This is a genomic window from Paenibacillus sp. ALE2 (assembly GCF_054113385.1).
In genome coordinates this window covers 57672-115342 of sequence record NZ_CM134213.1, presented here as the reverse complement: position 1 = coordinate 115342, position 57671 = coordinate 57672, and the positions used below count along the sequence as shown (strand labels likewise).

The 57671-nt window shown below is 45.5% G+C and carries 57 protein-coding genes and 1 riboswitch (2 of these 58 cut by a window edge); of the genes, 36 read left to right on the top strand and 21 right to left on the bottom strand.

What is annotated here, in order from left to right:
* Positions 1 to 235, top strand: partial view of a hypothetical protein gene (locus tag ACXHJ1_RS00590; RefSeq protein WP_019686436.1) — the 3' portion only. 5 nt of this gene lie to the left of the window's left edge; only the last 235 of its 240 coding nucleotides appear in the window; the start codon falls outside the window, past its left edge; it ends in the stop codon at positions 233 to 235.
* A 53-nt stretch (positions 236 to 288) separates the two neighbouring features.
* Positions 289 to 468, top strand: coding sequence for an H-type small acid-soluble spore protein (locus ACXHJ1_RS00585; protein WP_017426487.1), 180 nt, complete (start codon positions 289 to 291; stop codon positions 466 to 468).
* Positions 469 to 598: 130 nt separating this feature from the next.
* Here ACXHJ1_RS00585 and ACXHJ1_RS00580 read toward each other — a convergent pair whose 3' ends face one another.
* From ACXHJ1_RS00580 to ACXHJ1_RS00560, 5 genes are all read right to left on the bottom strand, one after another.
* A complete protein-coding gene (locus ACXHJ1_RS00580) occupies positions 599 to 1255 on the bottom strand; it encodes a 3-oxoacid CoA-transferase subunit B (RefSeq protein ID WP_044785770.1) in 657 nt (218 codons plus the stop codon).
* Complete coding sequence (locus ACXHJ1_RS00575; RefSeq protein ID WP_025364277.1) at positions 1248 to 1916, bottom strand: CoA transferase subunit A; 669 nt, start codon at positions 1914 to 1916, stop codon at positions 1248 to 1250. Before ACXHJ1_RS00575 ends, ACXHJ1_RS00580 begins: the two co-directional genes overlap by 8 nt.
* A 37-nt stretch (positions 1917 to 1953) precedes the next feature.
* Complete coding sequence (locus ACXHJ1_RS00570) at positions 1954 to 2694, bottom strand: acetoacetate decarboxylase (RefSeq protein WP_044785771.1); 741 nt, start codon at positions 2692 to 2694, stop codon at positions 1954 to 1956.
* Positions 2695 to 2749: 55 nt separating this feature from the next.
* On the bottom strand, positions 2750 to 3934 hold the full coding sequence (locus tag ACXHJ1_RS00565; RefSeq protein ID WP_457905401.1) for an acetyl-CoA C-acetyltransferase: 1185 nt from the start codon (positions 3932 to 3934) through the stop codon (positions 2750 to 2752).
* Between the two features lie 666 nt (positions 3935 to 4600).
* Positions 4601 to 5131, bottom strand: a complete 531-nt coding sequence (locus ACXHJ1_RS00560; protein ID WP_016821206.1) for a cysteine hydrolase family protein — start codon at positions 5129 to 5131, stop codon at positions 4601 to 4603.
* A 135-nt stretch (positions 5132 to 5266) separates the two neighbouring features.
* Here ACXHJ1_RS00560 and tsaE point away from each other — a divergent pair, with 135 nt between their 5' ends.
* Genes tsaE through tsaD form a run of 4 tightly spaced genes read left to right on the top strand, consistent with a single transcriptional unit; the run spans position 5267 to position 8179 of the window.
* Positions 5267 to 5746, top strand: a complete 480-nt coding sequence (gene tsaE, locus ACXHJ1_RS00555) for a tRNA (adenosine(37)-N6)-threonylcarbamoyltransferase complex ATPase subunit type 1 TsaE (protein WP_457905400.1) — start codon at positions 5267 to 5269, stop codon at positions 5744 to 5746.
* A gap of 3 nt (positions 5747 to 5749) precedes the next feature.
* Positions 5750 to 6586 (top strand): tRNA (adenosine(37)-N6)-threonylcarbamoyltransferase complex dimerization subunit type 1 TsaB, encoded by an 837-nt coding sequence (tsaB, locus tag ACXHJ1_RS00550; protein ID WP_044785772.1) that lies wholly within the window; start codon positions 5750 to 5752, stop codon positions 6584 to 6586.
* Between the two features lie 16 nt (positions 6587 to 6602).
* A complete protein-coding gene (gene rimI, locus ACXHJ1_RS00545; RefSeq protein WP_013369872.1) occupies positions 6603 to 7118 on the top strand; it encodes a ribosomal protein S18-alanine N-acetyltransferase in 516 nt (171 codons plus the stop codon).
* Positions 7115 to 8179, top strand: a complete 1065-nt coding sequence (gene tsaD / locus ACXHJ1_RS00540; RefSeq protein ID WP_019686444.1) for a tRNA (adenosine(37)-N6)-threonylcarbamoyltransferase complex transferase subunit TsaD — start codon at positions 7115 to 7117, stop codon at positions 8177 to 8179. Before rimI ends, tsaD begins: the two co-directional genes overlap by 4 nt.
* A 544-nt stretch (positions 8180 to 8723) precedes the next feature.
* On the opposite strand, the gene ACXHJ1_RS00535 is transcribed toward tsaD, so the two are convergent.
* Positions 8724 to 10688 carry an ABC-F family ATP-binding cassette domain-containing protein gene (locus ACXHJ1_RS00535; RefSeq protein WP_044785774.1) on the bottom strand — a complete coding sequence of 655 codons (1965 nt, stop codon included), beginning with the start codon at positions 10686 to 10688 and terminating at the stop codon, positions 8724 to 8726.
* Positions 10689 to 10957: 269 nt separating this feature from the next.
* Between ACXHJ1_RS00535 and ACXHJ1_RS00530 the strand changes: the two genes are divergently transcribed.
* From ACXHJ1_RS00530 to ACXHJ1_RS00465, 14 genes are all read left to right on the top strand, one after another.
* On the top strand, positions 10958 to 11611 hold the full coding sequence (locus ACXHJ1_RS00530; protein ID WP_044785776.1) for a 5-formyltetrahydrofolate cyclo-ligase: 654 nt from the start codon (positions 10958 to 10960) through the stop codon (positions 11609 to 11611).
* A gap of 38 nt (positions 11612 to 11649) precedes the next feature.
* Positions 11650 to 12138 (top strand): cyclic pyranopterin monophosphate synthase MoaC, encoded by a 489-nt coding sequence (moaC, locus tag ACXHJ1_RS00525; RefSeq protein ID WP_017426496.1) that lies wholly within the window; start codon positions 11650 to 11652, stop codon positions 12136 to 12138.
* A gap of 113 nt (positions 12139 to 12251) precedes the next feature.
* Positions 12252 to 12734, top strand: a complete 483-nt coding sequence (locus ACXHJ1_RS00520) for a MogA/MoaB family molybdenum cofactor biosynthesis protein (protein WP_013369877.1) — start codon at positions 12252 to 12254, stop codon at positions 12732 to 12734.
* 102 nt (positions 12735 to 12836) lie between these two features.
* Positions 12837 to 13085 carry a twin-arginine translocase TatA/TatE family subunit gene (locus ACXHJ1_RS00515; protein ID WP_016821198.1) on the top strand — a complete coding sequence of 83 codons (249 nt, stop codon included), beginning with the start codon at positions 12837 to 12839 and terminating at the stop codon, positions 13083 to 13085.
* Between the two features lie 112 nt (positions 13086 to 13197).
* Entirely contained in the window at positions 13198 to 13965 is a 768-nt protein-coding gene (gene tatC / locus ACXHJ1_RS00510; RefSeq protein WP_016821197.1) for a twin-arginine translocase subunit TatC, read from the top strand.
* Between the two features lie 288 nt (positions 13966 to 14253).
* Positions 14254 to 14535 carry a co-chaperone GroES gene (groES, locus tag ACXHJ1_RS00505; RefSeq protein ID WP_007429271.1) on the top strand — a complete coding sequence of 94 codons (282 nt, stop codon included), beginning with the start codon at positions 14254 to 14256 and terminating at the stop codon, positions 14533 to 14535.
* Positions 14536 to 14608: 73 nt separating this feature from the next.
* A complete protein-coding gene (gene groL / locus ACXHJ1_RS00500) occupies positions 14609 to 16237 on the top strand; it encodes a chaperonin GroEL (protein WP_016821196.1) in 1629 nt (542 codons plus the stop codon).
* 205 nt (positions 16238 to 16442) lie between these two features.
* Positions 16443 to 17066 (top strand): LysE family translocator, encoded by a 624-nt coding sequence (locus ACXHJ1_RS00495; RefSeq protein ID WP_016821195.1) that lies wholly within the window; start codon positions 16443 to 16445, stop codon positions 17064 to 17066.
* Positions 17067 to 17315: 249 nt separating this feature from the next.
* Positions 17316 to 18041, top strand: a complete 726-nt coding sequence (locus ACXHJ1_RS00490) for a collagen-like domain-containing protein (RefSeq protein WP_107734013.1) — start codon at positions 17316 to 17318, stop codon at positions 18039 to 18041.
* A 92-nt stretch (positions 18042 to 18133) separates the two neighbouring features.
* Positions 18134 to 18409 (top strand): phage terminase small subunit-related protein, encoded by a 276-nt coding sequence (locus ACXHJ1_RS00485; RefSeq protein WP_029514905.1) that lies wholly within the window; start codon positions 18134 to 18136, stop codon positions 18407 to 18409.
* A 57-nt stretch (positions 18410 to 18466) separates the two neighbouring features.
* Positions 18467 to 19090 carry a LysE family translocator gene (locus ACXHJ1_RS00480; RefSeq protein WP_025364287.1) on the top strand — a complete coding sequence of 208 codons (624 nt, stop codon included), beginning with the start codon at positions 18467 to 18469 and terminating at the stop codon, positions 19088 to 19090.
* Between the two features lie 85 nt (positions 19091 to 19175).
* On the top strand, positions 19176 to 19229 hold the full coding sequence (locus ACXHJ1_RS00475; protein ID WP_080561202.1) for a hypothetical protein: 54 nt from the start codon (positions 19176 to 19178) through the stop codon (positions 19227 to 19229).
* 269 nt (positions 19230 to 19498) lie between these two features.
* Positions 19499 to 20380 carry an AraC family transcriptional regulator gene (locus ACXHJ1_RS00470; protein ID WP_457905399.1) on the top strand — a complete coding sequence of 294 codons (882 nt, stop codon included), beginning with the start codon at positions 19499 to 19501 and terminating at the stop codon, positions 20378 to 20380.
* A gap of 100 nt (positions 20381 to 20480) precedes the next feature.
* A complete protein-coding gene (locus tag ACXHJ1_RS00465) occupies positions 20481 to 21806 on the top strand; it encodes a prolyl oligopeptidase family serine peptidase (protein WP_457905398.1) in 1326 nt (441 codons plus the stop codon).
* A gap of 105 nt (positions 21807 to 21911) precedes the next feature.
* Here the strand turns inward: ACXHJ1_RS00465 and ACXHJ1_RS00460 are convergent, their stop codons facing one another.
* Positions 21912 to 22880 (bottom strand): Gfo/Idh/MocA family protein, encoded by a 969-nt coding sequence (locus tag ACXHJ1_RS00460; RefSeq protein WP_457905397.1) that lies wholly within the window; start codon positions 22878 to 22880, stop codon positions 21912 to 21914.
* A gap of 122 nt (positions 22881 to 23002) precedes the next feature.
* A complete protein-coding gene (rpiA, locus tag ACXHJ1_RS00455) occupies positions 23003 to 23572 on the bottom strand; it encodes a ribose 5-phosphate isomerase A (RefSeq protein WP_457905396.1) in 570 nt (189 codons plus the stop codon).
* A gap of 89 nt (positions 23573 to 23661) precedes the next feature.
* On the opposite strand from rpiA, the gene ACXHJ1_RS00450 reads away from it, so the two are divergent.
* Positions 23662 to 24636, top strand: coding sequence for a sugar-binding transcriptional regulator (locus tag ACXHJ1_RS00450; protein ID WP_457905395.1), 975 nt, complete (start codon positions 23662 to 23664; stop codon positions 24634 to 24636).
* Positions 24637 to 24725: 89 nt separating this feature from the next.
* On the opposite strand, the gene ACXHJ1_RS00445 is transcribed toward ACXHJ1_RS00450, so the two are convergent.
* Together ACXHJ1_RS00445 and ACXHJ1_RS00440 are read right to left on the bottom strand one after the other, a co-directional pair.
* Positions 24726 to 25514: a polysaccharide deacetylase family protein gene (locus ACXHJ1_RS00445; RefSeq protein WP_031463100.1), complete on the bottom strand. Its 789-nt coding sequence runs from the start codon at positions 25512 to 25514 to the stop codon at positions 24726 to 24728.
* A 579-nt stretch (positions 25515 to 26093) separates the two neighbouring features.
* Positions 26094 to 26267, bottom strand: a complete 174-nt coding sequence (locus tag ACXHJ1_RS00440; protein WP_457905394.1) for a hypothetical protein — start codon at positions 26265 to 26267, stop codon at positions 26094 to 26096.
* A gap of 92 nt (positions 26268 to 26359) precedes the next feature.
* On the opposite strand from ACXHJ1_RS00440, the gene ACXHJ1_RS00435 reads away from it, so the two are divergent.
* Together ACXHJ1_RS00435 and ACXHJ1_RS00430 are read left to right on the top strand one after the other, a co-directional pair.
* Positions 26360 to 27076 (top strand): hypothetical protein, encoded by a 717-nt coding sequence (locus ACXHJ1_RS00435; protein WP_031463101.1) that lies wholly within the window; start codon positions 26360 to 26362, stop codon positions 27074 to 27076.
* A 606-nt stretch (positions 27077 to 27682) separates the two neighbouring features.
* Entirely contained in the window at positions 27683 to 28057 is a 375-nt protein-coding gene (locus ACXHJ1_RS00430; RefSeq protein WP_457905393.1) for a hypothetical protein, read from the top strand.
* A 117-nt stretch (positions 28058 to 28174) separates the two neighbouring features.
* Here the strand turns inward: ACXHJ1_RS00430 and ACXHJ1_RS00425 are convergent, their stop codons facing one another.
* Positions 28175 to 28495 (bottom strand): hypothetical protein, encoded by a 321-nt coding sequence (locus ACXHJ1_RS00425; RefSeq protein WP_019686540.1) that lies wholly within the window; start codon positions 28493 to 28495, stop codon positions 28175 to 28177.
* A 192-nt stretch (positions 28496 to 28687) separates the two neighbouring features.
* Here ACXHJ1_RS00425 and ACXHJ1_RS00420 point away from each other — a divergent pair, with 192 nt between their 5' ends.
* The 6 genes from ACXHJ1_RS00420 to ACXHJ1_RS00395 all read left to right on the top strand — a co-directional run bounded on the left by ACXHJ1_RS00420 (position 28688) and on the right by ACXHJ1_RS00395 (position 35410).
* Entirely contained in the window at positions 28688 to 29653 is a 966-nt protein-coding gene (locus tag ACXHJ1_RS00420) for a carbohydrate ABC transporter permease (protein WP_016821187.1), read from the top strand.
* A complete protein-coding gene (locus ACXHJ1_RS00415) occupies positions 29650 to 30471 on the top strand; it encodes a carbohydrate ABC transporter permease (protein ID WP_016821186.1) in 822 nt (273 codons plus the stop codon). Before ACXHJ1_RS00420 ends, ACXHJ1_RS00415 begins: the two co-directional genes overlap by 4 nt.
* 117 nt (positions 30472 to 30588) lie before the next feature.
* A complete protein-coding gene (locus tag ACXHJ1_RS00410) occupies positions 30589 to 31956 on the top strand; it encodes an ABC transporter substrate-binding protein (protein ID WP_457905392.1) in 1368 nt (455 codons plus the stop codon).
* 255 nt (positions 31957 to 32211) lie between these two features.
* Positions 32212 to 32796 carry a TetR/AcrR family transcriptional regulator gene (locus tag ACXHJ1_RS00405; RefSeq protein WP_016821184.1) on the top strand — a complete coding sequence of 195 codons (585 nt, stop codon included), beginning with the start codon at positions 32212 to 32214 and terminating at the stop codon, positions 32794 to 32796.
* Positions 32797 to 32820: 24 nt separating this feature from the next.
* Positions 32821 to 34185, top strand: a complete 1365-nt coding sequence (locus ACXHJ1_RS00400) for an HlyD family secretion protein (RefSeq protein WP_457905391.1) — start codon at positions 32821 to 32823, stop codon at positions 34183 to 34185.
* 1 nt (position 34186) lies between these two features.
* Positions 34187 to 35410: an ABC transporter permease gene (locus ACXHJ1_RS00395; protein ID WP_277507394.1), complete on the top strand. Its 1224-nt coding sequence runs from the start codon at positions 34187 to 34189 to the stop codon at positions 35408 to 35410.
* 89 nt (positions 35411 to 35499) lie between these two features.
* On the opposite strand, the gene ACXHJ1_RS00390 is transcribed toward ACXHJ1_RS00395, so the two are convergent.
* Both ACXHJ1_RS00390 and ACXHJ1_RS00385 read right to left on the bottom strand, forming a co-directional pair.
* Positions 35500 to 38094, bottom strand: coding sequence for a glycine betaine ABC transporter substrate-binding protein (locus ACXHJ1_RS00390; RefSeq protein WP_019686544.1), 2595 nt, complete (start codon positions 38092 to 38094; stop codon positions 35500 to 35502).
* The gene (locus tag ACXHJ1_RS00385) at positions 38069 to 39292 is read right to left on the bottom strand and encodes a quaternary amine ABC transporter ATP-binding protein (protein ID WP_029514910.1); all 1224 of its coding nucleotides are present in this window, start codon (positions 39290 to 39292) and stop codon (positions 38069 to 38071) included. The genes ACXHJ1_RS00390 and ACXHJ1_RS00385 overlap by 26 nt, the downstream gene beginning before the upstream one ends.
* Positions 39293 to 39805: 513 nt before the next feature.
* Between ACXHJ1_RS00385 and ACXHJ1_RS00380 the strand changes: the two genes are divergently transcribed.
* Complete coding sequence (locus ACXHJ1_RS00380; RefSeq protein WP_045244057.1) at positions 39806 to 40369, top strand: GbsR/MarR family transcriptional regulator; 564 nt, start codon at positions 39806 to 39808, stop codon at positions 40367 to 40369.
* 152 nt (positions 40370 to 40521) lie between these two features.
* On the top strand, positions 40522 to 42003 hold the full coding sequence (locus ACXHJ1_RS00375; RefSeq protein ID WP_457906147.1) for a carboxylesterase/lipase family protein: 1482 nt from the start codon (positions 40522 to 40524) through the stop codon (positions 42001 to 42003).
* Positions 42004 to 42143: 140 nt separating this feature from the next.
* Here ACXHJ1_RS00375 and ACXHJ1_RS00370 read toward each other — a convergent pair whose 3' ends face one another.
* The 6 genes from ACXHJ1_RS00370 to ACXHJ1_RS00345 form a co-directional block, all read right to left on the bottom strand.
* Positions 42144 to 44174 (bottom strand): methyl-accepting chemotaxis protein, encoded by a 2031-nt coding sequence (locus ACXHJ1_RS00370; RefSeq protein ID WP_250249000.1) that lies wholly within the window; start codon positions 44172 to 44174, stop codon positions 42144 to 42146.
* A gap of 226 nt (positions 44175 to 44400) precedes the next feature.
* Positions 44401 to 45348 carry a DMT family transporter gene (locus tag ACXHJ1_RS00365; RefSeq protein ID WP_457905390.1) on the bottom strand — a complete coding sequence of 316 codons (948 nt, stop codon included), beginning with the start codon at positions 45346 to 45348 and terminating at the stop codon, positions 44401 to 44403.
* Positions 45349 to 45519: 171 nt separating this feature from the next.
* Positions 45520 to 45664, bottom strand: a riboswitch (FMN riboswitch).
* Positions 45665 to 45788: 124 nt separating this feature from the next.
* Complete coding sequence (locus ACXHJ1_RS00360) at positions 45789 to 46481, bottom strand: ABC transporter permease (RefSeq protein WP_250249001.1); 693 nt, start codon at positions 46479 to 46481, stop codon at positions 45789 to 45791.
* Positions 46474 to 47397 carry an ABC transporter ATP-binding protein gene (locus tag ACXHJ1_RS00355; protein ID WP_016821174.1) on the bottom strand — a complete coding sequence of 308 codons (924 nt, stop codon included), beginning with the start codon at positions 47395 to 47397 and terminating at the stop codon, positions 46474 to 46476. Before ACXHJ1_RS00355 ends, ACXHJ1_RS00360 begins: the two co-directional genes overlap by 8 nt.
* 102 nt (positions 47398 to 47499) lie before the next feature.
* A complete protein-coding gene (locus ACXHJ1_RS00350; RefSeq protein ID WP_457905389.1) occupies positions 47500 to 48444 on the bottom strand; it encodes a sensor histidine kinase in 945 nt (314 codons plus the stop codon).
* A 1-nt stretch (position 48445) separates the two neighbouring features.
* Entirely contained in the window at positions 48446 to 49153 is a 708-nt protein-coding gene (locus ACXHJ1_RS00345; RefSeq protein WP_090887988.1) for a response regulator transcription factor, read from the bottom strand.
* A gap of 306 nt (positions 49154 to 49459) precedes the next feature.
* Here ACXHJ1_RS00345 and ACXHJ1_RS00340 point away from each other — a divergent pair, with 306 nt between their 5' ends.
* Entirely contained in the window at positions 49460 to 49963 is a 504-nt protein-coding gene (locus ACXHJ1_RS00340; RefSeq protein ID WP_025364299.1) for a DUF6933 domain-containing protein, read from the top strand.
* 280 nt (positions 49964 to 50243) lie between these two features.
* The gene (locus tag ACXHJ1_RS00335; RefSeq protein WP_457905388.1) at positions 50244 to 51875 is read left to right on the top strand and encodes a formate--tetrahydrofolate ligase; all 1632 of its coding nucleotides are present in this window, start codon (positions 50244 to 50246) and stop codon (positions 51873 to 51875) included.
* Between the two features lie 27 nt (positions 51876 to 51902).
* On the opposite strand, the gene ACXHJ1_RS00330 is transcribed toward ACXHJ1_RS00335, so the two are convergent.
* On the bottom strand, positions 51903 to 53624 hold the full coding sequence (locus tag ACXHJ1_RS00330) for an ABC transporter substrate-binding protein (protein ID WP_457905387.1): 1722 nt from the start codon (positions 53622 to 53624) through the stop codon (positions 51903 to 51905).
* Between the two features lie 109 nt (positions 53625 to 53733).
* Positions 53734 to 54705: an ABC transporter substrate-binding protein gene (locus tag ACXHJ1_RS00325; protein WP_016821168.1), complete on the bottom strand. Its 972-nt coding sequence runs from the start codon at positions 54703 to 54705 to the stop codon at positions 53734 to 53736.
* Between the two features lie 234 nt (positions 54706 to 54939).
* Here ACXHJ1_RS00325 and ACXHJ1_RS00320 point away from each other — a divergent pair, with 234 nt between their 5' ends.
* The 3 genes from ACXHJ1_RS00320 to alr form a co-directional block, all read left to right on the top strand.
* Complete coding sequence (locus ACXHJ1_RS00320; protein ID WP_045244041.1) at positions 54940 to 55572, top strand: LysE family translocator; 633 nt, start codon at positions 54940 to 54942, stop codon at positions 55570 to 55572.
* A 110-nt stretch (positions 55573 to 55682) separates the two neighbouring features.
* Positions 55683 to 56960: an outer membrane lipoprotein-sorting protein gene (locus tag ACXHJ1_RS00315; protein WP_017426524.1), complete on the top strand. Its 1278-nt coding sequence runs from the start codon at positions 55683 to 55685 to the stop codon at positions 56958 to 56960.
* Positions 56961 to 57227: 267 nt separating this feature from the next.
* Positions 57228 to 57671 carry the 5' end (the start) of an alanine racemase gene (alr, locus tag ACXHJ1_RS00310; protein WP_457905386.1) on the top strand. It continues 753 nt past the right edge of the window, so the window shows 444 of its 1197 coding nt (coding positions 1–444); the start codon lies at positions 57228 to 57230; its stop codon lies off the right edge, out of view.

Here is a 57671-nt window from a genome sequence, read left to right as displayed (position 1 = left end):
TAGAAAACCTTATCCTCAGAAGATCAGTCATCGTGTGGGGCAAAGTCAGATTGCCTTTCGAGGGCCTGTTGCAGGCGAACAGGATGCATTGCCACCCGAGTTTGCTCTTTCACATGGAACGCCGCCGCCTTTTCCCGTAGCTGTCGCTCATGTGGATTTGGAGGCTGTAGTTTCAACTTCGCCTTCTCATAGCTTTCCTTCATTGGATGTGGAACGGATTATAGACGAAGACTAGGTGACCTATATTTCTAAATATTGCACAAAAACAAGGAGCAGGAGGAGAACAGTATGAATGTGGAACGAGCAAAAGCCATTTATGATTCAACCGAAACGATTGCCGTTCAATTGGATGGCAAACCGATTTGGATTGAGCATGTAGATGAAGCGAATGGTATGGCAACGATACAGATCGGCAGCAGACCCGGCAATACACAAACCGTTCGTGTGGATCGATTGGAAGAACAATAGGAGAGGGAATCCAACCTAAAAAGGCTCGCAATTGCTCAATGAGCAATTAGCGAACCTTATTTTATATAATAAGTGCATTGAGGAGACAAGTTAAACGCCAAACAAGTTAATTTGAAGGTGGAACGGGTTTTTACACTGCAATGGTCTTCAAATGTGGAGAAACAATCAACTCAGCCTCTGTTGCCATTTGAACATCTTCCACCGACAAACCTGGAGCAATTTCCTTGAGCATCAGCCCTTTACCCGGAATAACATCGATGACACCCTTTTCGGTTACGATGGTCTTTACCACATTTACAGCGGTTAGGGGCAGCTTGCATTGTTTCAGTATTTTCGGCGCCCCATTTTTGTTCACATGCTCCATGGCTACAATCACTCTCTTGGCTCCAACCACCAAATCCATGGCTCCGCCCATGCCTGGCACCTTTTTCCCTGGGATCATCCAGTTTGCAAGGTTGCCTTTCTCATCGACCTCCAGGGCACCCAGAACGGTAACGTCCACATGCCCTCCACGTATAATGGAAAACGAAAGCGCACTGTCAATAAAGCAGGCTCCTTTCACGGTTGTAACGTAGTTTCCGCCTGAATCGATACAATCGAGTCTTTCTTTTCCCGGAGCTGCTTTGGGACCAACGCCGACAATTCCGTTCTCCGCCTGCAGCATAATATTAACGTTTTCGGGGATATAGTCCACTGCCATGGTAGGCAATCCAATACCCAGGTTGACCACTTCGCCGTCTTTGAATTCCTGGGCTATTCTTCTAATAATCAATTCTCTGTTATTCATTGTCTCCACCTACCTTTACAATCGCATCGACAAATATTCCAGGAACATTGATATGATTGGGGTCAATTTCACCGGCCTTAACGTATTCATCGGTCTGAGCAACTACATACTCGGCTGCGGTAGCCATCACCAAATTGAAGTTGCGTGAAGAGCCGTTGATGACAAGGTTCCCTGCTTCATCAGCTTTATGGGCTCTGATAAGCGCCACATCGGCTTTCAGCGGCAGTTCGAGCAGATATTCTCTTTCGTCAATTTTGATTTTCTTTTTTCCTTCCTCTACAATGGTGCCTACACCTACAGGGGTTAAAATACCACCCAAACCAGCACCACCTGCGCGTATTTTTTCAGCAAGCGTTCCTTGCGGGAAGAGTTGAACGTCCGCTTCTTTTGTCATCAAGAGCCTTCCTGTTTCGGGATTGGAGCCAATATAGGATGCGAAAATTCGCTTGACTCTTCCACTTTTTACAAGTCTATAAATAGATAATTCCGGTGTGCCTGTGTCATTGGAAATAATCGTAAGATTATCAGCGGAATTGGTGTCGACAAGCGCACGCACCAGCTCCTCCGGAATGCCTCCTTGCATAAAACCTCCAACCATCACTGTGTCTCCGTCTTTAATTTTCTTAACTGCTTCTTCAGCGGAGTTTACTTTTTTATTCATGGTTCTGTCTCCTTATCTATTTTTTGGGAAGCAAGCTTTATTGGAGATAATCGTATAGGACTCTTCCATATGGAAGTGTTAAATCGGCAATAAAATGTTTTCCGCCAACATAAGCTCTAACCGGCAAATCTGCCACCGGAGCGTTGACATGGGGGATCAGGCTTAATCTGGCAGGTCCTGACCAGGCGCCTTTTACAGTAATATCTTCGAGATTATACGCCACTAACTGAGCAATTTTAGGGGTACCGTCCACATCAGGAATTAATTTCAGATTAACTTGCGTTTTTGCAATGGCTTTAGCCGTTTCCTTTTCATCAAGAACGTTATATTTGAAAGGGGTGGTTCCCATGGCTACCAGGGCGTTATTATAATGCAAGGTACCCGTCAGCGTCTCTGTATCCTCAACGATCAGGCGAGGTTTCGCCCATTTTTTCGGAAATCCCCAGATTTCACGTCCCCCCAGAATAGCAGGTGCGTTATCCAGATACATTTGGGCAACAAAATTACACGGTTCTCCATTATAAGTACACGGAATGACAATGCCGCTTTCCTCATAGCTTCCTAAACCGGATGAATCGGGCATTTTGATCCATTCATAGGAAACCGTATTACTTCCATCCGGCTGAAGAGGTTCAGGGACCGCCTGTTTAATCGCTGCGGGATCGGATTCATAGGTAATAATAAAGAATTCCCGGTTGATGAACCGGCATGGCGGACGTCCATAACTACCACTGGCCGCAGGCATGGATTGGAGTGAAAGTACATCTTTTTGATTCATAGCGATCTCCCTTCCTTTTTAAGAGGTATTTCAACAATTATCTTGAACAAGCACTTTAAATGAGAGCATTTTCAACCAGCATGGCTATTCCCATTCCCGTTCCAATGCATAACGAGACTACGCCATAACGTGAAGATCTGCGTACCATTTCATGAACCAACGTAACCAATACTCTAGCACCGCTTGCACCAACAGGGTGACCAATTGCGATCGCGCCGCCATTGACATTGACTTTCTCTGGATTAACTCCAAGCTCTTTTTGCACCGCTATAGCTTGTGCAGCGAACGCTTCGTTAATTTCAAAGAGATCAATGTCATCTATAGACATTCCCTGTTTCTTCAGCAGTGACGAAATGGCTTTTACCGGTCCCATTCCCATATATGCAGGGTCAACACCAACAAGCGAGTAACCTTTGATATATGCCAACGGCTTTAACGCATGTTCCTTACATTTGTCTTCCGACACGACTAGCATAGCCGCCGCACCATCATTGATGCCCGAAGCGTTTCCCGCAGTAACCGTTCCGTTTTCTTTAAACGCAGGTTTTAACTGAGAAAGTTTTTCTTTCGTCGTATTTCCTCTTATGTGTTCGTCCTCTGTGAAATAAGTAGTTTCTTTTTTGTTTTTGATCATGACCGGAACAATTTGCTCTTCAAAAACCTTGTTGTTTTTTGCTTCGACAGCCTTTATCTGGCTTTCATAAGCAAATGCATCTTGCTCAAGTCTTGAAATTCCATATTTTTCGGCAACATTTTCGGCGGTAATTCCCATATGGTAATGGTTGATCGGGCATGTTAGGCCATCGGCCACCAAGGAGTCTACCAATTCACCGTTACCGAGCTTGTAGCCGTTTCTAGCATTTTTTAGCAGATAAGGGGCGTTCGACATGCTCTCCATGCCACCGGCCAAGACGATGTTTCCTTGTTCTGCCAATATGGAATCGTAAGCTAACGCGACGGCATGAAGTCCTGAACCGCAAACCGTGTTTATCGTTGATTCGGGTACATCAATGGGGATACCGGCTTTTAGTGCCGCCTGTCTGGCAGGATTTTGACCATTGCCCGCTTGAAGAACATTTCCCATAAAAATTTGATCAATCAAAGAAGGCTCTAATTTACTTTGCTGAAGGCATGCTGTCATCACGGTTGCTCCCAGTTCAGGAGCGCTCAGGGGGGCAAGAGCTTTATTAAATGAACCGACCGCTGTTCTCAACGGGCTTACTATAGCTACTTTTTTCATAAAAACTCACATTCCTTTCGCTGTGTTCAAGGACACACTACATCCATGACTGCACTTCCATTCGTAATTCCGGTCTTAACCTACGAAACGTAAAAACTGCAAGATACATTTACATGCGGGCATATCATGGTGCCTAAGACAGTGAGTATGACGGTCCGATCGCCTTCTTTCCTTTCTGGAAATTAAAACCAGAATTATCATAGTTCTAATACAGATTTTGCTCAATGTTCAAATCTTTACATAGATCCAAATACAGATGTTTATAGAGCCATATCGTCCACAATAAGTAGGTCATTCTAATGTTTTCTGTTAATTTCTTGATTTTTCTGAAAATAGTGATCAAAAATTGAATTTTATGTTAAATACGAAAGTGCAAATCAATCTGTGAAAAAAATTTCTTGGTAAATTTCATTTAGCTCATCGCAGGGGGAAACTCCCTCTATATGTAAATTCGCAACCGACTTATAGCATCTAAAAGAGCAAAGCAGGTTGCCAATCCAAATGAATACATTTGGAATTCGGATAAATATCAATCCATATATGTCTGGGCCACCTATAGCATTGACGTTATAACGTCAGTGTTTTTTTATTTGCTCGGGTGAACAAAAAAGAAGCCGACTGCTTGAAAGCAATCGGCTTGGAACGTAAAAATTTTACTTCAACAGCTCACGAAAAATGTACGTCTGCCGTCGTGAGCAAACGCGCAAAACGATTACCTAGCACTGCATTGTGATGAGCTACGATTTGTTCGCCGCTTAGTACCTTGCTATCAAATGTACTATGCGCATCCGATACGAGCACGTTGTTCTGGTATCCCAGACTATAGGCACTTCGGCAAGTCGTGTCGAGACAAAATTCAGTCTGCATTCCGGCAATAATCAGCTGGCTTGCCCCCAATCCCTGGAGCACATCACGCAATTCAGTTTGGTAGAAGCTGTCCCAGGATGATTTTCGGACAATTCGTTCCTGAGGAAGAGGACGCACCACGTCTGCGATGGCCCAGCCTAGACTGTTTTCCCGGAAATCCTCATCCGCTTCATCGGTATGCTGCACGAAAATGACCGGTGTACCAGAAGCTCTGGCTTCGGTTAAAAGCTGCTGCAAATGCGCTACAACTTCCTGTTCACGATACAGCTTCTCATCATACATGAACATAGCCTGCTGAACATCAATCAAGAGTAAAACGGTTTGTCCCATCAGTTCGATTCCCTCCCTATGTGTAACACTTAACTTACAATAGCATGTCTTCATGCCTTGCGGCGACATAAGGTGAACTATATAATAAAGAACAAGTTGGAACGGTCCGATTCGGACGAAAGGTGATTAAAAGAGATGACAATTTCGCAGGAACAGTTTGTATTCCGTTCTGTCTCAGAGGCACAGACCGGGACATTAGCAGGCTTTTTGGCAGCCCAAGCAGTTCCCGGAACCGTGATTGTGCTGGATGGAGATCTGGGAGCGGGCAAGACTGCTTTTTCCAAGGCTTTTGCCAGCCATTTAGGGGTGCCGGGTATCGTAAATAGTCCAACCTTCACCCTCATTAAGGAGTACGAGGGCCGATTGCCTTTGTATCATATGGATGTATACCGTATCTCTCAGGACGAGGCGGAGGATCTGGGGCTGGACGAATACTTTTACGGGACAGGAGTATGTCTGGTGGAATGGGGTAGTATTATACCGGATATGTTGCCGAATCAGCGGCTTCACATGTATATAGAAACAACGGATGTAGGGGAGCGCTTGATTCACCTGACCGGGTACGGCGCGCCTTATGAACAATGGTGCCGCAGCTTGCGGGAGAATGGAGTTTGAACCATGCAAAGAGAGCATACAGATGTAAATGAAAAGCCGCGTGAGCGGTTTTTGACGTTAGATACAGCGACGACTGTAATGGCGGCCGCCCTGATGAACGGAAAAGAGCTGCTGGGAGAAAGTAATGTTTATGGCGAACGCAATCACTCGGTGCATGTCATTACTGAGCTGGAACGGCTTTTGAGCGAAGCAGGACTGACACGCGATGATGTGGACGGTCTTGCAGTAGGTGTTGGACCGGGATCTTACACTGGCATCCGAATCGCGGTGACCGCAGCCAAGACGCTAGCTTGGGCCTGGGGAGTTCCGGTGACATCCATTTCCACTTTGCAGGCTTTGGCTTGGGGTGGATGGAATCATGGTATCGAAATGAAGGGGCAAGAAGGTAAACATGAGTCTGCGAATAACGACTCGTCTGGGACGCAGGCAGCAGATTGGATTGTGCCTGTGCTGGATGCCCGCCGTGGTCAAGTGTACACGGGGCTGTTCACTGCGAATTCAGTTAACGACAGCGGTAGCCCGCAGCGGTTAGAGGCGGATGCTATCCGGTTGATGACTGCGTGGACCGATGATCTGCTGCAACGTTTGGAGGTTTTGTCTGTCGAAGAGCGTCCTGCGGTGATTTGGCTCGTCGGTGAAACGACGATTCACGCCGAAACAGCGGAGCGCTTGCGTGCATGGAGCGAGCTTCGTATTGTACCGTATGAGCTGGAAGGAAAATGGGTTGGCCGCCTTGGGGCGGATAAGCTGCTTCGTCAGGAATATGACGAGCTACATACGCTGGTTCCGAATTATACCCAGCTGGCGGAGGCGGAAGCCAATCTGCTTCGTCAGCGCTGAAGAGGCGGTGAGCAACATGGCAAAGAACATACAGCGGGAAGAGAAACTTGAGTTTCGCTTAATGCAACTGGATGACATCCCCGATGTGCTGGAGATTGAGCATGAAGCGTTCACGCTGCCGTGGACGGAGGAAGCCTTCCGCAATGAGCTGACGATGAATCATTTCGCTAAATATATGATTATGGAGCTTAATGGACGAGCTATTGGTTACGCAGGCATGTGGACGATTATGGATGAGGCGCATATTACAAATATTGCGGTTCGTGAGGCTTATCGTGGACGCAAGCTTGGAGACAAGCTGTTGGATGAGCTGATGCAGACTGCCTCTTATTTAGGGATGGAGCGTATGACCCTAGAGGTCCGGGTAACGAACCGGATCGCTCAGGGCTTGTATGAGAAAAAGGGCTTTAAGCCTGCAGGTGTACGCAAGGGCTATTATTCGGATAATAACGAGGATGCCGTGATTATGTGGGCGGATCTTCCCGCACACGGGGCATCCGGTGAACAGGAAGGAAGCGTGCAGGAGCAATGACGCAAGCGGAAAAAGCAGGTACAGGCTCTGCCTCTAGCGAGCCTTGCTATATACTGGCAGTGGAAACGAGTTGTGATGAAACGGCTGTTTCTGTCGTGAAAAATGGCACAGAGGTGCTTTCGAATCTGATCTCCAGTCAGATTGAAACACACAAAGCCTTTGGCGGTGTTGTGCCAGAGGTAGCGTCGCGCAAACATGTAGAAAGCATTACCTATATGCTGGACGAGGCTATGCAAACATCGGGAATCAGCCCCCGTGAGATTTCAGCGGTTGCCGTGACGCAAGGACCAGGACTGGTTGGCGCATTGCTGGTTGGTATAGTCGCCGCCAAGAGCGCTGCTATGGCGTTCGGCAAACCGTTAATCGGAACGCATCATATTGCGGGACATATTTATGCAAATCAGTTGGAGCATGATATTGTATATCCGTGCATTGCTCTCGTGGTGTCAGGAGGGCATACCGAGCTAGTGCTGATGGAGTCCGAAGGTCATTTTCAACTTATTGGTCGTACAAGGGATGATGCGGTTGGAGAAGCCTACGATAAAGTAGCGCGAGCCATCGGATTTCCATATCCCGGCGGTCCGCATGTGGATCGTGTAGCCCATGAATCGGAGGAAGTGGTTACTTTGCCGCGTGCATGGCTGGAGCCGGATTCTTATGATTTTAGCTTTAGCGGCTTGAAATCGGCGGTGCTGAATGTAATTAACCAGACGAAAATGCGCGGAGAAACCGTTCATGCGGGAGCGATTGCAAGAGGCTTTCAAGAGTCGGTCGTAGAGGTGCTGGTGGAAAAAGCGATTCGTGCTATGCGTGAATACGGTGCGAAGCAGCTGCTGCTTTGCGGCGGTGTTGCTGCTAATCGTGGACTACGTACAGCATTGCGGGAACGCTGTGAGCGTGAAGGCATCGAACTGCTTGTACCCTCCATGAAATACTGTACAGATAACGCAGCGATGATCGGTGCCGCGGCATACGCCAAGTGGAAGCGCGGAGAATTCACCTCATTGGACATGAAAGCTGATCCAGGGCTGTCTCTGGAAGAGTGGTCTGTTCAAACTTAATTGAGCGAATAGGAAGGACACGACACATTCAGGGTCGTGTCTTTTTTTATTCCGCGCTATACATATATATAAATAGAATTTCAAGAGGATAAAATACAGGAGTTTGAGCGAATGATTGCCAGCATCTTATTTCCTCGCATGATTCGTCACAATTGTTCACGATTTTTCATGTTCCACCAAAAAAACATGAAAATTTTATACTGCCCGAATAATGATGTGATTTGTCAAGTTGTGAACAAAGTTATCCACATATACCGTTCAAAATGTGGATAAACAGGCTCGAAGCAAGCAGGCTAAGACTTTTAGGTGATAGTAGGATGGGGGATATTTCATAGCTATATTGATTGTGAAATCTGTGGATAATGTGGATAAAAGAGTGGATAAATTTGGTTTTCATTTGAAGGTGGCGTTTTATCAATAAAAAAATGGCCTAAAAGGCCATTTTTCAATATCGTCCATACACAAAAGTTGTGGATATTCTTGTGTACAAAAAATAGAAGAGGGAAATGTGAAATTTTTATGGCTAAGATTTTATGCAGCAGCTTTATGCCTCAAGCAGTTCCTCCCAGGATGCATAGGTTTCAGTCAATTCCTGTTTATGGGTGTCGAGTTGTGCCTGAATATCCTGAAGTGCCGTGTAATCCTGATAAATTTCAGGCATGGTCATTTGTTCCTCCAAGCCTACAATTTGTTCTTCCAGCGTTTTAATCTTGTTTTCCAATGCCTCCAGCTTGCGTTGACGACTACGTTCCTCGCTTTTGGCTTGTTTGTCTGCCGCATAGGTGGCCGCGCGTGATTTTGGAGTGGTCTCGTCTGCTACGGACGCAGAGGCAGACGGGGCCTTGCCACGATTGCTCTGATTTGCCTCGAGCGCCTCCTGTGCGATTTCCTCCAACTCTTGTTTCTTGGCTACATAGTCATCATAATTCCCCAGGAAATGTTCTATTCCTTCAGGATGAAGCTCAATGACACGTTCAGCCATTTTGTTAAGGAAATAACGGTCATGGGAGATGAACAAGAGCGTACCGTCATAGTCCATCAAAGCCGCTTCCAGGACTTCCTTGCTAAATAGATCCAGATGGTTGGTAGGCTCATCGAGAATTAATACGTTGGCTTCGCGCAGCATTAGCTTGGCCAGGGATACGCGGGCTTTTTCTCCTCCGCTTAATGAAGCTACCTTTTTTAGTACATCGTCACCGCTAAATAGGAAATTACCCAGCACTGTCCGAATCCGTGCTTCTTCCATATGAGGGTATTCGCTCCACAACTCCTCCAGTACAGTATTGGCGGGGTTCAGGTTTGTCTGCTCCTGGTCATACAGACCGATTTTGATTTTCGTACCCCAGTGGATGGACCCAGCAGCAGGTTTAAGTGAGCCAGTCAGGCATTTGAGCAAAGTCGATTTTCCGATCCCGTTCGGACCGATCAGTGCCACCGTATCTCCACGTTTTAAGTCAAAGGATGCATGCTGAAATAAAGGCTTTTTCCCCTCATACGCTACGGAAAGGTCACGCACCTCTAATACTTCCTTACCCGACATATAGGCAGTTTCAAAAGAAAAGTGGGCTTTTTTTAAATCGCCCATAGGTCGATCCATGCGCTCCATTTTGTCCAGCTGCTTGCGGCGGCTCTGGGCACGTTTGGTTGTAGAGGCTCGCACGATATTGCGTTGTATAAATGCCTCCATCCGTGCGATTTCCTCTTGTTGCTTTTCGTAATGCTTGATGTTTGTTTCATACTCGGCAGCCTTTAGTTCCATATAGCGGCTGTAGTTGCCTGTATAGCGGGTGGAGCGATGGCGCTCAATTTCAATAATCGTCGTCACTAGTCGATCCAGAAAATATCGGTCATGTGATACGACCAGCAGCGAGCCGGAGTAGCCGCGCAAATAGTCTTCCAGCCACGTCAGTGTTTGAATATCCAGATAGTTGGTAGGCTCATCGAGCATAAGGACATCTGGAGCGAGCAGTAGGATGCGCGCTAGCGCAAGTCTGGTTTTTTGACCTCCGCTTAGGGTGGCTACAGGCGTTTCGGGTGCAAATGAACCAAAGCCCATGCCGTGCAGCACGCTGCGAATACGGGTCTCCATTTCATAACCACCGTGATCCTTGAACCAATCTGAGCGTCGTGCATAGCGTTCGAGCAGATCGGCATAACGCTTTTCGTTCTGCGCATTGGCCGGATCGGCGATTTCCTGCTCCATTTGCCGGAGTTCTCGTTCTGCTTCAATCAGCGGTGTGAACACCAGCATCATTTCATCCCAGATCGAACGGTCAGAATTTAAGCCACTGTTTTGCGCCAAATAACCGATGCTGGTTTCCTTCGCTTTAAAGATTTGTCCACTGTCATAGGATATTTCACCAGCAATGATTTTGAGCAGGGTCGATTTGCCTGCACCGTTCACACCTACCAGCCCAATACGTTCACGTTCCAATATTTGAAGGTTAATCCCGTCCAGAACGGGCTCAATTCCATAGGATTTAGTAATTCCGGTTACTTGCAATAGCATAGCGTATCGTTCCTCCATTACATTTTGCACAGTTCTTCCTGCCTTTTTCGCAGGTACCTTCTTTCCAGTTTACATGAAATTACCCACTATTGCACTGCTTTCACCCCCGAAACCCTTGAGCCTCATATAGTCAATTTGTATAAACAATGATAAACTTAAACGAGAAGTGAAAAAGAATGAAAAAAACTTGCAACGTACAGCACTTACTGACAAATGGGACAATTGTAACGTTTTGATGATTATCGACGATTGTGCGGGAGGGCGGATGTGTGGATGTCTGTAATGTGAAGAACGCGCTGCGTGTACAGCAACGGGAAGCGCGTGACTCCATGGACCCGCTGACAAGGCAGAAGGCATCGGCTGTGGCCTGTCGGCATGCAATCGAGGCATGGGAGCAGCTTAGAATAGACAGAAACGGGGATAAGCTAACATTATTTAGTTATCTCTCTTTTGGCAGCGAGATTTCTACGACTCCCCTCATTGAGCATTGCTGGTCACAGGGAGATCGTGTCTTGGCCCCGAGAGTGGATTCGGTAACCCGAACCATGGAGCTGAGGGAGATGGATCAGTATGAAAATATGGTGCCCGGCGTATGGAACATCCCTGAGCCTGCATTGACATGCAAGAAATGGTTGCCTGAAATGTGGACGGGAATCGACTGGGTTGTTGTGCCCGGCTTGGCCTTTGATCGTCGTGGAGGCAGAATCGGCTATGGCGGAGGCTACTATGATCGCTTTACCGCACAGGTAGAGGCAGAGAAGCGTAAAAACGGCTCTTTAGGTCCGCTTTATGTCTCGCTGCTGCTGCCGGGACAATTGTTGGCACAAGTACCCATGGAGCCAGGAGATTTGCGAGTGGACGTGCTGTTTACACCTGAAGGACGCTTAGATTGTAACCATGCAAAATCGACAAATGATGAATGAAGTAAAGTTGGGTATGTGAAAGGAGCTGTGAGGGAGTCGTGGATTCCTTTACTCATTTTAACGAACAGGGACGAGCTCGTATGGTAGATATTTCGGGCAAAACGTCTACGGTTCGTACAGCAGTCGCCGTGACTCAGATTACGATGAACCCGGCTACATTGACGGCTGTAAAAGAAGGCAGAATCGGCAAGGGTGATGTTCTTGCTGTGGCCCAGGTCGCGGGGATTCAAGGCGCGAAAAAAACGTCAGACTGGATACCGATGTGTCATCCGCTGGCTCTGACAGGCGTGAACATTACTTTTTCCGATAATGGACATGATGTGCTTCATATTGAAGTTGAAGTGAAGACCGAGGGTAAGACGGGTGTAGAAATGGAAGCTTTGACAGCGGCTTCAGCCGCAGCGTTAACCGTGTATGATATGTGCAAGGCGCTGCAAAAAGATATGATCATCGGCCCTACCATGCTGCAATCCAAAACGGGTGGCAAGCATGGGGATTTTCAAAGGGAGGACCACCGGAAACCTTGACATAGACAACATTGTCGCCGAGAGGGTACTGTGATGTGATGGAGGATGCAGCGTGGCTGTTTCTGATTTTCAGAAGAGAAAGTATTCTTTCATGATAGGAGAAGGGTGATCTTATGGTGTGGAAAACGGCGATCCTAACAGCCAGTGATAAAGGGGCAAGGGGAGAGCGTGAGGATACAAGCGCACAGGTCATCCGGGAACTCGTCGAAGAAGAACTGGGCGGAGAGATTGTGGAATACCGGATCGTTCCCGATGAACCGGATGAGATTATTGCGGCTTTAATCGAAATGACCGATTATTTTCATGCAGACTTGGTGCTAACTACGGGCGGAACCGAACTGGCGATCCGTGATGTGACACCTGAGGCGACCAGACGGGTCGTGGAGCGGGAAGTGCCAGGTATGGCGGAAGCCATGAGAATGATCGTGATGCAGAAAAATCCGGCGGCCATGCTTTTTCGTGGAATCGTGGGGATACGCGGACGTACATTGATTGTTAATTTGCCAGGAACGCCCAAAGGCGTGCATGAAAACTTGGCAGCAATTATGGATCAGCTCCCGGAAGCGCTGCTCATGGTGACAGGTCAGTTCCGGTAGAAGGCAGCCCGTGTGTGTGGTATGATACCTGTAAGAATTTATATGGCCGTATATGGACAGAGGTTCTCATTTTGTCCGTCAACATAAGGAGGATTACTACACATGCCCAATATTGGAGCACCGGGTTATATTTTGTTAATTATTCTGGCGCTGCTGCTATTTGGTCCGAACAAGCTGCCTGAGCTGGGCCGAGCTGTAGGGCGTACATTCCGTGAATTTAAAAACGGGGCACGCGATATTTTATCTGAAGATGAACGGACTGGGCGTAAAGAAAGCAAAGATAGTGTGGTCCAAGCATCACAGACGACGTCAGAAGTTCAACCTCAGCCTGAGGATAAACGCTTGTCATAGATTTAGTTATTCATTTTTGCTGCTTGTATAACAAACATGAGCCTCTTCTTCAGTGAAGGGCTTTATTTTTTAGGAGGCGCTGCTGCGTTCCGTTCAGAAAGGAGGAATAGGCTTGACCCCATCAGAGCATGAAATGCCGCTAATGGAACATCTGGGTGAGCTTCGTCGACGAATAATTTATGTGCTGATTGTATTTGTATTGGCGCTGGTTGGTGGATTGTTCGCGGCGGGTTCTGTCTATAACTGGCTTATTCGCTCCGGTTCGGCGCAAGCTTTTCAGTTAAATGCATTTTCCTTTTGGGACGGAATCGGTATCTACATGAAGATCGCCATGATCATTGGGATTGCAGTGGCGTTACCATTTGCATGCTACCAATTGTGGAAGTTTGTCAGCCCGGGATTAAGGCCGCAAGAACGGAGTGCAACCTTGCGATATGTGCCTTATGTGCTGCTTTTGTTCATTATTGGCGCAGCTTTTGCTTATTTCATTATTTTCCCGATGGCGATTCAGTTTACATCGTCCGTCACCAAAAGTATGGGATTGCAGGAAACGTACGGTATTGCGCAATATTTCACCTTTATGTTTAATATTGTGTTGCCTGTAGCGTTGCTGTTTGAACTCCCCCTGCTGATCATGTTTCTGACAGGGATTCGTGTATTAACCCCGATGAGGCTTCGCAAATGGCGGAAGATTTCTTATTTCCTGCTTGTTTTTGTCGCTGTTGTTATCACTCCGCCGGATTTTATATCCGATTTTTTGGTGGCGATTCCGTTGCTGGTGCTGTATGAAGCGAGTGTATACTTGTCATCAGTCGTGTACCGCAAGCAACTGCGTGCACAGGAGGAACGGGAGGCCCAATTGCGTGTAGCTGCGGAATAATAAGCAGGGCCTGAACGGCTCAATAACTAATTTCTCTAAAATTGATCAACATAGCTGTCTTAAAAATAACCATTAGCCTTGAGTTAACGGTTATTTTTAGGATAGGTGGATATAATCGTGAATGGCTGCCCATAAAAATTCCCATAAAAAATACATTAGGGACTTGAAATTCAATCTCAAGTTGAGTATCATAAAGTTGGTTGTTAGCACTGACGACTGTTGAGTGCTAATACATACAACATAACAACCAAATTACAGGATAAACACTTAATAAGGAGGCTATTTTTCATGATCAAACCTTTGGGTGAACGCGTATTGGTGGAAGCAATTGAGCAAGAAACAACGACTTCCTTCGGAATCGTACTTCCTGACTCTGCCAAGGAAAAGCCGCAAGAAGGCAAAATTATCGCGGTTGGCGCAGGCGCATTGAAAGACGGTGCCCGTATTCCTCTGGAAGTAAAAGAAGGCGACCGTGTCATTTTCTCCAAATACGCTGGAACGGAAATCAAATATGAAGGTAAAGAATATTTGATTATGAAAGAAAGCGATATTCACGCGATCATCGGTTAACCGGGACCCGGACAAGACCTAAATATAGGAATTGAAACAAATCATTCATAATCCATAGGGAGGTTTATCACAAATGGCTAAAGACATTAAATTCAGTGAAGACGCTCGCCGCTCCATGCTGCGCGGGGTAGATGCATTGGCTAACGCTGTTAAAGTAACACTCGGACCGAAAGGCCGTAACGTTGTACTGGAGAAAAAATTCGGTAGCCCGCTCATCACTAATGACGGTGTAACGATTGCAAAAGAAATCGAGCTGGAAGACGCGTTCGAAAACATGGGCGCTCAACTGGTTAAAGAAGTAGCAACCAAAACAAACGATGTAGCTGGTGACGGTACGACTACGGCTACTGTTTTGGCTCAAGCCCTCATCACTGAAGGTTTGAAAAACGTAACTGCTGGCGCAAGCCCAATCGGTATCCGTAAAGGGATCGACAAAGCGGTTAAAGCAGCAGTTGCTGAACTACAAGCTATCTCCAAACCAATCGAAAGCAAACAATCCATTGCTCAAGTAGCTGGTATTTCCGCTGCTGATGATGAAGTAGGCGAACTGATCGCTGAAGCTATGGAAAAAGTGGGCAAAGACGGTGTAATCACTGTTGAAGAATCCCGCGGTTTTGCAACAGAACTGGAAGTAGTTGAAGGTATGCAGTTTGACCGTGGCTACATTTCTCCGTACATGATTACAGATACGGACAAAATGGAAGCTGTACTGGACAATCCATATATCTTGATTACTGACAAGAAAATCACAAACACACAAGAAATCCTGCCATTGCTTGAAAAAATCGTACAACAAGGCAAGCCACTCGTTCTGATCGCTGAAGACATCGAAGGCGAAGCGCTGGCTATGCTCGTTGTCAACAAGCTGCGTGGTACATTCAATGCTGTAGCTGTTAAAGCTCCTGGCTTTGGTGACCGTCGTAAAGCAATGCTGCAAGATATCGCTGCCCTGACAGGCGGCCAAGTAATCACAGAAGAACTGGGTCTGGACCTGAAAACAGCTTCTGTGGACCAACTGGGTACAGCACGTCAAGTGCGTATTACAAAAGAAAACACGATTGTGGTTGACGGTGCTGGAAACAAAGCCGACATCGACGCTCGTGTTAGCCAAATCCGCACACAACTGGAAGAAACTACTTCCGAGTTCGACAAAGAGAAACTGCAAGAGCGTCTGGCTAAATTGTCCGGCGGCGTAGCAGTAATCAAAGTCGGTGCGGCTACTGAAACAGAATTGAAAGAACGCAAACTGCGCATCGAAGATGCTCTGAACGCAACCCGTGCTGCGGTTGAAGAAGGTATCGTATCCGGTGGTGGTGTAGCGCTCCTGAACGTATACAATGCAGTTGCTGCTGTTGAACTGCAAGGCGACGAGCAAACAGGCGTCAACATCGTGTTGCGCGCTCTGGAAGCTCCAATCCGTACAATTGCTGCTAATGCAGGCGAAGAAGGCTCTGTTATCGTTGAGCGTCTGAAACGCGAAGAAGTAGGCGTTGGTTTCAACGCAGCTACTGGCGAGTGGGTAAACATGATTGACGCAGGTATCGTTGACCCTGCGAAAGTAACTCGTTATGCATTGCAAAACGCTGCTTCCGTAGCGGCTATGTTCCTGACTACTGAAGCAGTGATTGCTGACAAGCCAGAACCAGAAAAGGCTGCAATGCCTGACATGGGCGGCATGGGCGGAATGGGCGGCATGATGTAATAAGGGCCTCAAAACCCTGTAATCCCGCTATTTAAAGGGCTCCCGAGAGGGAGCCCTTTTCTATACCATTGCTACACCATGAGTGCTCATGTAGCTTGCAGCGGAGTTTCTGTAATTCGGCAGTTTACATCAATCATTTGCTCTAATAGCTTCTATACATATTGTGGTGTAGTATATATGCAAATTATCCAAAGGGGGAAGTTGTGTGGAGCTTCAAACTATATTAGCTTTTCTGGGAGCAGCAATTGTTCTCACCATTATGCCGGGTCCCGACAACGTGTTCACTCTGACACAGAGCATAGCAAAAGGTAGGAATGCAGGGATATTTACTACTTTAGGCCTTTGCACGGGATTGTTGGTTCATATTTTTGCAGCAACCTTCGGCCTCGCAGCAATAATTTATCAATCTTCCTTGGCATTTGCAGTAATCAAATACGCTGGAGCAGCTTATCTATTATTTTTGGCGTATAAGTCATTTAGAGCAAAAGATACGAGTTTTGAACTCAAGAGTGGTGATACCTTGAATTACAAATCATTGTATAAAAAAGGTGTCATCATGAATGTGTTGAATCCAAAAATATCACTTTTTTTCTTGGCTTTTCTTCCTCAGTTCGTAAACCAAGAAAGCGGTAATGTTTCTATTCAAATGCTAGTTCTTGGAGTGGTATTTTTAATACAAACTTTAGTGCTTTTTATTTTGATAAGTATTTTTGCTGGAAAAGTAGGCTCCTTTCTACGGAGAAATCCATCCTTTTCTAAAAAAATCAATTATATTCAAGGCTCGTTATTTACACTCATCGGCTTAAAAATCGCATTTACCCAAAAATAATAGAAGGTAGTACTTTTCAACCCAATCATTAAGGACTAGCTGTTGAGCTAGTCCTTTTTTTGTTGGAAAAGCATACAACACACGCCGAGAACAGGTGGGCGGTCACAGAGGTTTAAGATCATGACCAACGAGTTGGAGCATACGGACAGGCCTATGCCTATCTTTTCCTAGATGAAGTCAACAGCCCAATCTTTTTGGTTAATTGCACAATAAGCTAATTTGACTAGACTTTGGAGGTGACCATTAATTATGTTTAGACATTATTGTTGGCAAAAGAAAATGCATCGGAGAAAATTTAGAAGATGTTCAGTTAAAAAATTCAAAGTTTTGCCGAAGGTCATTGTTAAAGGAATTCAAGGGCCTCAAGGACCTCAAGGACCCCAGGGACTGCCAGGTCCACAGGGAGTTCCAGGTGCTCAAGGTCAGCAAGGGCTACAAGGTTTCCAAGGAATTCCTGGCCCTGCAGGGCCAGTAGGAGCAACGGGACCGGCAGGAGCAGTAGGACCAGCAGGAGCAATAGGGCCAGCAGGACCAGCAGGAGCTACGGGGCCAGCAGGGCCTGCAGGCGTCGGGATATCAGACTTCTTAAGTGTTTTCAGAGCAGATCCTGGTACGGGGACTGACACAGTTCCGGGTAACTCACCCATTACCTTTACTGGGGTTTTAGCGAATGTTGGTGGTGCATTTACTTTTACTCCTCCATCTCCAACGATAACGATTAACGAGACGGGGAGCTACTTCATCTCATTTTCTATCCACAACCAAGGTGATGCGGACTTCAATCTCACTGTTAACGGAACTCCTATAACACCCTTACCTTTTTCAGGCAATGGTGGGGGACCTACCGCAGCTGAAGTTATTATAACCGTTACAACAGTTCCAACTACAATACAACTGGTAAATGCCAATGCAACTCCTGCTCAGTTGCACAATAATATTAATACAACTATGACAATATTAAAGTTGACGCCTTAATATTGTTGCTTAGTAGTAGCTTATTCAGTAAAAGGTTTAAGGTTTATGTCTTTTATCCGGTCAGTTTGTCTAATTATTCAGAGACCTGAGATATGGAAATGCCTAGAGAGAGAATCCCTGAACGGGACAAAGCCAGACAGATGTGGTTGGAGAGCAGCGGGGCGATGCGACTTAAGGACATCGCCGCTGCTCTTTCTGTTCCTGAAAAGTCTGGTTCGCAAAGGGAAGTCTATGAACCGCTGGTAGGAGACTTTGATTATTTTCTGTTATCAAAAAAACATTATTTACAAAAAAATCTTATTTTCAGAAGATTCTTAAAATCGTACGAGTGGCGCATTAGCTTCAAAAGGATGAATGTTAGGTATTGAAATATAGCTGATAACGCGTTAGTATTGTGTATCTGAAATTTCATCTGGAGGCACATTATGAATGATATATTGGCATTTACGATACTGCTCATCTTTATTGTCATGTCACCAGGGATTGATTTTGCATTAATAACGAAAAGAACTCTCACTGATGGCAAGAAAGATGGTTTCAAAATTGCACTAGGTTTAACTAGCGGAGCTCTCGTTCATACATTGGCAGCCGCATTGGGGCTTTCTTTCATATTAATGAAGTCGGCTGTAGCATTTGAGGTAGTCAAATATGCAGGGGCAGTTTACTTGATATATATGGGGCTGTCTTCCTTTATAAAAAAAGGAAAGAGTAATTTGGTTCAAGAGAAGCAAGAGAATTCTAGAAAATCAGCGTTTACACAAGGATTGGTTTCCAATGCACTCAATCCGAAGGTTGCTATTTTTTTTCTCACGTTCTTACCGCAATTTGTTCTACCGGGCTATAATCCCAGTTTGCAGTTTTTACTGATGGGCTCTCTTTATGCTCTACTTTCGATTATATGGTTTACTACAATCGTATTATTGTTAAGTTACATAAGAAGATGGTTAATGTCACCCAAAGTTCAAAATATGATCGATAAGGTCACGGGACTCGTGCTGATTGGTTTTGGTTTAAATATGATCTTCAAAGTTCAAAAAACAGGATCATAAATAAAGGAACGGGCTATGGAAGCTCGTTCTTTTTTGTTAGGGGAGACGACCAGAAAGAGATACCGAGCGGCATAAGGCAAAACAGATGTGGCTGGAGAGCTACGGGCATATGAAGCTAAAGGATATCGCCGCTAGTTGAGGGTTAAACGCCTTAAGTGAAAGCGTTGACATAAATTTCAACCCTCTATATACTTAGCTTAGTTAATTGAAAATGAAATAGCACTGGGATTGTTACTGTTACGCAGGCAAAACCTAAGGAACCAAATGCTAAGATCCAAGGATCTTATGTATTTGGTTATCTTAGGTTTTTTTGTTTATAGAGACAGGAAGGTTAAATATGGCGGTTTAGACAACCTGTCGAAGCCGTTTCTTCTATTATGATGTTCACATCTGAGAGGAGCGACAAACTTGGAATACAAATATGAGCTAGTCCAGGCAGACAATCATTTTCCATTAAAAATTATAGCTCATTCCTCCAATGAACCAGCATACATACCTAGGCATTGCCACGACAGCATCGAAATATCCTATGTACTCTCAGGAAAAATCGACAATATCTATATAGATGGCATGAATTATAGCTCCAAAGAAGGAGATATTGTGCTCATTAATTCGAATGCTATTCATTCCTTTTCTGTGGCTAAGGGCCAAGGTAGACAGGCTATAACTGTTCTGATTCCTTCAGGATTTATTCGAGAAAATATAAAGGATAGTAATCCCATTTTATTTGATTGTATATCCATTTTCGAAACCAACGAGCAGAGATTACAGCATTTTGAGGAGCTGCGTGATCTGTTAAACACATTATTTGTGGCTTACCTCAACCAGCACAATGACCCTTTAGTACATATTCACTTAACGTCTCTATCTTATAGATTGGTGTACCTTTTATTAATGCATTTTAAAATTGACAACGAATCGCTCCCTGGCTTTAACACGAATAAATATTTGGAGCGGCTGACATTGATAACTGATTATATCAAAGAAAATTACGATCAGAGCCTATCGCTGGATTCCATCGCTCAGGTTTTTGGATTGTCTCCCGAATATTTGTCCCGTTTTTTTGTAAAGCATGTAGGGTTGACGCTCTTTCAATATATCAACGCCATCCGTCTGGAGAAATCTTTCCGTGTTCTTATGAATACAGACCATTCTATTATACAAATTGCGCTGGAACACGGATTTCCGAACGAGAAGTCTTTTGCCAGGGTATTTAAAAAGGTTTATCACGTGACGCCTCATCAATATCGTAAAAAGCACAAGAGGCTTTCTGAAGCAAGGAGTCAGTAATTGACCTGAATTAGGCTAATAAAAGGCAGGATGCAAATAAAAAAATCGTTAAAATTAATAATGTAAGCGTTTTATTAATGGATCTAGGAGGTAAGACATCATGTTTAAACAGTTTAAAAAGGTTGCTAAAACATCTATGTTATTCACTTTAGCTGTCAGTACGACCTTTGCTTTCAGCTCCGGTGCATGGGCCAAGGATGCCAAGGTACAGCCCACCTCATACCGGACGGTTGCGGAGGTGAAGGATTGGGGAGCAGCCATTACGAAGATCATTGTTAACCTGGGTAAGCCGGTGCCCAAAGATGCGATAACAAACGATACATTTAAGGTACATGTGGAAAGAAGCGACAATAGGTTGGTAAATTCCTTTATTGAAAAAGGTAACAGGAAGGTCACCAAGGCCTATGTATCGGACAAAAGCGGCAACCCTGTAAAGAAAACCGGAAGCTACGTTGTGCTGGAAATGGAAATCGGTCCGTCCTTAACATTGGGTTCCGCTATTCATTATGATGCAGGTTCCGGGTTTAACGGATGGAATGATAACAAATATACGATCACGCAGCAAAAGGCTATTAAAACCCAATCAGGAACAATTTCCGGATTGAAGATTGATACTTCCTCAGGTGAAATCCGGAAGCTTGTTGATCAGTTTACAACTGGCAAAGCTACATTTGATGGGGTTACTTTAACCTACGCGAACTACGCACCAGCAAAAGACAAAGTGAAGAACCCTTTGGTGATCTGGCTGCATGGTATGGGAGAGGGAGGTACAGATCCGACGATTCCAATTTCGGGAAATAAGGCAGCGAATTTTGCTTCTAAGGATATTCAATCTTATTTTGGCGGGGCTTATGTGCTGGCACCTCAGACCCCAACCTACTGGATGGATGGTTTTACAGGCTTTGGAGACGGAACCTCGAAGTACGAGCAAGCATTGATGTTCTTAATTAAGGAGTACGTGGCCAAGAACAAAGACATTGATACAGACCGAATCTATATTGGTGGAGACTCCAACGGTGGATACATGACTATGCTGCTGATCCGTGATTATAAAGACTATTTTGCAGCAGCTGTGGTGGCGTGTGAAGCCTTGAAGGATAGCCTTATCACCGATGAACAAATTAATGACATGAAGGACCTGCCGATCTGGTTTGTCGCCGCCAAAACCGACACCGTAGTTCCACCCAACGATTACATGATTCCGACTTATAACCGTTTGGTGAATGCGGGAGCAAAGGATGTCCATATGTCGTTGTTTGATAATGTAGTGGATACTTCTGGTTTGTACAAAAAGAGCGACAAAACACCGTATGAATATAATGGCCACTGGTCCTGGATTTACGTATATAACAATGAAGTATCAAAGCTGATTAACGGAAAGAAAACAACGATGATGCAATGGCTGGCCTCCAAAACATTGGACTGAGAGGGCAGGTACAGCTTTGGAAAGCTGTTGAGGATAAGAACATGAGATTCTTGTATACCTCATATACAAGAATCTCATCCCCAGGCTACACAGTGGATAACCCTGTTATTCGAAGCTGTATTTAATTCCCCATTGCTCTCGTATCTGACTCATGATATCCATAACGTCGAGGGAGAGCGGTAGGGTATTCCGGTTACTTTTTTCGGAAATACGGCTCTCTATCTCTTCAATCTCATACTGCAGGGCTTTAGCACTATCTCCTATTTCAATCAGTTCTACAGTTCCGTCCAAATATTGAACAGTAGCGCTGGAGGCCCGAGGGAAATTATCCACGGTGATATATCCTAATTCCCCAGCCACAATGCCCCGCTTGGGCATTTTAGATCTCATCGCCAGAGAGATGACGGCCATTTCCTCTACATTGTTGTTCAGAATGATTCCAGATTGTTCATCGACACCTGTCTCAAAGCGTTTGACAGTCGATAGAATTTCTTGAGGCTGCTCCGAAAGAAAATAACGGGCAAATGATAGGGCATATGTTCCAATATCCAGCAGCGCCCCTCCCGCCAGATCCTTACTGAAAAAGCGGTTATTCACATCGTACTCTTTATGACTGCCGAAAGAGACTTGAATCATTTTCAAACGGCCGATGGCCCCGTCGTCCAGAAGCTGCCGTAGCTTTTTATAAAGTGGCATGTGGTAGATTGTCATCGCTTCAGCCACTACTAATTGTTTTTCTTCGGCAAGACGAGCAATCTCGCGTAACTGTGCGCTGTTTATCGTGATGGACTTTTCGCAGAGGACATGCTTTCCCATCGAAAGGCTGTCTATCACGTATTGGTAATGGTGGCTGTGCGGTGTGGCGATGTAGACCGCATCCAGCTCAGGGTTCTGCAGCATTTCGCTGTGTCCGCCGTAAGCCTTCAAGGCACCGTGTCGGCTGGCAAATTCCTCAGCTTTCTCTAGTGTGCGTGAGGATACTGCATACAGTGTTCCGCCAAGCTCATTTAGGGCGACTGCGAATTCTGCAGCGATCGATCCTGGTCCGATAATACCCCACTTCAAATGATCCATGGTTAAGCCCCCGTTCTTATTTTGGTGTGTCTATTTTTTGGGACATAAATCGGACTCCATGCTCGCTCCCAACGAGCACTCCTGTCACTTCCTCCGTGAACAATGATGTCTCGATTACTCCGCTAATCTTTTTTAGGCTGCTCTGAATCTTCTCGATATCTATCCTTTCCCGAAAAAAAAACATCCATTAATAAATGCCCGTAATCGCTAATGGTATACCCATCTTTAGTTGGACTGCTGCGGACCATTCCGTTGCCGCCCAGGCTGGTAACCGATTTTTGGACATAAGATAGCGCATCCTCAAGAATCTCAAGTACGACAGGATGACTAAAGGTCAGTTCCTTTACCACCTTGCTCTCATCAACCAGTAATATGTAGTGCTCCGCCATCGTTGCGACCAGTTTCTCCCTGGTATGAATGCCGCCGCCGCTCTTCAGCGCCCGTAGCTGTTCATCGACCTCATCGCAGCCGTCAAAAGCAACGGAAATCTGCTCCACAGACCATAACGGAAGCAGCGGCAGACCATGCTGGATACAAAGGGCGGCTGTAGCACCGGAAGGGGTTATTACCTTAACGCGCCGACCAGATTCTTTAATCTGCCTGATTAAATAGGAGATGGTGCTTCCACCTCCCAGTCCAATGACTGTATCATCTCGGATATAAGTTAGAGCTTCTTTGGCATATTTGTGCATTATAATAAAAAAATGTGCAAAATGATCGCCTACAGTATATCGACGGTTTTTTTATCTGTCAAATGCAATATGCGCAAAGGGAGGGCGAGATGATGAATTTGCAGGAAGACCGAAAACTTTTAATTAAGGTTGCCCAAATGTATTATGAGCAGGATATGACGCAGAGCGAAATTTCTAAAGTGCTGGGCATTTACCGGACGACTATCAGCCGGATGTTGAAGCGGGTACGAGAAGAGGGGATTATGAGTATTACAATTAATTATGGGACAGCCGACCAGCTTCCACTGGAGCAGAAGCTATGCGAATGTTTTGGACTTCAGGAAGCTATTGTTGTTATGACCGATCCAGCTCAGCCAAGCCATCTTAAGCGTAAAGCCATAGGCCGGGCTTGCTCAGATTGGCTGCAGCATAAGGTTCAGTCTAAGGATGTTATCGGTTTTTCTTGGGGAAGCAGTCTAGCAAGTGTAGTGGATGAATTCTCCACCGACAACCGCCCTTTTGTAACGTTCATTCCCATGGTCGGTGGTCCCTCAGGAAAACTAGAGAGCCGCTATCATGTGAACACTATTTGTTATCAAGCAGCGTTTAAGTGGAACGCCCGTTCATTAATGATTGATGCACCGGCGATTACAGAGCAGAGGGAAACCAGAGAGCAATTGATAAATTCCCCTTACTTCAAGACAATCTCTGATTATTGGGATAAGTTAGATATTGCGTTATTTGGCATTGGCTCAGCCAAATTGCAGGGGCGTGAGAAGTGGAGAGGATTTTATGGCGATGCATTTATTACAGAATTGGAAGATGGGCGGGCGGCCGGAGATATTTGCTCGCGTTTCTTTGACGAAAGCGGTACTTCGATCAAAACAAGTTTGGAAGATAGGACCCTTACCATTTCACTGGAGCAAATCAAAAAGGCGAAGCTTTCTGTCGGTATAGCAGAATCATTAGAAAAGGTTCCAGGAATCCTGGGTGCATTGAATGGGGGTTACATGAATGTGCTCGTCACAACGGAAGAAACAGCATTAAAACTGCTGGAACAAGCTACTGAAAACAAATCCCCATGACATGATATGTACGATTATTTGCGTACACATGATAACATGGGGCTAGTTTCTGATCCATCATCTTAGGTCACAAGTACAACATTGCTCTTTCACTTATTCACTTCAATCAGCCCATCCGGCTTTTCTCGATTAGAGAGTAATTCAGATACAGTGACGAAGGAATAACCTCTTTTCTTGAGCTCAGGGAGAATAATCTTCAAGGCATCAACGGTTTGTGTACTTTGATGTACATAATCGTGCATGAGGACAATATCACCGTTACGGGCATTGCGAAGCACCTTATCAGCGATACGGTGTACACCGGGCTTTCGCCAATCTAGGGTGTCCTGATGCCAGGACCATAATATAATTTTCAGTCCCTTCTCTTTGGATAGCTTGACCAGTGTATCGTTATAGGAGCCGCCTGGTGGTCTAAATAGATGTGTCCCCGCACCAGTTGCTTGAACGATGCTCGCCTGACCTTGATTCAATTCTGACAGAGCTTTATTGCGGGAAATATATTGAAAGGATGAATGAAGGAAGGTATGGTTGCCAACTTCATGTCCTTCCTCTCGTTCCCGTTTTACAAGGTGTGGCAGCTTTTCTACACGGCTGCCGACGACAAAAAAGGTCGCTTTCGCATCATATTTCTGAAGTAAATCAAGAATGGCAGGAGTATTGCTTTCGTCCGGTCCGTCATCGAATGTGAGAGCGATAAGCTTACGATGGGTAGGAACTTCCCATACAATGTCGCCCCGTTCTTCGTAATAGGCTCTTCCCTTTGTAGGAGCGGGAGAGGCGTATGATGTGTCTTGTGCATTCGTATATGGAATGGGACAAGGACTAATACTCAGCAAAGAAACAGCGATTCCAGCGCATAGCAAACGGTTATATTTCATCAGGCTTCTTCTCCGTTCTGACGTATTCTCACATTAGCTTGCCAAGAAGAAGCGCATACCATTCCTCATTTTTAAAATTATCTTCAGCATATTAGAACTCATGAAGAGAAGCATAGTATGGAAGATATAAGCCCCAGAACAGGTCTTAAGGGTAAATACGGTAAATTAATGAGACTAAGTTCAAGAGTGTAGCATAATGTAACAGGGGAACTTCTGCTTTTGCTCTCTCTGAATTAGTTGAAGACCTCTCATGAGTTAAAACTTGTGAGAGGTCTTGTTGGCGATTTTGTAATAAAAGGATTATTACATCCCTCAAGATTCTAAGTTAAACTTTTCAAGGTAGCTGAATAGCATCTAATATTAGTAACCCGTCTTGCATATTAATATTTTTTTTTAAGCTGTTCTCTTAATATTTCTAAATGCTTACTGAGCAGCTCTATTTTTCTTTGGAATAATTTATTTGTTTTTCTTATTTTAAAGAGGTAGATCAACGCACATGAACATATAAAAATATGAATAAAGCAGAACCAGTAGATTATGGTTACAGATATAGTCCAGGTCCCTATCAGAATCCTCTCCTTACTTCGATTTTATTAGGTGGGCTGTTTCTGCCAAAATCTCATCCAAACGATGCATTGCTTTGTTTTGTTTAAAAGTGCAAATAATAAAAATAAGAGCAAAAGAGAAGAGCAATAATTCACTTCCTAAAAATAAAAATATAGACATTTCGTGAAGAAATAAATTGTCAAACATAAATTTTCCTCCAAATTTTAATAATATTTGACATATAAATCTATAATATGTTAATCTTCAATAGTATCATACCATATTATAGGAGGAAGAACATGAAAAAAGTTGTAGCGTCTGCAATATTGTCCGTCTCTCTTTTACTTTCAATGGCACCCGCTAGTTTTGCAAGTGAGGTTTCTTCAGTTACATTTTCAAATCAAGATTTCGAAAAATTATCTAGTCATTTAAATGATTTGGGTCTTTCGGAAAAAGTGCAACAAAGCCTAATAGAAAAGATTAAGGCAGGAGAACTCCCTGATTCTGACAACCCAGAGAAAAAAGATACTGGTATTACAAGTGAAGTAGAATCATCAGATGGTATGAAAATTCAAAAAACTACGTTTCCTGATGGCTCCGTAATTCAATCAACCATAGATCTTACAAACGCGAAAATAAAGGAAGAACATGTTATAACTCCAAATGATGTTTCAGGGGGATATGCCTCAGGAGGAACTGGTTATAGAACATTTACAAATGCAACAGTGAGAGAAGAAACTTCTTTTGTTAAAGCGAGATTTTTTGCTGATTATACATTAGTTCAAGGTGGCTACAGCTACATTTCGGACGCTTATGATCCTTATATTGATATAATTGGGGGGTACTCAAGTGGAGAAAATTTGGTAGTCGACCAACCTAAACAGACTGATTCAAGACCCGCTCGTGCAACCTTGACATTTACTTGGGTTAAAATAAATGGTTACTTTAGCTCTACATACAAATTATTTCTATATGTTCACAACAGTTCAGCTAGCTCACAATTACAAACATATTAATTTAATAATTTGTTAGTGTTTTACCTAAATATTTTATTTACAAGCGAGATAGATAAAAGGGCTTCTTCCAAGTTAAATAAACTTTGGAAGCCTTTCTATGAAATGATAAGCGAGTTTAATACAGGAAGCATGCGGAGGAGCAAGAGATTAGTTTTGCACTCGATCTTATACGATGCAGGCTTGGCACTGATCGATTCAGACAAAGCTTGTTTTTGCTCTCTCCATTCCGTCGTGTAAGAAAAGGGTAATTATACCTAAATAGATTAAATTTTACATACTATATCTCTTCATTGTATCATTCTTCCAGGCAGGAGGAAGTTAATACGGCCTGCTATTAATAGTAAGTGAGGTAAAGGCTAGCATATAAAAGACGCACATCGCCGAATTTTGCTCAATAACAGTGCTCGCTTGCTTGTTGATAACATCCTGTGCCCATGTTAAGTTGTACATATCCATCCTTGGTTTTAATGTGCAGTGGAGATCAGTCATTGTCCAGTTCTTATTCTGACGAAAAATGGAAGAGGTCGACGGGGCAAGCCGCAAAAGCTGATTTGAGGTCATGGAGCTGCGACTCGTTCCTGAACTTCGAACAGGAGATGAGACGGGATGAAAACAGATGAAAAAGAGCTACGAGCCATTAATCTGACGTTAGAAGCCGGCGAACACATCCGATCCTTTATTAGGTGTACGTATGATTTGCAGCAAAGCTCCGAGAAGATACCGCTTTGTGGAATGCTGGCAGTAACGTCCCAACGAATCATCTTTTATTCCTGCACTATGGGTATCCCTTGGATCAAATTCATTAATTATCACCATGTTTCGCTGGCTAAGCTGGAAAAGGAATTGTCGGATATTAAGGGGAGCATCCTGCTGATCAATCAGGGGGTAAATGAGGTGTTCTGCCACCTGCCGAATGAAGAACGTATAGAGCGTTTTATAGCTATACTAGAGCAGGAAGCTGGCATTTCCTGTGAGAACTAATGATTATAAGAAAACAAAAAAATAAAACCTCCAACTTCGTAATGTGCCAAGGGTAGGCTCCTTACGGATTTGGAGGTTTTTTTGTCTTTTAGTTAGACAGACTGCATGGATCGAGCGCTAGCTCAACAGGACTATAACCAACAAATTAAATAGCACCAGCGGCAGAATGACATTGTTGTAGGCATAGGAACGATCAGGGGTCGGGGTTCCTAAGGAGGATGAGTGATACTGCTGAGGCACTCTCAAATACAAATGATCCGCATCCATATGCGCAATCGTTCCTTCATACACCTGATGATCCATCGTTTGTACCCTAACCGTGTGGTTCATGTAGGGACTCAAGTGATAATGCAAATGATCGTGGACTTTTTTGAGTTCTTGTTGGAATTCCGGTCTAGCTTGATATAAGGTTTGCGGACTGACGGTGTTGTACGACATTCGCCTCTGACCTCCATACTCATATAATGATATATCGTATGCAGGAGCCTGTGCCCTTGTGCAAATAGCCAAGTAAGACAGGTTTACAAAGAGTCAAAACATTAACATTTTACTCCAGTTCACTTGATGTTCCCTTTACATCAAAACGATACACTTACTGAGGTTGGTTTGAAAAGAAAGGGGCGTTCCATTTTGGGTGAACTTAACAAATCTTTGGGACTGGGGACGAGGAGCCAGCAACGGACATCGTCTAAAGCTCGCATACGCACGGGTTCGCTAAAAATTCAAAGACTGCGCGAAAACGCGCTGGCGTATACCTTTTTGGCTCCATCGCTTATTTTGTTTGCTGTATTTATGTTTTATCCGATGATAAAGTCCGTTTATCTCAGCTTGCATTCTACAGATCCCGCAGGAAACGTTGCAGATTATGTGGGGTTAGATAACTTTGCTATGCTGTTCAGCTCAGGTCAGTTTCTACAGGGGATTAAGGTCACGCTGCTTTTTGCACTATTGACGGTACCTGTGGGTATTTTACTGGCGCTGGTACTCGCTGCCCTTACACACAGTAAATTACGTGGAATGCGTATCTTCCAGTTTGCCTTCTCGCTACCGATGGTGTTATCGGTGGGTTCATCTGCGGTCATTTGGAAATTCCTTTTCCATCCTACACTGGGGATGTTCAACTATGTGCTTTCCCTATTACATATCAATCCAGTTCCGTGGTTGACCAGCCCAGATTGGGCGTTGTTCTCCGTAGCCATAATGACCATCTGGATGAATCTTGGCTTCAATTACATTATCTTATCAAGCGGACTTCAAGGGATTCCAGATGACATGTACGAAAGTGCCAAAATGGACGGAGCCGGACCGTTGGTCACGTTCTGGCGTATCTCTATGCCGCTGCTATCACCGACGATCTTTTTTGTGACCGTAGTTTCCATCATTGGTGCCTTCCAGTCTTTCGCTCAAATTAATATCTTGACCAAAGGTGGTCCGGTGAACAGTACGAATGTATTTGTATATTCCATTTATCAGGAAGCTTTCGTTAATTTCCGGTTCGGAACAGGGAGTGCGCAGGCCATTGTCTTGTTTGCTGTCATTTTGCTGCTTACGATGATTCAGTTTAAGTGGGTGGAAAGAAAGGTGCATTACCAATGAAACAACACCTGAATTCAACATTATTGTATGTGCTGCTTACGATTGCAGCCGCTCTGATTTTGTACCCAGTTATTTATACATTTTTTATGGCGGTCATGTCACCGGAGGAAGCGAGCGCTTACCCACCAAGCTTTTTCCCGCATTCCTTTCATATGGCCAATTTTTCTGAAGTGTTTGAAATCGTTCCGATTGCAGCCTTTATCGGCAACACCTTTCTCATTTCGGGTCTGACAATGATCGGACAACTGATTACAGCCAGCTTGGCGGCCTATGCCTTTGCCAAAATGGAATTCAAGGGAAAAAACTTCATTTTTAGCATGTTTGTCGCGACGATGATGATCCCTTGGGAAGTTACTATTATTCCCAACTATCTGACGGTACGAAGCTGGAACTGGCTTGATACATATCAAGGGTTGACGGTTCCATTTCTGGCGACGGCGTTCGGAACGTTCCTGTTAAGACAATTTTTTCTCCAGCTTCCCAAGGAACTGTTCGAGGCTGCTCGTATGGATGGGTGCGGACATATCCGATATTTCCTGTTTCATGTGCTTCCGTTATCGCGCCCTGCGCTCGGAACACTGGCTGTGTATTCGTTCCTGAACATGTACAATTCATATCTCTGGCCTTTACTGGTCACAAATAGCGAGAATATGCGTACCGTACAGATCGGCATATCTATGCTGGAGTTTCAGGAATCGACTTCATGGAATCTGGTGTTTGCGGGTACGGCACTTGTCATTTTACCGTCTCTGCTCCTGCTGATCTTTGGATTAAAACAGCTGGTGCGTGGAATGGCAGCGGGTGCGCTTAAAGGCTAATTATAGAAGCAAAAGACAGCAACACCTGCGCAAGCAGCCTATATACAAAGCTTTAACACACAAGAGTACAAACATTTCATTCAAGAATCATTTAATCAAAGGGAGAGAAGAGAGATTATGAGATTTTTTCGTTTGAAAAGTGCTTTGACCCTGCTTATTCTGACTGCTATGGTCGTTGCAGCAGGCTGTAGCAATAATACAGCGGCGGAGAAGCCGAGTAATGGTAATGATACAGGGGCAGCAGCAACTTCACCTGTAAAGCTGACTTGGTGGCATTCAATGTCCGGCAACGGTGAAAAAGCGATCAAGCAGATTGCTGCTGACTTTAACGCTAGTCATAAGGACATTCAGGTAGAGCCAGTATATCAAGGTAAATATGATGACAGCTTGAACAAGCTGAAGGCGTCGCTTGGTTCTAAGAGCGGACCGGACATCATTCAAGTATACGAAATCGGCAGTAAATTCATGATCGACTCCAAAATGATCACGCCTGTACAACAATTTATTGATGCGGATAAGTTCGATTTGTCGCAGCTTGAACCGAATATTACACGATACTACACGATTGATGGCAAATTGAACGCCATGCCGTTCAATACGTCAAACCCGATTTTGTATTACAACAAGGATGCTTTCAAAGCCGCAGGACTTGACCCAGCTAATCCTCCGAAAACGTATGATGAATTCGAAAAAGCTGCCAAAGCCTTAAGTAAGGATGGTAAATCTGGTGCATCCATTGCCATTTACGGCTGGTTTATGGAGCAACTGTTTGCCAATCAGAACGCGGACTATGTGAATAATGGCAATGGACGTGAGCAAGCAGCTACGGAATCGTTGCTGAATTCGGATGCCGGTGTAAAAACGCTGACATGGTGGAAGAAAATGATCGATGAAAAGGTCGTATCCAATTTGGGACGTAACTCGGACGATACAGCGAAAGCCTTTTCCGCAGGACAAATTGCGATGACGCTGGATTCTACCGCTTCGCTGCGTAATATTGTGGAGCAGGTTGGCGATAAATTCGAAGTAGGCACAGGGTTTCTGCCAAGAGCCAATGAAGCAAAAGAAGGCGGCGTAGTTGTAGGCGGCGCGAGCTTATACATCATGAACAACAAACCTGAAGCCCAGCAAAAGGCAGCATGGGAGTTCATTAAATTCGTCGCCTCCCCAGCAGTACAGGCACAATGGAGTGTGAATACTGGGTACTTCCCAATCACGAAAGCGGCCTATGACGAGAAGGTACTCAAAGATAACATGGTAAAATATCCGCAATTCCAGACAGCTGTTGACCAATTGCATGCATCGGCACAATCTACTGCTACACAAGGCGCAGTGATGGGCGTATTCCCAGAAGCGCGTCAGATCGTCGAAGGTGCGATTGAGGCTGTTCTGAGTGGCCAGCAGCAGCCAAAACAGGCTCTGGATCAAGCTGCACAAGAAATTACAGGCAAAATCGCGCAATACAATCAAACGGTGAAGAAATAGTCGGCCCTCCCTTAAAATCGGCTGATAATTCGTAGATGTGCCTCCTTATTAGCCGATTTTATGAAATAACGGATCGAATGAGTGACCCCCTCACTTATTCGATCCGTTTTTGCATTTTTATTTTAGAATAATCGTTTAGACGAAGTGTCTAAAATGGTCATTTTTGCACATTTCCTATTGCTGGATAACTGAAAATGGGCTTATAATAAATACATAATTTTTGTACTGGACGGTCAGTTCAAAAAAGGAGGAAGCATGAAACAGCAAACGAAGGAAATTATTTTTAACGGCGCACTCAAGGCTTTTTCCGAACGAGGATTTAATGATACAAATATGGAGGAAATTGCCAAGGTATGTGGCATAGCTAAAGGAACCCTGTACTACAATTTTAAAAACAAGCAAGAATTGTACATTTACATTTTGAAGATGGGAATGGAACGTTTTGTCCAGGATATCCATGAAGCGATGGCTCAAATTCCTATGGATCAGGTAGAAGTGAGGGTTCGCAAGCTGATCCAAGTACATATTGAGTTCATTGGAAGAGAGCCGGATTTTTGCCGTCTACTGGTCAGTAAGGGGTGGGTCTCGCAGGAACAGCATTTTAATATTAGGCAGGTGCTGGCAGACTATTTTGATTTTATGGAGGCAGAGATTGATTCCGGCAAGTTCTATGGAAAAATTTCGAGTAAGCTGGATGCAAAAACGACTGCAAATTGTTTATTCGGCATTTACATTTTTACTCCAATGCGGTCGATGGTATGGGGCGAAACGATGAATCTGCAGGAAGTTCGCGAAAGTACCGAAGTATTTGTATGTAACGCGCTGGGGATGCAACATTAAATAGACAAGTGGAGTGATGAGAACATGAAAGCCAAAAAATATGCGATTTACATCATACTTATTATTTTAATCGCTGTAGGAATCTATGCTTTGACTGCTTTCCCACGAGGGAGCAGCAGCTTATCCGCAGATGAGTCTTCTTCTATCCCTACGGCTTATGTAGAATCCGATACGCTCAATGCCAGCTTTAAGATGGCGGGACGTATTGATCAGATGCTGGTGAATGAGGGCGACAAGGTAAAAAAAGGGCAGGTGATAGCCCATCTGGAAAGCCGTGAGCTGGAAGATAAGGTGAAGCAAGCACAGGCTGCTTTGCTGGCAGCCAAAAGCAATGTGTCCAAAGCGAAAGCCAGCGTATTGCAGGCTCAAGCAGGCGTAGGCCAGGCACAGGCTACCGTGAGCGCCGCTCAGGCCAAGAAGAGCCAAGGTACGACAGCGGTCAGTGTGACTGCTGAGGCTTCCTCCAGCCAGATAGAACAGGCCCAAGCGGCTGCGAACGCCGCCAAAGCGAAACTGGATGCCCTCAAGAGCGGGGCAAGACCGCAGGAGATTGAGCAATTGCAAGCATCTGTGAAGGTAGCGAAGGAAACGCTGGACCTGACTGTTAAAAATCTGGAGCGTGCCAAAAAGCTTCAAGAAGCCGGTGCAGCAACTCAGGCCTCACTGGATCAAGCGACATTGGAACATCAACAGGCAGTGGCCAAGTATAATGCTGAGTCGCAAAAATTGGATATGGCGCGGGAGGGAAGCCGTAAGGAGGAAATTACGGCGGCTGAAGCCCAATACCGTCAAGCCTTGGCTGCAGTGAAGGAAGCACAGGCAGGAGCGGGCAAAGTGGCTGTGCAACAGGAAGATGTCAAAGCTGCTCAGGCTTCGGTAGAGCAAGCGCAATCCGCTGTGAAGGCTGCGCAATCGACGGTAGAGCAGGCACGATCTGCGGTTGAAGGTGCCAATGCACAGGTAGCCCAAGCGGAAGCTGCACTTCAGGAGGCTCAGACCTATTTGGGCTATACTACGCTGCGTGCGCCTGAGGATGGGATCGTAAAATCCAAGTCGCTTAGCTTGGGTGAGATGGCTAGCGCAGGATTTCCTGTCTATACTATTGAAACATCCACACAGCGTTGGGCTAAATTCTATGTACCGGAAACGTCTCTGAACGGTCTTCAAGCAGGGGATACAGTTCAAGTTAAATTACTGTCAGGCGGTAAGGAGCTGAAGGGCAAAGTCATTCTGTTAGAATCGGCTGCGGACTTTGCCATTCAAAAACCGAGCCAAAGCTCAGGTGATAAGGATGTCCGTTCCTTTGGTGTGAAGGTAGCATTACCGGATCTTGCGGCTTCCGTTCCAACAGGCTCCACGGTTCTGTTTACAGGCAAAGGGGCGCAGTAATATGCAGGGTTCACAGGAAAGACTTCGTATCCGCGATGTGTTTCGCGAGGAATGGCTGAGTATCTTCCGGGACCGCCGCTTTATGGCTATTCTGCTGATTACGCCAATTGTGTATACGATACTGTTCGGCTTCCTGTATTCGCATCAGCGGATTACCGAGATGCCTGTTACGGTGTATGACGGAGATAATTCGCAGCTTAGTCGCCAAATCATTCAGGCGTTCGACGCGACTGATTCATTTGCCGTTACACGGCAAGTGACCAATCAGGATGATGTAGTCCGCCAGGTAGAGACTGGGGAAGCCAAGGTCGGAATTGTCATTCCAGATAACTTTACCACTCGGCTTAAGCATGGGGAAAATCCACCTGTGCTTACGCTGATTGACGGCAGTAATATGATGTATTCCAATAGTGCCAGTCGGATTGCCAATCAGGTCATTAGTAGCGTGAGTGCCGGAGTATCGCTCAATTCCATGAAGCAAAAGGGAATGAACGCCGATCAGGCCGCCTCGACGCTAACTACCATCCCGTTCCGATCCAGAGTGCTATTTAACCCGGTTTATGATTATAAGCTTTTCATGCCGTTGGGGGTTATTTCTGCGGCTCTCCAGCAGTGTCTGCTGCTAGGTATTGCGTTGTCTTGCACGCGTGATAAGGAAGCTGGGACTTGGGGAAGATTTGGCGCATGGAAAAACACCCCTTGGCGCTTGGCTATTGCCAAGCTAGCACCCTATTATGCGGCGGGAGCTTTTAATGTGCTGACTGTATTCAGTATTAGCGCTTTATGCTTCGATATTCCGTTTAGGGGACAGGTACTGCCATTGATTTTGGTTTCGCTGGTCTTTAACTTTGCTTTGTGTGGATTAGGGTTCCTGTTCAGTCTCTTTTCCAAGACCAGAGTGGATGCAACACAAACTCTGATGCTCATTGCTGTTCCTTCCTTTATGCTGTCAGGTTATACGTGGCCATTAGAAGCAATGCCCGGCTTCTTGCGAGGGCTTGCTGAAATATTGCCGCTGACGTATTATTTGGACGCAGTACGGAACATTACGCTCAAGGGTCTGGATATCACATACATCTTTAAGGATTTGATTGCTCTGGGCGTCATTGGTTGTGTGAGTCTGCTGGTGGCCTTCGTGATCTATCCGTTATTCTTTAGACAACATCAGACGACAGCACAGCATGCCGATGTGCCCGCTCAAGAAGGGTTCACACTTAAAGGCTGAGAGCAATTTTAAATATGGATATTCAAAAGGCAGATCAGATGTAACCCTGATCTGCCTTTTATTTATTAGTATGGTTTAAAAGTGAAGTATTATTGCGTTTTGAGATCCTCAATAGAATCAATGGGTACATAGGATGGAACGACAAGTCCGGACATAACGCCAGTCATGCTGGTTCCGATGTCATCTACTTTATCCTTGTATTGAGCCCAATAATCAGCATGCGTCAATGGAAGCCAAGCGGCTGCGGTAGCATCTACACTTCCGCCAGCCACGCCTGTCCACATTGGGCCGATTTCCACTTGCAGCGCGGTTACTTTATAGCCCAATTTTTGTTCTAATACATATTTCAATACGTTCGTACTGGCAATTTCCGAATCCCAAGCAGCGTAGCTCAGCTTCAGAGGATCGCCGTTGACGGGCTGCAAACCCTTGATCCATTCCTGTACTTTATCAGGATGCTTATCAGCCCAGTTCTTGGCAGCCTGCTGTGGGGGAGTACCATCTTGAATTGCGATCATCACTTCACCCATATCTTCAGCAGTCCACTTGAAACGGCTTAGAAATTCATAAGCCACAGGAGCATCCTGTTTCAACCCTTTGCGGGCAATGGTATGAATTTCTTCTTTATCACCATAAGCCTTTTTAGGATCTTTTAAGTATTTCAAATCATACTTGTTAAACATCCAGTGAGGAGTCCAACCGGTTACAACGATAGGCTGCTTGGCTTTGATAGCTTTATCCAGTGTAGCGGTCATTGCAGCTCCAGAGCTTTCAAGCAGTTTCCAGTCGGACAATCCATAGTCACTGATAGCTTTAGCAGTCAGCTTCATCAGTCCGGCACCAGGGTCGGTACCGACAATGCGGTAGCCGACCTCCTTGCCAAAGTCCCCAGTAGCGGCGGAGGCTGGAGCCGCTTCGGCTCCGTTCCCCTGCAATTCAGTAATTGATTTAACATTCATGTAAGCTGGAACGACCAACCCGGTTTTAACACCAGTCATATTTGCACCTAGGTCGTCGAGTTTATCTTTGTATTTAGCCCAGTAATCCGCATGCGTTAACGGCAGCCATGCAGCCGGTGAGGCATCTACATCGCCACTAGCGACACCTGTCCACATAGGACCTGCTTCAACTTGCAGTGCGGTTACTTTGTAACCCAGTTTGTTTTCCATAATATATTTCAGCAAATTCGTACTCGCAATTTCCGAATCCCAAGCTACATAGCTTAGCTTAAAGGTGTCGCCATTGACAGGTTGCAGTCCTTGAGTCCATTCCTGAACCTTGTCGGCATGTTTCTCTGCCCAATCCTTGGCAGCTTGCTCAGGGCTGGTCCCTTCTTGGATAGCAACCATCATTTCACCCATATCTTCAGCAGTCCATTTGAAACGTTTTAGAAACTCATAAGCAGTAGGAGCGTCCTGCTGCAAACCTTTGCGGGCAATCGTATGAATACCCTCGGCTTCACCATAAGACTTTTTAGGGTCTTCCAAATATTTGAGATCATACTTGTTGAACATCCAGTGAGGAGTCCAACCGGTAATAATGATCGGTTTTTTCGCTTTGATGGCTTTGTCCAATGTGGCCGTCATGGCTGCACCGGAACCCTCGACTAGCTTCCAATCAGACAAATTGTAGTCTTGAATTGCTTTAGCCGTCGACTTCATAATGCCTGCCCCGGCATCAATACCAATAATTTTATAATCAACCTCTGCGCCAATCGGATTGGCAGCAGCACTACCTTTACCAGCAGCGGAATGATCTGTTCCAACAAAATATTGAGATGCGCCAGCGATCAGAATAACCGCTGTAACTGCAGAGGTGATCCATACTTTTTGCTTGCTGGATACACGACTTTTGCTTCTTTTCGTCGGTTTGAACAGGTTTTGTGTAAAGCGGTCAAGTACAATAGCCAGAACGACCACAGCCAAGCCGGCTTCAAAGCCTTTACCAATTTGCAGTTGGGTCACAGCACGATACACAACCGCACCGATACCTTCCGCACCGATCATGGAAGCAATAACAACCATGGACAGTGACAGCATAATCGTCTGATTAATACCAGCCATTAAGGTAGGCAATGCCAGTGGCAGCTGTACTTTAAACAGCTTTTGCGCCGATGTTGAACCAAAAGCATCAGAGGCTTCAATCAGCTCATCCGATACTTGCATAATCCCCAGGTTGGTCATGCGAATGGTTGGGGGGATCGCAAAGATTACAGAGGCGATAACACCTGGTACAACACCCAAGCTGAAAAAGGTAACCGCCGGGAGCAAGTACACGAACGCTGGCATCGTCTGCATAAAATCAAGTAAAGGCGTGATAATGCGTGATGCTGATTTACTGTATGCACACCAGATTCCGATCGGAATCCCGATAACAATGGATACAAGCGCAGACGTGATGACCAGTCCGAGCGTGTTCATCGTTTCACTCCAATAGCCGAGATTATCAATCAGCAGGAAGCCGATGACAGTGAACAGTGTAAGCTGCACCCGCCCGATCATAAAGGCGATAATCCCGATGATCACGATGAACACCAGAGGGTGCGGAAGCATGAACAAGCCAGAGAAAAAGCCTACTACCGCTTCAATTACCGAAGAAATAACATTAAACAATCCAGCCAGATGAATACCCATCCAGTCTACAATGGATTGAATCCACTCAGCGATTGGTAGTTTCGGTATCATGGGCATTCACCTCCTTTGTAGTAGGTACATCTCCACTTAGTGCACCCAATAAAGCTCCACGGACGATAACGCCCAGCAATTTCTGCTTGTCATCGACGACAGCCAGTGGCACCTTGGACGAGCTTGTAATTTCAAACAAATCATTAATAACAGTTTCAGCAGGAACCTGCGGTCCGTCCGTGATCAAAATATCTTCAATCTTCAAATTGTTGCGCAGTGCATGGACAGCATCCTCGGCATTAATAACACCCAGTAGCTTTTTGGTGCGGTCAATGACGAATAGATTGGAAATTCCACGCTCCCGCATCAATTCCAGAGCTACACGTGGACCGCGGTCCATAGTGATGGTTTCTGGACGAAGCATGACATGAGCAGCCGTCAACACTTTGGACAGATCCACATCCTCGACGAAGCGGGCTACATAAGAGTTAGCTGGTTGGATCATAATTTCTTCCGGTGTACCAATTTGTACGACCACTCCGTCCCGCATCAATGCAATCCGGTCACCAATCCGCAGCGCTTCATCCAGATCATGGGTGATAAAGACAATCGTTTTCTTCATTTTATCTTGAAGCTCCAGCAGCTCATCTTGCATGTCACGGCGAATGAGAGGGTCCAATGCGCTGAATGCTTCATCCATCAGGAGAACTTCAGGGTCATTTGCCAGTGCCCGTGCCAGGCCGACACGCTGCTGCATACCGCCACTCAGCTCATCGGGCATTTTATCGCCCCAGTTTTTAAGACCAACCAGTTCCAGCGCTGTTTGTGCCTTTTCCTGGCGTTGTGCTTTATCTACCTTTTGAATTTCAAGACCGTATTCTACATTTTCCAATACAGTCCGATGTGGGAACAGGGCGAACTTTTGAAAAACCATGCTGATGGTTTTACGACGAACCTCGCGGAGTTGTTCTTTGTTCATCTTACGGAGATCTTTGCCGTGGACCAGAATTTCACCGGAGGTAGGCTCAATCAAGCGATTTAGCATTCGCACCAAAGTGGACTTGCCGCTACCTGATAACCCCATAATTACGAAAATTTCACCTTGCTTAATTTGCATGTTGGCCTTGTTAACACCAACAGTAATCTGTTTTTCTTTGGCCAGCTTTTCTTTGCCCCAGCCTTGCTCCAGGAGCGGAACACCTTGCTCTGCGTGAGGACCAAAGAGTTTGCTGACATTTTTGACTTCCAAAATCGTCATACATACACCTCTTCTTTCTATACTTTGCTTGGTATTAACCCCATGTTGCATGATGGATTGAGTATAAAAATCATAATTCTGTACATCCTGAACGGTTAATGACAAAATTAATTGTAACAGAAGCATCACTTACATTTCAAACAAAAAAACTGTTCGTAAAGTACGTACAGAAAAAACTGTACAAACTTTCCTTCGATATGCTCCTTCGTTCTTTAGAATGCTCAAACATTCGGAACTTTACAACCGATAGTGCTTTTTTTAAAATAGACAATGAAATATGACCATAACAAAAAGATTTATGTATATCCATAATTTTAAAAGTTTACTATCATTAGCAATTTTGCGAATTATGATTTTGAACGATCATGCTGTTGTAATATAGACAGAAGCTTTGCTTTTGAAACATTTCATTCGTATTGAAAGATTTCATATATTGCGTCAAAGCTAATCCTTTACGGGTAAGTCGTTCATACTAGGTTGTGCAAAATGCTCTAAAATTAGGAGGTTGCAAGCATGAGCTTGTACCAGTTAGGTGATGAGCAGCAGGCGTCGCTGCAAAAAATTCGCAAACGTGTCATAGAAGCTATAGGTAAAAACATGGACCTATATGGGATCACTCTGTCTGCGGGGCATTTGTACGGTTTGCTTTTTTTTGCGGATAAACCGATGACGCTGGATGAGATGGGCCGTGAAATGGAAATGAGCAAAACGAGCATGAGTACAGGAGTTCGAACGTTGTTGGATCTGAAAATGGTGAACAAGGTATGGAGCAAAGGCTCACGCAAGGACTTGTATGAAGTCGAGTATGACTGGTATCAAACCTTTACTGACTTCTTCGCTATTAAATGGAGAAAAGCAGTAGAAACAAATTTACTCGTACTGCGCAAAGCCATTGAGGAACTGGACAAATTGATGGCACAGGGTGAAGAATACGAGGAATTTAAGACCATTCTTCAGCAAGACCGTATGAAAATGAAGCAGGCCGTGGCTTATTACAAGTGGCTAGACCGATTGATTGATTCGATGGAAAGCGAAGAAATTTACAAGCTGATTCCGAAAGAAGAGGTTCAGGATTAAGCAAGATCCACTCATTCTGTCTACAAAATGCCGGAGCGCAAAAGCGCTTCCGGTATTTTTTGGTTTGGTCCTGCGCAAAGGGTATAATAGAGATATGTAAAGATTGATAGTATACCGTTATGTTGAACATACAAAATAAAGGAGGGTTCATGATGGAGAGTAATACAGTACATACTCGTCTAGGTCAATTACGTGGAGAAACGGGGAATGGATATCATGTGTGGAAAGGTATTCCATATGCGCAGCCTCCTGTTGGAAAACTTCGTTTTCACGGACCACAGCCTTTGGAGCCTTGGGAGGGTGTACGGGCTGCGACGAGTTTCGGACCCATCTGTCCGCAACCCATGCCCTCCGCTGAAAGTATGACCGGAAATCTGGTGGAACCGCCGCAGCAGTCTGAGGATTGCTTGTATCTGAACATTTGGACACCGGCTTCGAAGGCTCCTGAGAAGGGACGTCCGGTGCTGGTGTGGATTCATGGCGGTGCCTTTGTCACCGGGTCTGGGATTATACCTTTATATGACGGGGAACGCATGGCGAAGAATGGCAATGTTGTTGTAGTTACGATCAATTATCGGTTAGGACCGTTAGGATTTTTGCATTTGACTCCAAAGGGGAATGGGCTGACCTCAAATGCCGGACTGTTGGATCAAATCGCTGCGCTGGAATGGGTTCGGGATCATATTTCTGCCTTTGGCGGCAACCCGGACGAAATAACGGTGTTCGGTGAATCGGCAGGCGCGATGAGTATTGCCGCTCTATTGGCGATGCCAGCCGCTGAGGGGCTGTTCCAGCGTGCAATTTTGCAAAGTGGAGCATCGCAGGTGTTGCCAACTGCACAGGCAGAGCAAGTGGCGGCTGTGTATTTGCAGCAACTGGGTGTGGACACTCAGCATCCTGAGCGATTGTTTACGCTGCCGACAGATGCGTTGATGCTCGCTATGGCTAAAACACATGAAGTCATCGGACCAGGAATGGCGATGATTTATCAACCCGTTGTAGACGGGGTGACCTTGCCGGATCTACCCCTGTCGGCAATCGCCCAAGGTTCAGCAAAACAGGTATCTGTTATGATTGGAACGAACTTGCATGAAGGGAACTATTTTATCCGCAAAGAATCCCATCTGATGAACAAGCTAACAGCACGTCAGGCATTGGAAATGATGACAGGTATGTCCGACATTTGCGACCTGATAGAACCTTTTCCAGTTACCATTGAGGGACAGGCACAAATGTTGACCGATCTCATTTTTTGGCGTCCCGCGTTGGCTCTTGCCGCTGCACAGTCGGTGTATGCATCGGTATGGATGTACCGTTTTGATTGGACACTGCCGGGCCATCCTACCTTTGGACAAGCGGTTCACGGTGCAGAAATTGCTTTTGTTTTCGATAATCTGAAGCTGCTGGATAAGCTGGGATTAGAGATTCAACCTTCTATGGAGAAGCTTGCTCATGATATGCAGCAGGCATGGGTTGCTTTTGCACGTGATGGGGAGCCTATGCTACCTGAGAGAGCATGGCCGATGTACGACAGGCAACAGCGAGCTACAGCCATTTTTCATCAGGATATTATGGTGGAACATGATCCAGAAGGGGATAGACGCCGCCAGTTAACGGGGCAGATGAGCATATAGGTAAGTACGAGGCATCGTCTAAAGGAATCAACGAAAAAGCCTTCGCCCGTATTTTGTATACGGACGAAGGCTTTTGTTAGTAAACAGATACAGTACTGCTGAGCTTTCGTTGGTGAAAATTTCAATAATAGCTGTGGAAGCTAAATCTTAAATCGCTTAACAAGCTCTTGCAGATCCTGTGCCATGTTGGACAACTCCTGTGAGGAAGAGGCGATTTCCTCCATGGCTGCCATTTGCTCTTGAGCGGCAGCAGAGGTTGTCTGCGAACTGTCCGCCGAATTGCGGGATAGGCTTGCCAAATGGGTGACAGTGGCTGAAACTTCCTCTGTACTGGCAGAGATTTGTTCAGCAGCAGCGGACACACTTTGAATTTGTTCCACGATATGAGAAGTAGAGCGTTCGATATTCGTAAAAGCACCTTCTGCATCTTGGCTAATTCGTAATCCTTCACCAACCTGATTACGAACATTACCGTTCATCGTGGCGGTAGAGCGCTGAATCAAATCGAGCATTTGCGTAATGATCTGACTGATGGAATCGGCGCTTTCCTTGGACTGTTCCGACAGCTTGCGTACCTCTATAGCGACTACAGCAAATCCGCGCCCAGCTTCGCCTGCTCTGGAGGCTTCAATAGATGCGTTCAGGGACAACAAATTAGTTTGCTTGGCAATGGCGGCAATAGCCGCATTCATCTGCTTCGCATCGTCCGAGAGCTGGGATAGCTCATCCATTAGACTAGCTGTTTGGCTTACAGCTTCCAGAATGCGGTCCATTTGTGTCCGCACATGACTGATCATTTGACTGCCTTGAGCTACGTCCTGCTCGGTTTGTCCTGCTGAATCCACGATGGAGCTTGCCGATTCGGCAATTGTGCTGACACCCTTCGCCATTTCTTCAACGGCATTGGCGGTTTGCTCGGATGCCTCGGCGCTGGTCACTGCATTTTCCGCGGATTCCATAACTGTTTCCGCTACGTGTTGTACGGACTCCGTCGTTTGCTCTGTGCTTTCCTTGATTATCAGGGAAGAGGAAGCAAGTCGGGAGGAGGTTTGGTTGACTTCGGAGACCATTGAATGCAAGGAATGCGTCATCTGGTCAAAATTCTGTGCCAGCTCGCCGAACTCGTCTTTTCTAGACAGATTAACACGTTCGGTCAGATTTCCATCACGGACGATCCGTGTTCCTGCTTGCAGCTTTTTGAGTGGGATCAGGAATGAGCGGACCATAAGCACTATGATGATCGCAGCGGCCAGTATGGAAATAACAATTACAATCAGGCTTTGCTTCAGAATCGGTTGGGCTGCATCACTGTAATCCTCCAGATCCGATAGTGCAACAATGTTCCAGCCAGTGAGAGGGTCCTTAAGTGTAAAGGCCAGTACGTCCCGATTCATAAATTGAATTTGCGACACGGAAGGAGTATCATTTTCACCGGTTGCCGCCACTTCGGGAAGGCCCTCCATGGTGTCAGCCGGTTTTTTGCCTGTCTTGGTAAAGGCTGTTCCAGTCCCAGATACAACTTTATGATCAGAATCAACAATGATGAGTCCTCCGCGTTCACCTATCTTCACAGACTGTAGACTTTCACCCATCTTGTCCAGATTCAAAGCCAATGCAACAGCTCCTTCACCGTCCTTGAGCGTTGCCGATACATTAACCACTAAGTTCCCTGTTGTAACGCTGGCAACTGGAACACCGACGAATACCTTTCCCTTATGTAGCATTGCGTTTTTGTACCATTTTCTCTCCCTAGGATCATAATCAGCCTCTTTTTTTATAGGAGAACGGATATATTGTCCTTCCGTATTGCCAAGGAGCGCGGCATCTAACTCAGGATGAGCTTTGACGATGACGTCCAACTTTTTCTGAAGTGCTTCTTGGTTGGAACCAATGGAATCAGATTCGATCTCACTGGTAAGCACGTCTACGTCTTTTATAATCGGTGCTACATATTGATTAACATTGCTTCGGATCAGATACAGATTCGTGTTTACGGAAGCAGCCATCTGCTGACTGAGCTGTGTCGTGGCCCCCTGGTAAGAAAAGTATCCAATAAGTACGCTTGGAATCAATAACACAGCCAAAAAAGATATTATTAATTTTGTCCTCATTAAATAAAACTGCTTGAGAAACCTGTTCCACCACGGAACTGTTTGTTTTGCTTTAGTCATCGTTTTTTCTCCTCTGTGTCAGATGATCACTACATAGTTTTATTCGACATAAATCGACTAATTTTATAGATGTAATCTTTAAAAACGAGGAATAGTACACTTTTTTTTAGAAAATAGGTCTTAGGAACTAATGTTAATATGAATATGAATACATAAAAAGCCAAATCAGAGATGCAAAAGCATCTTCACGATTTGGCTTGGATGAGCATGAAAGAAGATTAAGCTATTAATTTTTCTGCTGACGAGAAATCATAAAGAGTGTAATCCAGATCAGCATAAAACCAGTCAATTGCGCTACGGTAACGATTTGCTGGAAAGCGATCCAGTTAATTACGACACCAACCATGGGGAAGCTCAATTCTGCCATCGTAGCATAAGAAGCTTTGGTTGTACTTAAGCCTTTGTAATACAGTAATAAACTGAGAAGACCCGGAAGCAATGCTTGCAGCAGCAAGTTGATCATTACAGCTGCGCCCGCCCATGTACCTGTAGGCATATTCCACGGAGCATGCTCCACCGAGGTGAGAACAATGAGCAGAGGGAGCGCCACCATGAAGCGGAGGGAGGTTACTGTCTCATATTTCATCGAACGAAGCAAGTAGCTACCCATAACGGTCGAACCGCCCCACAGAACCGCTGCACCTAGTGCGAGCAGACTACCAACGTGAACAAAATCATGAACATGCCCAAAGGGAAGCGACCAACCGAAGGTCAAAAGATACGTTCCGAACAGAGCGATGACAATTAATATTCCAAAATGACGCGGTAGCATTTCCTTCAATATAACGCGGGCCAGAATAATAGCAACCAAAGGCTGAAGCTTCTGGAGCAAAAGAACTGCATTCAGATCACCGTTGCTGAGTGCCATGGTGAAAATCACACTGGCCAGTGCCGAGCCGCCCCACGAGACGAACAAAATAGCGAAAACCTGACGAAATCGTATCGTTTTGAGCTCCTCGCGATGCTTCCACAGCATCGGCGTCAGAGCGATAAAGAGCAGCACATGCTCCATCAGTACGATTTGTGCTGAGGTAAATGACTTTAACAAAATAATACGAAACAGCGGGTCTGCACCCCACAAGGCCGCTCCGATCGCGACTAGCCAAAAACCGCTTTTCATGTGGGAGCTACGATCAAAACCTTTGGATGATAGTACAGTTGATGATTGACTCATACTTATTTAGCTCCTTGCGAATACAGGACCGGTGGCACAAAAACCCCCGTCCATGGCGAAAGCCATGCAAGACGGGGGTTGATCAAATAAACTTGCCGTTTGATACAAGTTAAATGAAGTTACTGCAAAAACTATAGCGCAGCATTCATTCACTTTGCGGCATGTTCATACTTCGATCTTCTTCCATCCGGACTTTACCGTCGGCTTTGGCATCTCACCAAATCAGTCCGTATCCTGTTGCCGGATACAGAGTCGCGGGCTTAGCTCCATGAGCCATACCGCCGGTTGGGAATCTCACCCTACCCCGAAGATCCTTATTCCGTTTTTTAATTTCTCCTATAGGATATACCTGTTTTAGAATGAAGTCCAGTGAAAAATGTGTGTATATCTAACAAGGATTTTCATCTTTTTTTGAAAGCGTTTCACTAAAATCTATATTACTAAGCAATATCCTTATACTCAATGCGCCGAATTGCCGCATAAGCTACAATCATTCCCAGCACAGAGAAGCTGATTTGCACGGGGGCAATGGAGCTAAGTGTAGCGCCGTTATTATTGGAGAAAAGCAAGGCTACAACCAGAATCGAGGTCACAATAGTCGTGGGTACTGAGTATCTTCGCATTCCCATATACAGCGGAACCAATCCCATAAAGCTGGCGGCCACGGCATTGATTAGCGTCCGCACGGATTGTTCGGCCAGTATGGAAAGAGTAAGCTTATCCGGTACAATCATGACAAACTGGTTGAGCAAATGAATCGCAGCCGTAATGATGATTTCCGATATAACAACAGACAAGAACGTAAACAGCAGCACAATCAAGAGTTTGGCGATCATCAGCTTTTGACGATGAATCGGATACATGAACAAGATTGTAATCGATTTGGACTTAAATTCTCCTACAATAAAACGGCATAGCAGAACGGAGGCAAATACAATAAATGTGGCTCTCACCATATTGTCCATGAGATCAAGAAGCTGAGCGTACTGTGTAAATTCGGGTACTCCTTCATTTTGGCTGTCCAGCGCAATAATACAGAGCAACCCCAAAATACAGGCGTTGGCGATCAGTGCTGAACGGATATAACCCGCCAGATGAAGCTTTTTCATCTCCAACTGTATTAATCTAAGCATGGGGCTCACCTCCATGTAACAGACGTAAAAAGTAGTCTTCCAGCGTACTGCTTTTCTGATGAATGGAATCGACTTCTACATCATTTAAAATGAGCGTTTTCGTAATTTGCTTCTGCGGTACACTCATATCGTAAATACGTATACTCTGTTCATTGAGTACCTTTATATTATTCAGACTCAGATGATGGGAGAGGACGTAGGCCGCTTTTTTACAATCGTTGGTCGTAAATTCGATGTATTCTGTATTGGTATCCCGTACCTGTTCCATCGAAACTTCCTCAATCAGCCGTCCGTGATTAATCACGCCTATTGTATCCGCAATCTGCTCTATTTCCGCTAAAATATGACTGGATACGAGCAGCGTCATCCCATATTCCTTGCATAACATGTGGAATAACTGCCGAATTTCCTTAATTCCCACTGGGTCCAGACCATTAATTGGTTCATCCAAAATGAGTAGCTCTGGCTTGGTCGCAATGGCTCGGGCAATCCCGAGACGCTGCTTCATTCCTAGTGAAAAGTCTTTTACTGGCTTGTCACTCGCATTCCGCAAGTTCACTAATTCTAGCGCATCCCGGACAGCCTGTTTATTATAATAGCCCATGTATTCACAATGAAGTTCGAGATTTTGCTGAGCCGTCAGTCTATCATAAAAAATTGGGTATTCAATAATCGAACCCATCCGTCCGAGCAGATGATAAGAGTTTGGCGTTAGCTTTTCACCGAACAGTTCAATCTCACCCGATGTCGGCTTGAGCAGGTTGGTAATCATTTTCATGATCGTTGTCTTGCCCGCCCCATTGGGACCGAGAAAGCCATAGGTTTCCCCCTTGCGCACATTCATACTGACCCCTGCTACAATTTCATTGCCCTTCATGGCTTTAGTCAGCTGATGTGTACGTAATATGTAAGTCATGGGTGTTCTCCCTTCGTGTGCTGTTGATAATTCAAGAATAAAGGGCGAAATGTTCATTTTTCTTTCGTAATCCTTACAAATTTATTAAGTTGAGCAGCTCGCTTAATAGTTGATCTTCTTCAAGGTAAAAGAGAAGACGGTCTGCTCATAAGGCTTGCTGGTCAATTGCATCTCTCCATTCATGCATTCAACCAGGCGCTTGGCAATCGTAAGACCCAGTCCACTGCCTTGTACCGCCTTATTACGGGAATCCTCAAGTGTGTACATGCGTTCAAAAACCTTATCCTGCTCCGGCTCCTGTATGCCTTTTCCACGATCCCACACTTCTATACGCACTGTATCCTGCTGTTCTGACAGCGTCAGGCCTAGCGTTCGACCCTCTGCCCCGTAGCGAATGGCATTTGAAATCAGATTGCTCAGCACCCGCCCAATGGCTCCTTCGTTCCCCAAGGCATGAATGGGATGCTCCGGAATGTCAATATGTACCGTAAACCCCTGAGCCGTCAGCAGATCATAAAACTCCAAAATGCTGCGTCTGCACAGTTCTCCTATCTCCAGTCGGGTCAGTGGAATATCCGTATCGTTGGCTTCCAGCTTCGCCAAACTAAAAAAACTTCTGATCAGCTCAATCGCTTCGCTTGTCTTTTGATGAATTCTGGATAGCAGCTTTATACGTTCTTCTGACGAAATATCTGGATCGCCATCCAGCATCTCGGCATATCCAAGCACAACGGTCAGCGGGGTCTTGAGGTCGTGGGAAATATTCGAAATCATTTTACGCATAGCGATTTGGCCTCGGTTGTAATCGGCTGATACTCTCAGATTTAAGTCTAGTAGTCGGTTAATTTCCGTCATGAGTCGTTGCAGTTCAACATCACCTGTGACATATAGCAGCTTTTCGGCATGATTCACGGTCACGATCCGCTCTAGGGCGGTTCGGATATCCTTTATTTTGCGCTTATGGGATACACGTTCCTGCCAAAGCCATATAATAACGACGGACATCATGAGGACGACAATCCATTCGAAAATGATTTCGATGCTCATATCAACCATTCTCCCATTTGTAGCCGATGCCCCACAGCGTCTTAATGTGGACAGGGTGGGAGGGATCTTCTTCAATTTTCTCACGCAGGCGACGAATATGGACATTAATCACATTCTCATCACCCATATAATCGTCTTTCCAAATAAATCCGTATAGTTGAGCTTTCGTAAATACCCGATTCGGGTTGGATGCAAACAGCTTCAGAATATCGGATTCTTTGGCTGTTAGCTGAATTTCATTTCCATCGCGTATGACTGTAAAATGATCAAAATCAATGCGCAAATTTCCATAGGTCAACACTTGTGCTTGCGGCTGTTCCTCCTGCTGTTGCAGACGGGCATAGGTAGTCGATCGGCGGATCGCGGACTGAATACGAGCTGTCATTTCGAGCATTGAGAAAGGTTTGGCAACATAATCGTCTGCCCCGAAGCCCAGTCCAAGCGCTTTATCCACATCGCTGTCCTTAGCCGACATAATCAGAATTGGCACGGCGCTGCGGGTACGAATTTGCCGGATTACCTCCATACCATCAACCTTCGGCATCATCAGATCCACGAGTACCAGGTCGTAAGTGTGACGTTCAAAGGCAATAAGTCCTTCTTCTCCGTCATAGGCGGTGGTTAAATTGTAGCCCTCCTTGGTGAGTGCTTTAAGCAGCATTTCAGCAATGGATAGATCGTCTTCAATAAGTAAAATATGCTGTGACATAGGTGTGGAACACCCCTAATTTTTAGATTAAGCTCGTGTGACGAACTGTACCTGAATTATATAGAGCGGTGAAGGGGATTTCCATAAAAAATATCCACTAAGAAAACGAAAATGCCCTGGATTGTCCCGAAGGAGCTACGTTCAGCAGTGTCAGGTAATTAATAATTCCCCTATCCTATACTGAAATAGTCTATAATCGGATGTTTGGTATACGGTGTTATAATATCCGGGGCATACCTGGTGTGAGAGGTTAGGTATGCCAGATTACGAGCTACGGTACAGAACCGTCAATAAAGGAGAGCAATGATGTTTGTTATACGGGGAACCCAAAAACTGCTGAAGGAATGGGAGACTGAACCACTTCAAGTTGATATTTATCCGCCTTTGAATAGTTGGCATGCCAGCTTGTTTTTACTGAACCGGAGAAAAAATATTGTGTTTATGCATGATATTTCCCGCTTAAGCGTTACGCTGTTTGGGATTAAAAAATCGCAGTACAAAAACCTGCCGTCTCTTTTTGTACAAACCTTGAAGGAATTAATGATCAGCGAAGGGTTTGATGAACAGATCGTTAAGGCATACATACAGGAAGGCGAGCAGATGCTGGCGACTACGACGAATAGACATAGTGTGATGGTAACCTTAGATGAGATTATATTTATTATGAAGGAACTGGACATGGAGCATGGGTGCGAGCTGGAAAAGAACCAGTGGAATAACCGGATTGTGTTCAAAACGGATCAATACAAGTACCCGATTAACGTTTTTAAAGAACTGCTGGAAAAGCATTATAAAGTGGAGAGTAGTTGAGAGTTTCGAATATTTGACTTCATATATAACTGCTTACATATGGATAATTTGTTGTTCCAAGCTGTCCTGATTTCTAAAGGATTTCTGCTGATTAGGACATGCCAAAAGAGTATCCTCAAAGTTCCTGCGAGCAGGGGATGCTTTTTTTATAACTCACAGGATAGTCATGCTTGCGATGAAATGAATCATAGCGCAATAAACCGTACACTTTGGTAGAATAAATGATAAAGGGTTCGACACCATGGGTCAGACTTATAAAACGGGGGGTACATAACGAAAGATGAAGAGGATTATTGATATAGCCAAAGAAGCAGGAATTGAAGAAGAGCATCTGGAGACGTATGGAAAATATAAAGCGAAGCTGAATCCATCTCTGTGGGAACAGTTAAAGGATCGCCCGAATGGAAAGCTGGTGCTGGTTACAGCGATGAATCCCACTCCGGCTGGAGAAGGAAAAACGCTGACAACCATCGGGCTGTCCCAGGCACTCAACGCGATGGGGCATAAAACCGTAGCTGCGCTGCGTGAGCCGTCTCTTGGACCTTGCTTTGGGATGAAAGGTGGAGCCACTGGGGGAGGACAGGCCCAGATTGTTCCGGCGGAAGACATTAATCTGCATTTTACAGGGGATATACATGCGATTTCGGCAGCACATAATTTGCTGGCAGCGATGATTGATAACCATTTGTTCCATGGAAATGCTTTGCGGCTGAAGCCAGACCGAATCGTGTGGAAACGGGCTGTCGATATGAATGACCGGAGCTTGCGAAGTATTGTGACTGGATTGGGGACGGGGAATGGAGCGGTAAGAGAAAGCGGCTTTCTGATTACCTCGGCATCGGAAGTCATGGCGGTGCTATGCTTAAGTGAAAATATGGACGATCTTAAAGTACGGTTGGGTCGGATGGTGATTGGATATAACGAATCCGGTGAAGCGGTAACAGCAGAGGAGCTGCACGCGGTGGAAGGAATGGCTGTGCTGCTTCGGGAAGCATTAAAGCCTAATCTAGTGCAGACGTTGGAAGGCACTCCGGTTATTGTGCATGGTGGACCTTTTGCTAATATTGCCCATGGATGTAGCAGTCTGATCGGTACAAAGCTGGCGTTGAAGCTGGGAGAGGTCGTCGTCACAGAGGCGGGATTTGGGGCTGAGCTGGGAGCGGAAAAGTTCTTTGACATCAAGTGCCGCCAGTCCGGCTTGCAGCCAGATGCGGCTGTGCTGGTTGTAACCGCCAAAGCGCTGAAATATAACGGCGGTGTAGCTAAACATGAGCTGGATGCGGAAAATTTGGAGCAATTGCAACTCGGATTAGCCAATATGAGCCGACATGTACGGAATTTGCAAAAGTTTGGTGTGCCTGTATTGGTAGCGATTAACCATTTTGTAACAGATAGCGAAGCCGAGTTGGATTTGATTTTCTCAGAATGCCGCAAGCTGGGTGTACCTGCAGAGCTTTCACAAGTATGGGCGCAGGGAAGCCAAGGGGGAGAAAAATTGGCCCAAAGCCTGCTGAACTTACTTCAGAAGGACAAAGCCCATTTTGCGCCGCTATATGATCATACGCTTGATTTACAAGCGAAAATTAGTGTCATTGCCAAGGAGATTTACGGTGCGGCAGAGGTGGCTTACACGCCTGCAGCCAAACGGGCGTTGGCTGGTATGGAGCAGCTTGGTTTTGGACAACTGCCTGTATGTATGGCCAAAACGCCGTATTCTTTCTCAGATCAACCTTCCTTGCTAGGTGCGCCGGAGGGGTTCACCATTCACGTGTCCAGCGTATCATTGTCCGCAGGCGCAGGCTTTGTAGTCGTGGAAACAGGTAATACCATGACGATGCCAGGATTGCCCAAATCTCCAGCAGCTGAGCATATGTCGCTGGAGGCAGATGGGACTATTCAAGGACTCATGTAGCTTTTGAAAAATAGCAGCATTTCAGCATCAATGAACGAGCAGTTTGGGCAGTGCAGTGAGCAGCTTTTGCCGAGTCATGGCATCGCTCCAGTTCCAGCGGTCTGCTTCTACGAAATATACCTGGCCTTGACGCACAGCAGGGAGGCTATGCCAGAGAGGGCTGTTGAGCATGCATTCCAGCGTATGCTTGGAGTCTGGTGCCGTAGGGACGAGCATAAATATGCGATCGCCAGCGTAATCAGGCAATTCGTTTGGATTAATTTCTGCGAAGCCCAGTCCCTCATCAAGCATCTTTTGGATTGGCTCGACAGGCTGGAAGCCGTGCGGGTGGTAGAGGGCCGATGAGAATCCGGACATGCCCATGACAAAGAGCCGATCGCCATGGTCGAAGATAAAAACAGAGGCGGTTTCTCCGGCTGTGATATGCGTGCTGAGCTGCTGCCACATCGCCAGATTACGAGCGGTGAAGGTCGCTAACCAGCGTTCGGCCTCTTGTTCCTTATCGAGCCATGCGCCAAGTGTACGCAGTCGTTCCTCCAGGGCGGCAAAGGTGTTGAAGGTGAGGGTGGGCGCGATGCTTGCAATACGCTCATATTCCTGTTCATCCGAGTTAGCGATGATAATCAGATCAGGATCAAGAGCGCTGGTCAAGCGGGTATCCAGCGGAAGTCCCACGTCAGTTACGTTCTCAAGACGATGCTTATAGACGCTGTATTCACTGAGCCGCAGGCTTCCGCCTATGGCTGTGGCTCCTAACGCGAGCAAATCGCCCATCGTTTCTCCGTGATAGATGATGCGGCTCGCTCGACGAGGGATATGAATATGGTGGCCAGTCCAATCCTTAACGCACACAGAACCGGGAGCGGAAAGCGCATATTTACCCGGCGGAACCCCGGTCATTTGCCTAAAACGCCGATTAAAATAATATTCGTCAGAGAAACCCACCTGACGGGCAATTTCACGTAAAGGCCGTTTGCATTCCAGCAGCAGCCGCTTGGCATGGTTCAAGCGCAGCTCAGTGAGGTAATGCAACGGCTTTTTGCCCGTTATTTTGCGAAACAGCTGGGAGTATTGCCATATGGAAACGTTGGCCTGTTCGGCAAGCTGCTTGACGGTAATAGGCTTTTCGTAGTGGTTTTCCATATATGCAAGGGTGCTTTCCACCGATGCAGGCAATGTCGGATTAAAGCCCTCGTTATGCTTAATAGGGACGTGGGCTTCCTGCCACAGTAAGAGCAGCTCTTGAAACATGATTTGCTGACGCAATGCAGTGGTTTGTCTATGCGGCTGTATTGTTTGTTGGGTGCTATAAAATAACTCTTCGGCCAACTGAATAGGCTTGAAGGAAGAGGAAACGATGTATTCACGCGGTTCTGGCAGGACAGATCCGTGATATATGGATGGCATGCCCGTTGCGTTTTCAACCAAGGTCGCGTCCGATTGTGGCTCCAACGGCATGGTAATGACCTTGAACGTGATTTTGTAGTATTCAGGAACAGTTCCATCCAAGGGAGCGATGCGATAGGATTCGCCAGGAGTTAACCAATACCCATGACCTGAATGGAATACATATTGTTCTTGACCCACATCCACCCTACCAGCCCCGCCGATGAACATAAGCAGACAGTGATCGGAATTTGATTGAGATATTAGTCCAACGGTAGGCTCACTAACCAACACAATTCCTTTAAAATGAAAAAGCAGTGTGTTGGGTGGAGGTGAATTTACAGACGACGAAGGCTGATTCACGGTGTAAAGCTCCTTTTACTGAGAATGGTTATCATATATGCATAAGTATACCTCCTTTAGGTTCAACAAAAAAGAAGCCTATCAACAAGGACGATAGGCTTCTCCAATCTTATTTTATGAGCTTGGGCAATTCCTCCAGCAACCATTCCCGAGTAGATGCATCACTTTCGGTTTTGCCAATGTCCTGCATGTACACATGTCCCTGCTTGACAGCAGGGAGCTGAAGCCACAGCTTGCTTTTCATTAATTGTTCGGTGGATTGCTGGGCTTCTGAACTTGGAGTGCTTAGTATGAAAATCCGATCTCCAGCGTATTGTCCGATTACTTCCTGTGATAATTGCACGAATCCTTTGTCCTCATCCAGCGCTTTCTGAATAAGAGGAGTAGGCTTGAGACCATTCTCTTCATATAGTATCTGTGACAGGCCTGTCCGTGCCATGACGAACAAACGGTCACCGGGATAGTAGGTAAAGACCGAAGCTGTTTCACCCGACTTAACACCTTGCGCATGAAGTTTGGTCCACATCTCTGCTTCCTTGATTTTATATTGGGCAAGCCAGTCCTCAGCAGCCTTTTTCTTGTTCACAATGTCTCCGAGATGTAGCAAACGATCGTTCAGTGGAGCGAAGGTATCGAACATAATTGTAGGTGCAATTTTCGTTAACGCTGCGTATTGTTTTTCATCCGTATCGGCGGTGATGATTAGGTCTGGTTGTAGAGCCAATGTTTTTTCTAAATCAATGGGAAATCCTAGGTCCGATACATTCTGAACTTTTTTCTCATATATCTTTCCCTCGATCATAGAAGTCGATGTACCAACAGCCTGTACGCCTAAAACCAATAGATCCCCATAGTTTTCTCCGAAGTAAGCAATGCGCCCAGGAGTCGTGGGAATGTTTACTGTATGACCCTTGTAGTCTGTGTAGGCACGAGTTGTGGCAGCTTCCGAGGTTGTAGATGCTGTTGTGTTGCTGCTTGCAGTCTGCTTATCAGATGCGCCGCATCCTAGTAGCAATGCCCCCATAAGAGAGAATAGACAGATCAGAGCAGTGTATTGCCGAGTAGATTTTTTGTTGGTCATAGCAGCCTCCGTATAATATAATAGTTCATAAATTTGCAAATGAGAATTATTATCACAAAAGCAATGATAAGTGCTGGAACCTCAATACTCAATGGACAAACTTGGTCAATGAATCCGATTTTGTACAAAATAAGTCTCATGTGTTTTAAGCTCATACAGGCTTCAACATTTTATTGATTTGTCATTTTTTATAATATAGAATAACGTTTTTATACATTTGAAAGGGGTTTTGAAATGGCATTGTTTATTACATATGTTTTACTAGGTTTCTCCATAGCATTACCTGTAGGTACCATTACGGTTGAAATGACGAAGCAAGGGCTAAAGAATGGATTTATGCATGGATGGATTGTGGGGCTCGGGGGGATGACCATCGATTTGTTATTAATCATTGGTTTATATTTTGGTCTGGCCTCTGTTCTGTCCTTACCTGTTGTACAGGTGATCATGTGGCTCGTTGGAGCCATATTTCTGTGCTACGTGGGGTACGACAGCATTAAAAATGCGGATCATGATATTGCACTAGAAGGAGAGAAAAAGACGAAATCATTATTTTCTTCCTATAAAAATGGGCTGCTTGTAGCTGTTTCACCAGGGAATTTAGTGTTCTGGGTAAGTGTTTTTGGGACTGTGCTGGCAAGTTCATTTGATCGGTCAAATACAAGTCAATTTTTGATTGTTGGTTTAGGTATTTTGTTTGGTATTCTTATCCATGATTTAGGCTTGATGACCCTCGTAGCGACAACACGAAAAGCCATGAACAGAACCGCCATCAAGTGGGTTACAATCTGTGCCGGTGTGGTTTTGGTTGGTTTTTCGGTTTATTTCCTGTATGAATTTATGATCAGTCTTCAAAAGATTTTATAGCATTACACAAGGATACGCTCAAGCTTGTCATGCCAGTCTGCATAAATCGAACAAGTCCTTCATAGACATGTACTAATTCATTTAAAACATGTGCTGAAGGGGTTGATGACATGCGCCGGATTTCATGGATGCTTGCCATGGTCATGTGTGTAACGTTGCTGCTGGCCGGGTGCGGCAAGAAGAGCGCAGACGATGTGGTTAAAGATTTGAGTGACGTGGTGAGCGACCTGAACAGCTACCACGGTACAGCTTTGATGACGCTGCATACCGGCGACACGCCGCAGGAATACAAGGTGGATATTTCCTATCGCAAGCCGTCCTATTACCGAATTGCCATGACGAACGAGAAAAAGGATGTTACGCAAATCGTGCTTCGTAATGATGAGGGTGTATTTGTACTGACCCCCAGCCTGAACAAGAGTTTCCGTTTCAAAAGCGACTGGCCAAACAATCAGGGTCAGGTATATTTATATGAAACGCTGGTTCGCAGCATTATCGGTGATGCCTCCCGTCAGTTGGCTACCGACGATAAATCGTATGTGTTTGATGTGGCCGCGAACTACAACAGCCATGCGCTGGTAAGGCAAAAGATTTGGCTATCCAAAAACAACTATGCCCCTACTCAGGTACAAGTATCTGATGCGAATGCCAAGGTGGTTGTCGATCTGAAATTCGATCAATTTGCTTTTGATACGAAGTTTGACAAGGATTCCTTTGATATGGAGCGAAATATGGCTTCCGGAAAAACGAATGCAGGTAACGAGGGATCGCCATCTTCAGGGGCAGTGGATTCCAGCGGTCCGCTTGATACGACCGGTACGTTAGAAGGGACGACTGGCGTGACGTCCAGTGAAGCCGGACAAGAGCAGGGAACCGTAGGGGGCGATGTCCAGCAACCGTCTGGTGAAGCGAAGAGCGACGGAGCTGTCACTGGCGATACGTCCAAGCCGCAAGCAGCAGCTAACGCAGAGGAGCAGCAACAGACACCGGGCACAGCGGATGCTGCAACTGGAACGTCAGCGGGAACGGATGCCGCAGAAGCTGTGTTGGGTGAGTTCGGCTTGATTGAACCGTCCTACACGCCAGCCGGAGTACAAATCAAGGATACGCCGGAGCTGGAGGATAATGGTACACATGCAGTGATGCTGCGGTATAGCGGAACGTATAACTATACCATTGTAGAGGCGCGTCCAAAAGATCGGGCGGTCGCATTGACGGCAGGCGAACTGGTTGATATTGGAGGAAGCTTTGCCGTGCTGACAGGAAGTGAACAGCAGACGATGACCTGGATGAATGATGGAATAGAGTTCAGAATCACTAGTGCTGACCTGCCTGTGAGCGAAATGATACAAATTGCCGCTTCTATACAGGAACAATCGGGTAAATAAAATTTTATAGACGGATGCAGACGGTCTAGAGTGTAAAATGCTCTGCTACCGCCCGTATCCGTCTTTTGTTCATTCGCAGTCTAAGATGTGCATCGCTTGTATATCTTGTTCTATTGTAAAGATGGTAGAGGAGGCTGGCAGAGCCCCCTGCCATTGACAGCCACGTCTCTGAACATTACCATTAACCTTTGGAAGCAAGGATTTTGCTATATCCAAAATGGTAAAAGGTTACGTTACAGGCTAACAATTGAAGAAGGTGACTGGATTTTGCAAGCACAATACAGATCGACCCGGGCCGAAATCAACCTGGATCACCTTGGCGCCAACTATGAGGCCTTTCGCAAGGCATTGCCTGCGGATAAGCTGATGCTGGTCTGTGTCAAGGCTAATGCCTACGGTCACGGTGCCGTAGAAATTTCAAAGGAAATGGAACGCCTTGGTGCGGATTATTTGAGCGTCGCTTTTCTGGATGAGGCTCTGGAGCTTCGTCATGCGGGGGTTGGACTGCCGATCCTTGTACTCGGCTATACCTCACCTGAAGCTGTCCAAACAGCTTGGGAGCATGATATCTCATTGACTGTGTTTAGTGAGGAAGTGCTGGAGGGTATCCGCAGATTGGACCGCCAAGGAAGCGAACGCAAGCTGAAGGTGCACATCAAAATAGACAGCGGTATGGGAAGACTCGGTTTGCTGCCTGGAGAAACGGCTTTG

Bases quoted from the DNA above. Each gene is read 5' to 3' on its own strand.
- ACXHJ1_RS00585 (WP_017426487.1), top strand. From the start codon at position 289: ATGAATGTGGAACGAGCAAAAGCCATTTATGATTCAACCGAAACGATT.
- ACXHJ1_RS00580 (WP_044785770.1), bottom strand. From the start codon at position 1,255: ATGAATAACAGAGAATTGATTATTAGAAGAATAGCCCAGGAATTCAAA.
- ACXHJ1_RS00575 (WP_025364277.1), bottom strand. From the start codon at position 1,916: ATGAATAAAAAAGTAAACTCCGCTGAAGAAGCAGTTAAGAAAATTAAA.
- ACXHJ1_RS00570 (WP_044785771.1), bottom strand. From the start codon at position 2,694: ATGAATCAAAAAGATGTACTTTCACTCCAATCCATGCCTGCGGCCAGT.
- ACXHJ1_RS00565 (WP_457905401.1), bottom strand. From the start codon at position 3,934: ATGAAAAAAGTAGCTATAGTAAGCCCGTTGAGAACAGCGGTCGGTTCA.
- ACXHJ1_RS00560 (WP_016821206.1), bottom strand. From the start codon at position 5,131: ATGGGACAAACCGTTTTACTCTTGATTGATGTTCAGCAGGCTATGTTC.
- tsaE (WP_457905400.1), top strand. From the start codon at position 5,267: ATGACAATTTCGCAGGAACAGTTTGTATTCCGTTCTGTCTCAGAGGCA.
- tsaB (WP_044785772.1), top strand. From the start codon at position 5,750: ATGCAAAGAGAGCATACAGATGTAAATGAAAAGCCGCGTGAGCGGTTT.
- rimI (WP_013369872.1), top strand. From the start codon at position 6,603: ATGGCAAAGAACATACAGCGGGAAGAGAAACTTGAGTTTCGCTTAATG.
- tsaD (WP_019686444.1), top strand. From the start codon at position 7,115: ATGACGCAAGCGGAAAAAGCAGGTACAGGCTCTGCCTCTAGCGAGCCT.
- ACXHJ1_RS00535 (WP_044785774.1), bottom strand. From the start codon at position 10,688: ATGCTATTGCAAGTAACCGGAATTACTAAATCCTATGGAATTGAGCCC.
- ACXHJ1_RS00520 (WP_013369877.1), top strand. From the start codon at position 12,252: ATGGTGTGGAAAACGGCGATCCTAACAGCCAGTGATAAAGGGGCAAGG.
- ACXHJ1_RS00515 (WP_016821198.1), top strand. From the start codon at position 12,837: ATGCCCAATATTGGAGCACCGGGTTATATTTTGTTAATTATTCTGGCG.
- groES (WP_007429271.1), top strand. From the start codon at position 14,254: ATGATCAAACCTTTGGGTGAACGCGTATTGGTGGAAGCAATTGAGCAA.
- groL (WP_016821196.1), top strand. From the start codon at position 14,609: ATGGCTAAAGACATTAAATTCAGTGAAGACGCTCGCCGCTCCATGCTG.
- ACXHJ1_RS00490 (WP_107734013.1), top strand. From the start codon at position 17,316: ATGTTTAGACATTATTGTTGGCAAAAGAAAATGCATCGGAGAAAATTT.
- ACXHJ1_RS00485 (WP_029514905.1), top strand. From the start codon at position 18,134: ATGGAAATGCCTAGAGAGAGAATCCCTGAACGGGACAAAGCCAGACAG.
- ACXHJ1_RS00480 (WP_025364287.1), top strand. From the start codon at position 18,467: ATGAATGATATATTGGCATTTACGATACTGCTCATCTTTATTGTCATG.
- ACXHJ1_RS00465 (WP_457905398.1), top strand. From the start codon at position 20,481: ATGTTTAAACAGTTTAAAAAGGTTGCTAAAACATCTATGTTATTCACT.
- ACXHJ1_RS00460 (WP_457905397.1), bottom strand. From the start codon at position 22,880: ATGGATCATTTGAAGTGGGGTATTATCGGACCAGGATCGATCGCTGCA.
- rpiA (WP_457905396.1), bottom strand. From the start codon at position 23,572: ATGCACAAATATGCCAAAGAAGCTCTAACTTATATCCGAGATGATACA.
- ACXHJ1_RS00450 (WP_457905395.1), top strand. From the start codon at position 23,662: ATGATGAATTTGCAGGAAGACCGAAAACTTTTAATTAAGGTTGCCCAA.
- ACXHJ1_RS00445 (WP_031463100.1), bottom strand. From the start codon at position 25,514: ATGAAATATAACCGTTTGCTATGCGCTGGAATCGCTGTTTCTTTGCTG.
- ACXHJ1_RS00440 (WP_457905394.1), bottom strand. From the start codon at position 26,267: ATGTTTGACAATTTATTTCTTCACGAAATGTCTATATTTTTATTTTTA.
- ACXHJ1_RS00435 (WP_031463101.1), top strand. From the start codon at position 26,360: ATGAAAAAAGTTGTAGCGTCTGCAATATTGTCCGTCTCTCTTTTACTT.
- ACXHJ1_RS00430 (WP_457905393.1), top strand. From the start codon at position 27,683: ATGAAAACAGATGAAAAAGAGCTACGAGCCATTAATCTGACGTTAGAA.
- ACXHJ1_RS00425 (WP_019686540.1), bottom strand. From the start codon at position 28,495: ATGTCGTACAACACCGTCAGTCCGCAAACCTTATATCAAGCTAGACCG.
- ACXHJ1_RS00415 (WP_016821186.1), top strand. From the start codon at position 29,650: ATGAAACAACACCTGAATTCAACATTATTGTATGTGCTGCTTACGATT.
- ACXHJ1_RS00410 (WP_457905392.1), top strand. From the start codon at position 30,589: ATGAGATTTTTTCGTTTGAAAAGTGCTTTGACCCTGCTTATTCTGACT.
- ACXHJ1_RS00405 (WP_016821184.1), top strand. From the start codon at position 32,212: ATGAAACAGCAAACGAAGGAAATTATTTTTAACGGCGCACTCAAGGCT.
- ACXHJ1_RS00400 (WP_457905391.1), top strand. From the start codon at position 32,821: ATGAAAGCCAAAAAATATGCGATTTACATCATACTTATTATTTTAATC.
- ACXHJ1_RS00395 (WP_277507394.1), top strand. From the start codon at position 34,187: ATGCAGGGTTCACAGGAAAGACTTCGTATCCGCGATGTGTTTCGCGAG.
- ACXHJ1_RS00390 (WP_019686544.1), bottom strand. From the start codon at position 38,094: ATGATACCGAAACTACCAATCGCTGAGTGGATTCAATCCATTGTAGAC.
- ACXHJ1_RS00385 (WP_029514910.1), bottom strand. From the start codon at position 39,292: ATGACGATTTTGGAAGTCAAAAATGTCAGCAAACTCTTTGGTCCTCAC.
- ACXHJ1_RS00380 (WP_045244057.1), top strand. From the start codon at position 39,806: ATGAGCTTGTACCAGTTAGGTGATGAGCAGCAGGCGTCGCTGCAAAAA.
- ACXHJ1_RS00375 (WP_457906147.1), top strand. From the start codon at position 40,522: ATGGAGAGTAATACAGTACATACTCGTCTAGGTCAATTACGTGGAGAA.
- ACXHJ1_RS00370 (WP_250249000.1), bottom strand. From the start codon at position 44,174: ATGACTAAAGCAAAACAAACAGTTCCGTGGTGGAACAGGTTTCTCAAG.
- ACXHJ1_RS00365 (WP_457905390.1), bottom strand. From the start codon at position 45,348: ATGAGTCAATCATCAACTGTACTATCATCCAAAGGTTTTGATCGTAGC.
- ACXHJ1_RS00360 (WP_250249001.1), bottom strand. From the start codon at position 46,481: ATGCTTAGATTAATACAGTTGGAGATGAAAAAGCTTCATCTGGCGGGT.
- ACXHJ1_RS00355 (WP_016821174.1), bottom strand. From the start codon at position 47,397: ATGACTTACATATTACGTACACATCAGCTGACTAAAGCCATGAAGGGC.
- ACXHJ1_RS00350 (WP_457905389.1), bottom strand. From the start codon at position 48,444: ATGAGCATCGAAATCATTTTCGAATGGATTGTCGTCCTCATGATGTCC.
- ACXHJ1_RS00345 (WP_090887988.1), bottom strand. From the start codon at position 49,153: ATGTCACAGCATATTTTACTTATTGAAGACGATCTATCCATTGCTGAA.
- ACXHJ1_RS00340 (WP_025364299.1), top strand. From the start codon at position 49,460: ATGTTTGTTATACGGGGAACCCAAAAACTGCTGAAGGAATGGGAGACT.
- ACXHJ1_RS00335 (WP_457905388.1), top strand. From the start codon at position 50,244: ATGAAGAGGATTATTGATATAGCCAAAGAAGCAGGAATTGAAGAAGAG.
- ACXHJ1_RS00325 (WP_016821168.1), bottom strand. From the start codon at position 54,705: ATGACCAACAAAAAATCTACTCGGCAATACACTGCTCTGATCTGTCTA.
- ACXHJ1_RS00320 (WP_045244041.1), top strand. From the start codon at position 54,940: ATGGCATTGTTTATTACATATGTTTTACTAGGTTTCTCCATAGCATTA.
- ACXHJ1_RS00315 (WP_017426524.1), top strand. From the start codon at position 55,683: ATGCGCCGGATTTCATGGATGCTTGCCATGGTCATGTGTGTAACGTTG.